This is a genomic window from Bacillus sp. FSL W7-1346 (assembly GCF_038593335.1).
Taxonomy (GTDB): domain Bacteria; phylum Bacillota; class Bacilli; order Bacillales; family Bacillaceae; genus Bacillus; species Bacillus altitudinis.
In genome coordinates this window covers 1-57671 of sequence record NZ_CP151988.1, presented here as the reverse complement: position 1 = coordinate 57671, position 57671 = coordinate 1, and the positions used below count along the sequence as shown (strand labels likewise).

The window sequence follows — 57671 nt, the reverse complement described above, 5'->3', positions numbered from 1 at the left end:
TCATCGACAAGACGTTCATCTACGCCTTCATCTTCTAATAAAACACCGATCCCTGCAACATTTGCATTAAATTCCTCTAGAAGATTCATCATGCCATTAATGGTTCCGCCTGCTTTCATAAAGTCATCAATAATCAACACATTGGATCCTTTATCTAAGCTCCGCTTTGCAAGTGACATGGTTTGAATTCGGTTAGAAGAACCTGATGCATAATTAATACTCACAGTTGATCCTTCAGTTACCTTATTATCTTTTCTAACGATCACAACAGGCACATTTAAATAACCTGCAACAGAATAGGCAATCGGAATACCTTTCGTCGCAACAGTCATGACAACATCAATCGGTCGATCCGAAAAAATGGTCGCAAAAAGCTTACCGATTTTCGCAAGAATCGATGGATTTCCTAAAACATCAGTTAAATATAAATAACCGCCAGGAAGCACACGTTCAGGAGTTGATAATGCCTCTCCGATATCGTTTACGACTTCGTCTGCTTCTTTTAGATGAATCTTTGGAATATATTTCACTCCGCCAGCAGCGCCAGGTACAGTAAGTAAAGTCCCTATTCCCTGCTGTTCGAAGGTCTGTTTGATAATCGTTAAGTCTTCACTAATAGAGGACTTCGCAGATTGATATCGCTCTGCAAAAAAAGTTAAAGGTACTAGTACGTGCGGGTGGGTTAACAAATAATTTGTTAAGTCCACCAATCTGCCGCTTCGACGAAACTTCATGAACTTACCCCCAGAACCCGAATAATTTATGAATAATATAACTTAATATACGGATTTAATCAAGGGTATTTTGTTCGCCGATCATGCGGACAGCGTAAACCTGATCACAAAATCCTCTCAGTCCGTTATATATTCTTTGTACCTTCGATTCATATTGAATCAAGCCAAATACAGTTGGCCCGCTGCCGCTCATTAATACAGCATCTGCTCCGAAACGCTTCATCTGTCTCTTAATCATATCGACTTCCGGATACATCTTTAATGTCACAGATTCCAACACGTTACCGAGTGAGCCGCACATCTCTTTATAATCTTTCGCTTCAATTGCTTCAATCATACGCTGTACATTTGGGTGTTCTACTTTGCTTGCGTCATATTGTCTGTAGACCTCAGCTGTAGATACCCCAATCACCGGCTTCGCTAAAATCACCCAGCAATGCGGCGGTGTCGCAATATGCTTTAGTTTCTCTCCACGTCCTGTCGCTAGCGCCGTCCCTCCGTGTACACAAAAAGAGACATCTGAGCCGATCTCCGCTCCAAGCTCGGCTAGTTCATCTAACGTGAGATTTAACTTCCACAAACGGTTTAAGCCGCGAAGCGCTGCTGCGGCATCACTGCTGCCTCCAGCTAAACCTGCTGCGACGGGAATTGCTTTTGTGATGACAATCGATACGCCTTTTTGAATACCGAATCTTGTTTTTAATAATTTAGCTGCCTGATAAGCCAAATTCCGTTGATCATCTGGCACAAAACGATTATGAGATGATACACGGATTTCGTCTTTGTCCAGCTCCGTCAGCTCTAGTCGATCTGCAAGATCTATTGTTGTCATCACCATCTCCACTTCGTGATATCCATCCGGTCTTTTTCCATGAACATCAAGTGAGAGATTAATTTTTGCCGGTGCTTTTTCTAAAATACGCAAACATTTCACCTACTTCTCCATCTAAACATAAGTATCAATATTGTATCACATTTGATGGATCTGATGAATATTGGCTTTTGCCCCCAGCACACTCACTTTTTCAAGCAAAAAAGACCAGAGACACCCGAGGTATCCCTGATCATTTCTTTATCGTTGATTCTCTTCTTGAGCCATGTGCTGTTGAGCTAATTCAATGGCACGTTTGACCATATTTCCTGCGTCACGCGCACGAATCTCTCCCCAGCCTCCATTTTTGACGGTATCATAAAATCCAAGATCCTTCGCCAGCTCGTATTTGAACTCATCTGACATAATGCCTCGGCGTCTACCCAAACGAAACAGCCCCTTTGGTCGAGAATTCGAATCATCGCCACTCCTTTGTGGCTTTCTTATTTTGCATCGATTCCCGCCTTTTACCCCTTTCAAATAATGGACAGCCTCCCATACAGAAAAAAAGGCAAAACAAAAAGCAGTAAACAAAAAGTTCACTGCCCATTAATAGGCGACTGAGCTAGCGGTATCATCGAACGTTAATTCGACCGTCTCAGTCAGTATATCTGCATAACTGTAAGAAACTCTTTCAAACGAATTCTCATCTTGATCTAATTGAATCACAAAAACAGAAGGGTACGTTTCAGCTAAAATGCCCGAACGCTCAATTGTTTTTCGGCGGCCTCCGTTAGCCTTTAACGTCAAACGTTTACCTAAGTTACCATCAAGCGATCTTTTGATGTCGGACAAAGTCTTCGCCATTGCATCCACCTCACTGAGATAATTATACAACAACGGCCCATTTTTGTCAAATAAAAATTAAATTATATCAACCAACACGAGCCATTGTCAACAAAATAATTTTGACAAACTTCTACCTTTTCTCCTCCCTATTTTTCTCAAATTCCGGTGAATTATGTATTCATATGAAATTTCTTTTTGAGCATAAAAAAAACCAGACTGAAATCAGTCGGGTTATGTCGATTCATGGTCTCTTTTATATGGCATACCTACCCTTAAAACACCCCTTGTTTCAATCCCTCCGAGACCTTTTTCTCTCGTCAGTGTATTTCGGAGCACATCCCACACGTTGATTCGATCTACAAATGGAGTGAAGCTGATCTTGGCAACAATATAGACGGGGTCAAGTGCATGAATGTTGACACGTGAGGGTGAGCTTGCAAAATTAGCACCTGCTTGAATTAATGATTCAAAATGAGATTGGCAGGCACCTGCAAAGATCACGAGCTGATCTAAATGCGGAACCTTCCTTCTTGCCTTTTGAACCGTTTCAACGAAATGACGAGAATGACGATATGCACCGATATCGTGTACACCGCCCTTTTGTTTAGAATACGCATCATGTCCTGTGATGACCAAAATATCAGGCCGGTATTGATCAATTAATGAATCAATCATGCTTGGCATTTTCTTCTCGTGGCAATGCACACCATACACAGGTACACCAATTCTTTCATATACATCTAAGCATTTCTTTAAGTATGAAGCATCTCCATCTAAATGCAGAACCTTTCCGGGCATATGAAAATACTGCTCCTGATGCTGATATTGTCCAGACGTATAATACTCTTGTTTTTCACGAAGCAGCTGATAATCTTGCCTGAGTAAGTCGAGCGATTCGTTAATTTTCCGTTCATCGTCTTTCTCTCTTGTCAGTTGCTCCTCTTTTTGAATCAAGACCAAATCTGACATCTTCGCATCGGCGATCAGCCTCACTTCATTCCCATGCAAAATGGCGGTGGCTTCGTGCTGGTCTGTCTCATCAATTCGAATGATACGAAACATAATATCCATCTGATAGGATGCCCTCGTCACCATATCTCCTATTTGAAATTGCATGCTTTTCACTCCACAATCAGGCTCTTATCCTGTTGGTATCGTCTTACGCTACACTTGTTCTTCTTTCAGGTGTGTTGTTCTTTCTAGCCTATGCCTGAACAGGTGAAGTGGTGAAAACCAAAAGAAAAAAGCCCTTATGAAAGGGCTTTGCAGTCTAGGAAGGACGAGTACTGGCGCGGAGCGAATTTGACATTCGTGAGCACCAGCGCGCAGGACTGACACCGAATGCGAGGGTTTGTCTACACGCTGAAAAGCCCTTATGAAAGGGCTTTGTGTAAAACATTGGACAAACGGGCAAATTCATCGATTGATAATGATTCACCACGGCGTTTCCCATCAACCTCAGCTGTTACAAGGGCTTCTTCAATGATCGCTTTATGTTTCTTGCCATCTGGCAGATTGTTCATCAAATTATTCATCAATGTCTTCCGGCGCTGGCCAAAACTCGCACGAATCAGTTGAAAGAAAAACGTATCATTGTCTACTGAGACTGCAGGTGTTTCACGAACAGTTAGTTTGATTACCGCTGAATCCACATTTGGTTGTGGGACGAAAACCGTTTTCGGCACAACCATGACCGTCTTCGCTTCTGTATAAAATTGCACTGCAATCGACAAAGAGTTGTATTCTTTTGATGAAGGAACAGCAGCCATGCGATCCGCTACTTCTTTTTGAAGCATGACGACAATCCCTTTCAATGGAAGGTTTTCTTCAAGCAATTTCATAATAATTGGTGTCGTCACATAGTAAGGAAGGTTTGCTACGACCATTACCTCTTTACAGTCAGCAAACTGTTCTTCAATCACCTTTCTTACATCTGCCTTCAATACGTCTTGATGAATAATGGTGACATTATCATATGGAGAAAGCGTATCGTTTAAAATCGGCAATAGGCGCTGGTCGATTTCAAAAGCCGTGACTTTCTTTGCCCGTTTAGCGAGCTGTTCAGTCAACGCACCGATACCAGGGCCAATTTCAATCACACCTGTCTCATCCGTAATCTCTGCATGATCGACAATGCGATCTAAAATATTTGTATCAATTAAAAAGTTTTGCCCTAAGCTCTTTTTAAAAGAGAAACCGTACTTCTTCAGTATTTCCTTCGTTCTGATGGGCGTCGCAATATCTTTATTCATCGGCTTCCTCCTGCATGACGGTCTTTAAGGCCGCAATAAAATCCTCTTTCGTTATTTGGAACATGTGAAGACGCTTTTGCAGCTGCTTCGCATTTGTATATCCTATATTTAAAAGCACACCTAATCGTTCGCGGCGGCGTTTTGATGCTTCGCCTCCGATAAGGCCTGCGTCAAATAAATCATCTAACGTAATCTCGCTTTCTGATTCTTCCATTTCCTCATGGACATGAGCAAGGCATTCTCGAATACTATCCAAGGAAGCATGCTCAACACCAATTCCTTTGTCCCGCTTCGCTTTCGCAAGGTGTTTTGGTAAAAAGGCGTGCTTACAGCCAGGGACAGCCTCTGCGATGGTTTTACGGATCTTTTCCCCAGGGAAATCAGGATCAGTTAAAATGATAACACCCCTCGTCTCCTGAGCAAGACGCACTTGTTGAATGACTGTATCGCCGATGGCAGATCCATTCGTTTCAATCGTATCTGCATCAACTGCCATCTTTACTCTAGCAGTGTCGTCACGACCCTCCACCACAATGATTTCTTTGATTTTCATGTATTCCTCCGCTTGCAAAAACAATCTACATTTTTTTGTCAAAAAATGAAACCTTCCATGCTGTTTTTGCGTCTAATTAATTAGAAAACAGTGCTTCTATTATAACCAAAAAAACAGAGGGTGCGCAAAGCCCTCTGTTCATATAAATGATTTGATGTGTTTATTTGAGCACTCTAATTTTCACTCGTTTATTTCCCCATTGATAAGCTGCCGACTTACTTGGGACGAACACATCAATTTTATTCCCTTTTATAGCAGATCCAGTGTCTGATGCAACGGCATACCCATAGCCTTCCACATACACTTTAGAGCCCAGCGGAATGACACTCGGATCAACTGCTATGACCTTTGCACCCGGATTTGCTTTTAAATTAAATCCTGTAGACGTTCTGCCCGTACATCCAGCACAGCCCGCTGTATAGGCTGTGGACGTCACATAGAACTCTTTTCCTGACGATTCATTACTTCTTGAAACCGCAGGGGACGTTTTAGGTTCTTTCTTGGACACTTGTGTACCAACGGCCACTAAACGATCCTTGCTGTCTTTTGCAGTAACCTCTTTAATTAATTCTTTAGACACCACTTTGCCGTTTTCTTTCACAATGGCATAGTGCTTCTTTAATTTACCTTCTTCACCTTTTTCAAGCACCTTCTCTTTTCCTTTTTCAAGAGATCGATCCTTTTTATGTTTGGTATCAAAAGCAATTTTCTCTTCCACTACATCGGTGACTTTTTCCACCCGAGTGATCTTCACATCTGCGCTTTTTTTAGAAAGGTGACTATGTAACGCAGGTTTGATCTTATCGTGCTTCTTGAGCTTCAGCTCTTGTTGCTTTAAAAAGTCAGCGACCGTAGTCGAAGTGGTCCACACTTTCTTATCCTTTCCTCCATCATTTAAGCTGACCTGGAAGGCCTGCTGAACCACAAGATCCATATTCTTTTTAATCTTGTCATTCTTTCCTGGAGTTACTTGATCGTGCTTCCCAATATCTATCTTCTCATTCTTCAATAATGCTCCAACCGTCTGATCTGTTGTCCATATCGTTTTCTCTTTCCCATCTAGGGTGAGATGAACCGGTATAGCCGCATCATACACAATGTTCATGTTGTCTTGAATCTTTGTATTTAGACTTGGAGAGATATGATCCTCCGCCCTGGTCCTTATTCCAAGGTCTGAAAGCAGCTGTGCTACTGTCTCTTCATGTGTACGAATTGTCTTCTCTTTGCCATTGATTGAAATGGTAATAGACTGCTTGGTGAGCTCATGCGCACCGTAAGCCGTCCCAGTTCCAGCTAAAAGCAAGCAAGCGACTAGAAATAAAACCTTGCCTTTTCCTAGCTTGACAGAAAACAGATTTTTCATTTTTTGTACGATGAAAAACGCCTCCTTCTCCTCGGAGAGATTATATAGAGTATCTCAAAACCTGTCAACCCTTCCACCCACTGTACAAAAATGCTCGATTGTAAACCTATTATGGGAGATTTTTGGAAGGAAGGGAAGAAAGACTTATCGACAACTTATCCTATGAGGAGGCGCAAACGTGTAGAACTTTTTCGTTATGTTTCACAATTGGACAAGCTTAAACAAGGATTGACATCATATACTGTCAGTTTATACGGAAAACTTTTTTCGCATTTTCTGTTGTCAATTCAGCAAGCTCTTCAAATCTTATTTCTCGCAATTCAGCAATTTGTTCTGCGATATATTTCACATAGCTCGGCTCATTTCGTTTCCCTCTAAATGGCGCTGGAGTTAAATACGGGCAGTCTGTCTCAATCAGAAGACGATCACTTGGAATATCCTTTACAACTTCTTTCGGTTTTTTCGCATTTTTAAATGTCACAGGTCCACCGAATGAGATATAAAAGTTCATTTCCATACACGCTTTTGCAATTTCGAGGCTGCCAGTAAAGCAGTGCATAATTCCTCCGACTTCTGCCGCCCCTTCTTCTTTTAAGATCGTCACTACATCTTCCGTAGCGTCACGGTTATGAATGATAATTGGCAGATTCACTTCTTTTGCAAGAGCAATTTGACGTCTAAAGACTTCTTTTTGCACATCTTTTGGCGACTTTTCCCAATAGTAATCTAGACCCATTTCTCCAATGGCAACAACCTTTTCATGCTGAGATAATTCTTTGATCCAAGCCAAATCTTCATCTGTCATATCAATGGCATCAACTGGATGCCAGCCGATGGCTGCATACATAAAATCATATGCTTCAATTAGCTCCATCGCTCTCGTAATGGTTGGACGATCAAACCCGACCACCACAATCTTCTCTACCTTTTCACTTTTGGCTCTTTCAATCACCTGCTCTAAGTCTTCATTATATTGTTCAGCATTTAAGTGGGCATGTGTATCAAATAACATGGTTGATTGCTCCTTTCGACAATTCTTCTGAAAAACAAAAGGTGTTCGACGAAATGTTACACGTGGAACACCTTTGTTAAATTATAAAATTTTCGTTCCATTTGCTAGAGATTGATCTACTTCAAGAACCTGCAATTTACCACCAGTTTCTCCAGTTAAAATCATTCCCTGGGAAATTTCCCCTCTTAGTTTAACTGGTGTGAGATTCGCTACGCAGACGAGCTTCTTCCCTACCAATTCTTCTGGTTGATAATGCTTGGCAATCCCTGAGACAATTTGTCTCTTTTCAAATCCAAAATCAAGCTGAAGCTTTAAGAGACGGTCAGCTTTTTTCACTGGTGCTGCTTCCAATACTTGTGCTACACGAAGGTCAACTTTCGAAAAATCATCGAAGGCGATTTCGGCACCCAGCTCAGGTAATTCAGTTTCTTCTATTTCAACTGTCTCTTCTTCTACCTTAGGCGCACTTCCCTGCATCTTCTCTTTAATGTATGCCACTTCTTCTTCAACCTCTAAACGAGGGAACAATGGCTCACCTTTTTGTACCGTCGCTTTTTGGATCGCACCGAAAGAAAGAATGCTTTCCCAGCTTTTGAGTTTCTCTTCTTCAATTCCAAGCTGGAAGAAGATTTTCTCAGGTGTTTTTGTTAAGAATGGCGTTAACAACACAGCTGTGATTCGGAGTGATTCTGCTAAATGGTACATCACCGAATGCAGTTCTTTTCGTTTTGTTTCATCCTTTGCTAACACCCATGGAGCTGTTTGATCAATATATTTATTTGTTCTGCTGATTAATGTCCAAACATTTGAAAGAGCCACTGAGAATTCGAGGTTTTCCATCGCTTCTTCATAGGCTTTCACCGTTTGTTCAGCTACAGCTTTTAGTTCCTCATCAAACTCATTGACTGGTCCCTTATAGCTGCTTAATGTACCGTCGAAGTATTTTTGCACCATCGCCACTGTACGATTAAGCAAGTTTCCTAAATCATTGGCAAGGTCATAGTTTACACGTTCCACGAATCCTTCTGGTGTAAACACACCGTCTGCACCAAATGGTACTTCGCGTAGCAGATAATAACGAAGAGCATCAAGACCATAGCGATCAATTAACGTAACAGGATCTACTACGTTCCCTTTTGATTTAGACATTTTGCCATCTTTCATGAGCAGCCAGCCATGTGCAAAAATTTGTTTTGGCAACGGCAGATCAAGTGCCATCAACATAATTGGCCAGTAAATTGTATGGAATCGTACAATTTCTTTCCCAACTAGGTGTACGTTGGCAGGCCAATATTTTTTATATTTTTCATCTTGATCGGTTCCGTAGCCAATCGCTGTTAAGTAGTTGAATAACGCATCAATCCATACATAGATGACGTGCTTCGGATTATTAGGTACTTTAATGCCCCAATCAAAGGTTGTTCTTGATACAGCTAAATCCTCTAACCCCGGTTTAATGAAGTTATTAATCATTTCATTCTTTCTTGATTCAGGCTGAATGAACGACGGGTTCTTTTCGTAATAGTCTAGTAAGCGATCAGCATACTTACTCATACGGAAGAAATATGATTCCTCTTTAATCAATTCAACAGGGTGTCCACTGTCTGGGCTTTTCCCTCCAATGACTTCCCCTTTCTCATTTCGCTCAACATCAACAAGCTGTGTTTCCGTATAGAATGTTTCATCAGGAATACTGTACCAGCCCTCATATTGATCTAAATAAATATCTCCTTGATCAAGCAGCTTTTGGAAGACTTGTTCAATGATTTTCGTATGTCTTTTTTCCGTTGTACGAATGAAATCATCGTTGGAAATGTCGAGTTTCTTCCATAATGATTTAATGTCAGCAACGACCGGATCTAAATACTCAATCGGTGTAATATTTTGTTCTTCAGCTTTTTGCTGAATTTTTTGTCCGTGCTCATCAGTACCCGTTAAATACATCACATCATAGCCTTGCAGACGTTTATATCGAGCCATGGCATCCCCTGCCACTGTCGTATAAGCATGTCCAATATGTAATTTTCCGCTCGGATAGTAAATTGGTGTAGTCAGATAAAACGTTTTTTTCTTTTCCGGCATGTCGGAACCTCCTGCTTGTGTGTAAATGTCAAAAACTCCCGCCCAATGGACGAGAGCGGTCATCATACTTCATTAAAATGTGTCAGATCATTTCATTATGTTTTGCACTTGTGCTTTCTCTATGATACCATCTTAGCCTTTAAGATCAAGCATATATACATAGAACAGATTGAAATGAACGAAAAAGATGAGTTTTTCGAAAAAAACGACAAACCGCTCGACATTTTGTCGAATATTGTCGTATGAAATCTATTTCCAGATTTACAATTGGCTAAATTAGGGCAAAAGTCTTGTTAATCTGTTATCGTCATTTTTCATATTTTTATAGATAAATTCTGAAAAATCCTTATACACCGGTAGTTTCAAGGTCCTTTGACTTTAAGAGTCATATTTTACAAACAATAGTAAACAAAATGATTGACGATTTATGGAAACCTTGTTATGCTAGGAATGTAAGGAATTTGTCGAATAATGACGAAGATAATATTATATTAAGAATAAGAACTTTTTGGGAGGAGAATGAAGATGAAATCTACAGGTATTGTACGTAAAGTTGACGAATTAGGACGCGTGGTGATTCCAATCGAGCTTCGCCGTACGTTAGGAATCGCAGAAAAAGACGCTTTGGAAATTTATGTTGATGATGAAAAAATTATCCTAAAAAAATATAAACCAAACATGACTTGCCAAGTAACAGGTGAAGTATCAGACGATAACCTTAAACTTGCTAATGGTAAATTAGTTCTTAGCCGTGAAGGTGCAGAGCAAATCATTAACGAAATCCAAAACCAACTTCAATCACAAAAATAAGTTTTATATAAAAAGGTTCTTGCACCGTTTGCAAGAACCTTTCTTTATTGTTCAATATGATACGCATCATAGATCGTCCGCTTTGGCACACCACGTTCGACCGCAGTACGTTTAATAGCCTCTTTTGACGTTAACCCTTCCTCTATGTAATGGATCACGTGCTCTTTTTCAGATAAAGAATTCCACCAAGCTTCTTCATTCAGTTCTTCTTCATCCTGATCATTTCCTTGTACGACGAGACAGAACTCACCACGGATTTGTTGTTCTGTCACCCAAGTCAGCGCGTATTCTAAATCTCCACGAATAAACTCTTCAAATTTCTTTGTCAGTTCTCTCGTAATGGCAATATTCCGGTTCCCCCACACTTCTTTCATCACAGTCAGCGTTTCTTTTAACCGATGGGGCGCTTCATAGAAAATAATTGTTTCTTGGCGTTTCTTCAATGCTTCCAACTGTTTTTTCTTTTCCTTTTTTTGACGATCAAGAAAACCGTAAAAGAAAAATGGCTGTGGTGCGATTCCTGACGCAATAAGCGCCGTAAGTGCTGCGTTTGCACCAGGTAACGGAATGACATAGCCTCCGATGTTCGTAAAGTCTCGAACCACTTCGGCTCCTGGATCAGAGATCGTCGGTAAACCGGCATCGCTCACGAGAGCAATGTTCTTTCCTTCTTTTAACCATTCGATTAACTTGTGCCCACTGCTATCTTTGTTATGTTCATGATAACTCGTTAATGGGGTATCAATTTCATAGACATGACAAAGCTTTTTCGTTTGTCTCGTATCTTCTGCGGCAATATAGTCTACATCTTTTAACGTTTGTATCGCTCGAAATGTCATATCTTCTAAGTTTCCAATCGGGGTTGGTACGAGATAAAGAATACCCATTTCTGATTGACCATCAAAGCTTTTCTGTGTCTTTTTCATGTGCCGCCTCCTTTTTGATTCGCTTTTCTTCTATATACATGTCCTTTTTTCGACGTGTCCACGTTTTGAAACGATATTCCTGTTGCATGGCTTCTCTTTTGGTTAAAAAGCATTCGTGGTAATAGAGTTCCACCGGCCGTCTAGCTCTCGTATACTTTGCACCCTTCCCACTATTATGGGCAGTCAGCCTTTTTTGTAAGTCATTTGTATACCCAGCGTACAAACTGCCATCTGCACATTTCAATACATAGAAATAATGACTATGCTTCTCCATACAGTATCGTCCTGATTTCTTTTGTATACTCTTGGTCTTCTCCATAAACAAAAAGCGGCGGGAGGATTTTCAAATCCGGCTTTCCATCTTTCATCCCTTCCACTAAAATGGTATTCGCTTCTTTTCCTTGTTTCGGATATACAAATTGAATTCGTTTTGGCTCAATTCGGTATTTCTTCATCATTTCAACAATCTCAAGCAGCCGTCCAGGGCGGTGAACCATTGCCAGTTTGCCTCCTTGCTTTAACAAAGTGGAAGAAACACGAATGACATCTTCTAATGTACAATGAATCTCATGACGTGCGATCGCCAAATACTCATTTTCATTGATTTCATCCTTAGAAGGAGTCTTAAAATATGGCGGATTACAAGTAATCACGTCTACTTTGTGGTTTCCGTACCGTTTAGGCATATCATTTAAATCACCATGGATGAGCTCAATCTGCTGCTCCAGTTGATTATGCGCCACACTTCTCTTTGCCATATCAAACAGGCGTTCTTGAATTTCAACCCCTGTAATAGAGGCTTTAGATCTCGTCGAAAGTAGCAATGGAACAATGCCATTTCCCGTACAAAGATCAATAATCTCCCCTTTTTGAATCGGCACATACGCAAATTTTGCTAATAACACTGCATCCAATGAAAAGGCGAACACCGTTTTACTTTGAATAATTTTCATATCTTCTGCAAGCAAGTAGTCTAAACGTTCATCTTCTCTTAACGAAACCATGATGTATCCTTTCTTTTCCTGTGAAAAAGGCTCCCGATTCAGCGGAAGCCTTTTCTCATTTTTTATTTAAAAATGACAGACAGAACAAACAGTCTCCCTCTTTCCGAATGCTCCCATAATGTACATTACAAATATGGAAGCCCTCCTGATATAAACGAGCGAGGTTATCATGACCTTCTCCTATATCAGAATGACTTGGCTTCTGGGCAGAATCATGCTCTGCCTCAGACGATTTATCTCGATCGGATTGATCCAGACGTTCACGCAAGTGCTGATTCTCCATCTGCAGCTGATGATTTTCTTCAATCACTTCACCGATATGATTTTTCAAATCACCTAGCTGGCGATAAAGAGAACCGATTTGTTCTTCTAAATTAATCACCGTATCAAATAGTTCCTTTTTATCCAAGGTGGCACACCTCGTTACTCAGTTGTTTGTGCAGATACAACGCCTTCTTGTAATAATTCTTCCCAAGTATATTCTATCACTTTTTCTTGCCCGGTTAATTCAACTTGCAAAATTCGTTCTAAAATATTAAGCCCTACTACCTTTGCAGAGCCATTAGACGTCTGAATCGTTTCACCGATGTCCGGTAATTGTTCTTTTGCTGTTTCGTACTCATCATTCTCATATTTCAAGCAGCACATTAAACGGCCGCAAAGCCCTGAAATTTTGGTAGGGTTTAACGAGAGGTTTTGATCTTTTGCCATTTTAATGGACACAGGTTCAAAATCTCCTAAGAAAGTTGAACAGCAAAGCATACGTCCACACGGACCAATGCCGCCTAGCATTTTTGCCTCGTCTCTTACACCGATTTGACGAAGTTCAATTCTCGTCTTAAAAATAGATGCAAGATCCTTGACCAGCTCACGGAAATCTACTCTGCCATCCGCTGTAAAATAGAAGATGACCTTGTTGCGGTCGAATGTAAATTCGACATCGACCAGCTTCATTTCCAGGCCGTGTTCACTTACTTTCTGAAGACATGTGTCAAAGGCTGCCATCGCTGCTTCTTTGTTCTCCTCAACGATGAGCCGGTCTCGTTCGTCTGCGACGCGAATCACCTTACGCAAAGGGAGAACCACATCGTGTTCATCTACTTTTTTATTGGCGATGACCACTTGCCCGTACTCAACACCTCTGACTGTTTCTACAATGACACAACTATCATTTTCTATATGAAATCCATTAGGATCGAAATAATAGATTTTGCCCGCTTTTTTAAAGCGAACACCAATTACGTTGTACAAGCTTATCCCTCCTGCAACATCAACACCAATTGCTCCATTAGCCCTTGGGCATTCACGTTGGATTGAAGTCTCTTTTTCGCTTCTAATACAGCAAGGATCTGATTCGTCACCATCTGCTGTGTGGAATGCAGCGCGTGCTGCTTCATTGTCTGGAATAAGTCTTGATAAATGACTTTATCTTCATTTCCTATTTGAATCGACAATACATCACGATATATAAATAAAAGCATATCAAGACCAGTTTCTTGAAGGTCTTTCTCTTTGAAAAAAGGCATCCATTGATCTTGTATATAAAAAAATGCATGTTCTTTTCGCTGGTGTAAGACTTCATACAATTTTATCACTTTCGCTCTAGACTCTGCAAACTGATCATTTCGACTTAATTCGAGTGCTTCTGCTAAATTATTGGTTAAATTCGACAAAAGCCTTGCAAGATCCTGAGACACGCCTTCTTGTAAAAGCTGCTGCTCCAAAGATTGCGGCTGTAGCGGCTGAAAGCTAAGCATCTGACATCTTGAAATAATCGTATCCAGCATTTTATGCGATTGTTCAGTGATTAAAACTGCCATCGTTTCCCGGTTGGGCTCCTCTAGGAACTTTAATAAACTGTTCGCAGCATTGACCGTCATTTTGTCCGCATGGAGAATGATATACATTTTCCGATGCGATTCTACGCCTGCTTTTGTAAATTCCTCCTGCAAAGCCTGCACTTGTGCCTTCTTAATTGATTGACCGTCAGGCTGCACTAGATGTAAATCTGGATGGTTGCCAGACTGAATTCTTTTGCAGTTTTGACAGGACTCACATGGTTTCACTCCTGCTTCCAAACAAAAAAAGCTCTTCGCTAAAAGCATCGCAGCATCTAGCTTTCCTGTCCCTTTTTTTCCTTCAAATAAATAAGCATGAGCCAGTCGGTCTTTATCAATACTATTAAAAATCAGCCGCATGACGCGCGGCTGTAACTCATTCATGTCATCCCAGCTAATTGCCATGTTATCACTCTCTATGTGTAAAGGTTAATCAATAAACCTTTTATTTCTCCAATACGTTCAAGCAAATCAATCGAGGGTTTCTCTTGATTCATCATATCCTCTGTTAACTCAATCAGCTTTTCATCTAATGCTTTGACTAAAGCGAGTGTTCGCGTGTTGCCATAAATGTCAAAGCTCCTTGATGTCTCTATATTTAATCCATTATCGACTGTTTCTTTTACAAAGCGTTTCACAAGTCCTTTAAACCTAGCCAAATCTTTAAGGTTTCGTGACTTTGTCAGTTTCTTGCCGAAGACTTCGATATCGCTCAGCATGACTGTCAGCTGCTCTAAACGCATTTTACCGCTTTGTGTCTCCATCGATGATTTAAACGATGATGAAGTTTGGCTTCCTTTCATCGCTTGAAGTTCACGCTTTTCTAAAAGCAGCCGCATATCTTGATTAATTTTCACAGCAACCCATCCTTAAAATTGATGAAATTGTTCAACTGGCAGAATAAAGACGGTAGCTCCACCAACTTCAACCTCAACAGGGTATGGTACATATGAATCTGCATTTCCACCCATTGGTGATACAGGCGCGATCATTTGATCACGTTTACGGCAATTTTCCTTGATTAGCTGTAACGCTTTATCCACTCGGACATCATCGCAACCAATGATAAAAGTCGTATTCCCAGACTTTAGAAATCCACCAGTCGAAGCTAATTTTGTCACGCCGAATTGATGTTCGGTCAATATTTTCAATAACTTGCTGCTATCTTGATCCTGTACAACGGCAACAATTAATTTCATTTGAATGGCCTCCTTCATTTTAGGCACAGGTGACATGCCGATGTCTTCCTCTATATTATAACAACGATTGGGAATGAGGTCATATTTGATTTTTCTTTAATGTGTCCTGAATCAGCTGAAACACTTCATTAAAGACATCCTGAACAGGCTGAGACGCATCTACTACACGGAATCGTTCTGGTGATTGCGCAATCAGAAGCTCATATCCTTCTCTGACCATTTGATGAAAATTCAGTGTTTCCATGTCTAATCGATTTTTTTCTCTTCCTTGATTGGCATCAATTCGCTTTAGACCTTCCTCTGGTGTAATGGAAAAGTAAATGGTCATTTGCGGCATCGTGCCATCAATGGCGAAATCATTAATGGATTTGACTTCTTCAATCCCAAGCCCTCTCGCATAGCCCTGATAAGCAAGGGAGCTGTCGACAAAACGATCACATAAAACAATTTCCCCCCGCTTCAATGCCGGTTCTACTTTTTCAGCCAAATGCTGCCTTCTAGCTGCTGCATAAAGCAATGCCTCTGTTTTTGCGTCCATTTTTGTATTTTTTTCATTTAAAATGACTTCACGAATTTGCTCTGCAATATCAATGCCTCCGGGCTCACGTGTCGCCATCACTGCATAGCCTTGACGTTCCATTTCTTCGTACACTTTTCGAATCACTGTCGTTTTTCCAGCACCCTCTGGCCCTTCAAACGTAATAAACATACCGCTCATAGTGTCTCCTCTTCTATATAAACATATAATTTTCTCTGGTGAATCACCTGACTTGCTTGCACATGAACTTGATGCCCAAGCAAACGGCTTAACGTCTCAACTTGATCTGATTCAATAGGTTCTCCTTTGATCATCAAAGGAATGCCAGGCGGATAGGGAATGACCGATTCTGCACTAATCCGGCCAGCTGCTTTTTCGAATGGAACAGCTTCTACATCTCGCTTTTGCTGATCGTGCTCTAAGAAGAGCGATCCCGTTTGAGGCTCTTTTTTTATAAGCAATGAATCACTTTGCTGAAGAGCCTGCTCTATAGCTGTAAAAGGAACGTCCTTTTTCTGTCCTAGACCAAAAACGAGTAAGACTTGATGTTCATCCGCAAGTTCTGGGTGAACCTCCACCGACTCAAGCACCTTTTTGAGTTCATAGCCTGTCAGCCCTTTTGTTGAACGAATGACACATTTTAATGGATCCATAGGTAAAGAGTCAGACTCAACCACTTCGAGATTGGAGATCATATTGAACTGTGCTTTCAGCTTTGCCAAGTCTCTCATGATTTCATCCATTAACCCTTTTCCCTTCAACTCCTCCACATAAGCTCTCGCCACATCTAACGAAGCCATAATTGGATAAGAAGGTGAACTGCTTTGAAGCATCGTTAATAACGTCTTTATCCGCTTCACATCCATTCGGTCTCCTTGAAGATGGAGATAAGACCCCATCGTCATTGCCGGAAGGGTTTTATGTGCTGATTGTACCACCACGTCTGCTCCATAGGAAAGGGCAGATGGAGGAAAGGCACCGCCTAATACAAAATGAGCACCATGCGCCTCATCAACTAATACAATGATGCCAGCTTCATGACACATTTGAATGAGCCCTGATAAATCAGCTGCATGTCCGTAGTAGTTCGGATATGTCAAAACGATTGCCCGACAGTTAGGGTGTGTCTCCATAGCTTGTTTGACTGTTTCCTCCGTCACATGGGTTGGGACGTGCAAGTGCGGATCACTCTCGGTTTCTAGCATAATAGGCGTCGCTCCCGCAAGCTCAATCGCATGGAACACAGACTTATGACAATTTCGCTGAACGAAAATGCCCTCCCCAGCCTGACACGCAGACATCACCATTGCCAAATTGCCAACGGTTGTGCCATTCACAAGGAAAAAACTTTGTTTAGCTCCATATAGCTTTGCCAATAAATCCTCTGCCTCTTGAATCACCCCAGTCGGATGGTGAAGATCATCTAGACCTTCAAGTTCTGTCACATCCAGCTGAAGAATGGATTCATAATAGGACCGTGCCTCATCAAAAAAGACATCTCCATTGTGATGTCCCGGAACGTGAAAAGAATAGGGCTTCTTTTCCGCATGTTGTGATAATGCTGTATATAAAGGTGTTTTCAAACAAATCGACCCTTTTCACTTAAACGATATCTTATATCTATTATAACGTTCAAACAAGTGAACTGAAAGATGGATTCTCATTCCTTTATTGGTTTATGATTCACCAGCTTTTGCTCTGCCTCATGCATGCTACTTTTTAATTGAGCTCGTTCTTGGCTCCCATGTTCTTTTACCTGCAACGTTTCCTGCAATGTTTCGGCCAATTGGCGCTGAACCTTTTTCAACGTATCTATAGGCGTTAAGGATGCATCTTCAAGCAGCTGTCCTTGCTGCTTCGATACCTGTTCATATGTTTGCTGGATACGCTGCTCAAGCGCTGAATTGGCTCGCTGCTGAATATGATTGAACGCAATCGACATTTGGTTGATCCATAAAGGAATTGATGCGGAAACAGTTGATTGAATATGATTGGCTAAAGTATGGTTTGTATGCTGAATCATTCGAATTTGGGCATTACATTGCAGTGCGATTTGACGGCTCAACAACAAATCATACTTCCGTTCTTTTAATCTCTCCATATATTCTTCTTCATCGACTTCCCGACTCATCAATTGTTCCTCTAATGTCCGATCATGTGACTGTGATTCTGTTAGGGCATGTTGCTCTAACAGCGTCAATTTTGCTTCAACTGCTGCAACCTGTAACGTCATCTCTTGAAAGTATGATTGATTTTCTTCAAATAAACGCTCCAATAACTTATGGTCCGAAATTAGCACGCCTCTTGCGTAACGAAGCCTTGCTGACAATCTTTCTATCTGTGCTTCTGCTTGTTTAAAACGAGATATGATCTCCTGAGTTGAACGCTTTTCTCGCTGAAACAACCTTAAAAAAAAGCCTCGCTTCTTTGGCAATAAATCCTCTGGCTCCACTAAATGCAGTTGCTGTAAAAAAGCTTCTAGAACGTCTCCGATTTGGTCAATATCTTTTTTCTCCACATATTGCATCATTTGTTTTGATTGTTCTAACAATCGTTCCTGCACAAGTGTGCCATAGAAAAGCAGTTTTTGTGGATGGTCAGGGATCTTCTCAGCTCGCTGTAGCGCCTCCTGCTTTTCTTCATCAGATAAGGTATCAAACACCCGAAACGGAAGATCTGTAGTAGATGTGGCTGGTGGTATGACTGGATCTTCTGGTTGCATCGAGTTTGACTCCTTTCATATCTATTTTTTAATCATTTTATCAGCCACTTCAAGTTCAATATGAAGTGCTTCTATATCTCTTCCTAAAACTTGCTGTAAATCATTCGTTAATTGCTTTTGCAGTTCAGTCAGCGTGACTCGAGTTTGGCTTAATGTCATTTCAAGCTCATGGCTACGATTCGGCTGATTATACAGCAGTGCATATTTCTCAGTTAATTCAACAACAGAATCCAAACTCTCAAAATAAAACCGCTGTGCATCATAAAACCGGTTCGGTTCCTTTTTTGTTATCGTATAGATGCGTCGTGCAAGCCGAAGAATTTCATAATTATGCTTGATCGTCTGTACGTTCTTCACAGCAAATAAAGCTTTCTTCAAACGAACCAGCTTTTGCCCGGCTTCTTTTAAATGCTGTTTAATATATACATAATCACTGCGAGACAGTCCGTGTTTCTTCAAAAACAACTGGAAGGCAGCCCATCGGCTTCCTGCAAACATCACACCCCACCCAATCATCGCATACAGTATCGACAATCCAACATGATGATGGAAAACACCAATACTGACAGTTAAAATCACCAGCGAAAAAAGAGTAGAGAGAACGGCCCATACAAATGTGTAAAAAATTGATTTCATGTTCATCGACTCCTATGAATAATCAGGCTCTCTGTTTATCTTATTATTTATTACGGTTGATGTCCAAACTAAGTTCCAAAAAACAGGCCCAATCCCCGATTGCCCATAAAAAAAGACCATCTAATGGTCTATGAATACAAAGGCGGCGTATGAAGATTTTTAAGCTTTCTTACATAATCAGCATAACTAGGATCCGAGGTTGATGTAGAAATTAACTTCCGTTCACAATCTCGGCATAAAAACTGATGATATAAATAAATTCCCTTTGTTTTTTTCTCTTCACAAATCAAACAAATTGCTTCTCGCTCTTTTTTACTCATTGTGACACCTCCACTTATAGCTTCAGTATGCCCTAGCGCTTTCAATTGTATACAAAATTAAGAATGTTTTAGATGATAGTTTAGTATATGTATCCATGCCAGATCGAGTGTTTGTTCCTTTTTTAAAACACAAAAAAGACCAGTTCCGATTGGAACTGATCCTTTGAAAAGCTTGGCGGCGTCCTACTCTCACAGGGGGAAACCCCCAACTACCATCGGCGCTGAAGAGCTTAACTTCCGTGTTCGGTATGGGAACGGGTGTGACCTCTTCGCTATCGCCACCAAACCTGATGGAGAGAATGTTCTCTCAAAACTAGATAACAATGTTCATTTTTCACATTAGAATATAGGTTAAGTCCTCGATCTATTAGTATCTGTCAGCTCCACGTGTCACCACGCTTCCACCTCAGACCTATCAACCTGATCATCTTTCAGGGATCTTACTTCCTTGCGGAATGGGAAATCTCATCTTGAGGGGGGCTTCATGCTTAGATGCTTTCAGCACTTATCCCGTCCGCACATAGCTACCCAGCGATGCCCTTGGCAGAACAACTGGTACACCAGCGGTGCGTCCATCCCGGTCCTCTCGTACTAAGGACAGCTCCTCTCAAATTTCCTGCGCCCGCGACGGATAGGGACCGAACTGTCTCACGACGTTCTGAACCCAGCTCGCGTACCGCTTTAATGGGCGAACAGCCCAACCCTTGGGACCGACTACAGCCCCAGGATGCGATGAGCCGACATCGAGGTGCCAAACCTCCCCGTCGATGTGGACTCTTGGGGGAGATAAGCCTGTTATCCCCGGGGTAGCTTTTATCCGTTGAGCGATGGCCCTTCCATGCGGAACCACCGGATCACTAAGCCCGACTTTCGTCCCTGCTCGACTTGTAGGTCTCGCAGTCAAGCTCCCTTGTGCCTTTACACTCTGCGAATGATTTCCAACCATTCTGAGGGAACCTTTGGGCGCCTCCGTTACATTTTAGGAGGCGACCGCCCCAGTCAAACTGCCCACCTGACACTGTCTCCCTGCCCGATAAGGGCAGCGGGTTAGAAGGTCAATACAGCCAGGGTAGTATCCCACCGATGCCTCCACCGAAGCTAGCGCTCCGGTTTCCAAGGCTCCTACCTATCCTGTACAAGCTGTACCAACATTCAATATCAGGCTGCAGTAAAGCTCCACGGGGTCTTTCCGTCCTGTCGCGGGTAACCTGCATCTTCACAGGTACTATAATTTCACCGAGTCTCTCGTTGAGACAGTGCCCAGATCGTTGCGCCTTTCGTGCGGGTCGGAACTTACCCGACAAGGAATTTCGCTACCTTAGGACCGTTATAGTTACGGCCGCCGTTTACTGGGGCTTCAATTCGCACCTTCGCTTACGCTAAGCGCTCCTCTTAACCTTCCAGCACCGGGCAGGCGTCAGCCCCTATACTTCGCCTTACGGCTTCGCAGAGACCTGTGTTTTTGCTAAACAGTCGCCTGGGCCTATTCACTGCGGCTTCTCGGGGCTTTAACACCCTAAGAAGCACCCCTTCTCCCGAAGTTACGGGGTCATTTTGCCGAGTTCCTTAACGAGAGTTCTCTCGATCACCTTAGGATTCTCTCCTCGCCTACCTGTGTCGGTTTGCGGTACGGGCACCTCTCACCTCGCTAGAGGCTTTTCTTGGCAGTGTGGAATCAGGAACTTCGCTACTAAATTTCGCTCGCCATCACAGCTCAGCCTTCACGGGAAACGGATTTGCCTATTTCCCAGCCTAACTGCTTGGACGCGGATATCCAATACCGCGCTTACCCTATCCTCCTGCGTCCCCCCATTGCTCAAATGGTGAGGAGGTGGTACAGGAATATCAACCTGTTGTCCATCGCCTACGCCTTTCGGCCTCGGCTTAGGTCCCGACTAACCCTGAGCGGACGAGCCTTCCTCAGGAAACCTTAGGCATTCGGTGGACGGGATTCTCACCCGTCTTTCGCTACTCATACCGGCATTCTCACTTCTAAGCGCTCCACCAGTCCTTCCGGTCTGACTTCACTGCACTTAGAACGCTCTCCTACCACTGTTCGTAAGAACAGTCCGCAGCTTCGGTGATACGTTTAGCCCCGGTACATTTTCGGCGCAGAGTCACTCGACCAGTGAGCTATTACGCACTCTTTAAATGGTGGCTGCTTCTAAGCCAACATCCTGGTTGTCTAAGCAACTCCACATCCTTTTCCACTTAACGTATACTTTGGGACCTTAGCTGGCGGTCTGGGCTGTTTCCCTTTCGACTACGGATCTTATCACTCGCAGTCTGACTCCCAAGGATAAGTCATCGGCATTCGGAGTTTGACTGAATTCGGTAACCCGGTAGGGGCCCCTAGTCCAATCAGTGCTCTACCTCCGAGACTCTTACCTTGAGGCTAGCCCTAAAGCTATTTCGGAGAGAACCAGCTATCTCCAGGTTCGATTGGCATTTCACCCCTACCCACACCTCATCCCCGCACTTTTCAACGTGCGTGGGTTCGGGCCTCCATTCAGTGTTACCTGAACTTCACCCTGGACATGGGTAGATCACCTGGTTTCGGGTCTACGACCACGTACTCATGCGCCCTATTCAGACTCGCTTTCGCTGCGGCTCCGCATCTTCTGCTTAACCTTGCACGGGATCGTAACTCGCCGGTTCATTCTACAAAAGGCACGCCATCACCCGTTAACGGGCTCTGACTACTTGTAGGCACACGGTTTCAGGATCTATTTCACTCCCCTTCCGGGGTGCTTTTCACCTTTCCCTCACGGTACTGGTTCACTATCGGTCACTAGGGAGTATTTAGCCTTGGGAGATGGTCCTCCCGGATTCCGACGGAATTTCACGTGTTCCGCCGTACTCAGGATCCACTCTGGAGAGAACAACATTTCAGTTACAGGGCTGTTACCTTCTTTGGCGGGCCTTTCCAGACCTCTTCGCTTATATCGTTCCTTTGTAACTCCGTATAGAGTGTCCTACAACCCCAAGAGGCAAGCCTCTTGGTTTGGGCTGTTCCCGTTTCGCTCGCCGCTACTCAGGGAATCGCATTTGCTTTCTCTTCCTCCGGGTACTTAGATGTTTCAGTTCCCCGGGTATGCCTTCTCATACTCTATGTATTCAAGTATGGATACTACTCCATTACGAGCAGTGGGTTTCCCCATTCGGAAATCTCCGGATCAAAGCTTGCTTACAGCTCCCCGAAGCATATCGGTGTTCGTCCCGTCCTTCATCGGCTCCTAGTGCCAAGGCATCCACCGTGCGCCCTTTCTAACTTAACCATTTCTTACTTTAGAAAGAATCACTATGTGTGATGAACTTTGCATTGCATTCAATGTGAATGTATTACTTATTGTTATCTAGTTTTCAAAGAACACGTTGGTGGAGCCTAGCGGGATCGAACCGCTGACCTCCTGCGTGCAAGGCAGGCGCTCTCCCAGCTGAGCTAAGGCCCCGATTTAATAGAAGATGGTGGGCCTGAGTGGACTCGAACCACCGACCTCACGCTTATCAGGCGTGCGCTCTAACCAGCTGAGCTACAGGCCCATCTTTCATATCGAAGATATGATGTTGTAGGATCTTTTGCAAGTTCCTTCAAAACTAAACAAGACGAAAAACGTACGCTGCTCCATATATCCTTAGAAAGGAGGTGATCCAGCCGCACCTTCCGATACGGCTACCTTGTTACGACTTCACCCCAATCATCTGCCCCACCTTCGGCGGCTGGCTCCATAAAGGTTACCTCACCGACTTCGGGTGTTGCAAACTCTCGTGGTGTGACGGGCGGTGTGTACAAGGCCCGGGAACGTATTCACCGCGGCATGCTGATCCGCGATTACTAGCGATTCCAGCTTCACGCAGTCGAGTTGCAGACTGCGATCCGAACTGAGAACAGATTTGTGGGATTGGCTAAACCTTGCGGTCTCGCAGCCCTTTGTTCTGTCCATTGTAGCACGTGTGTAGCCCAGGTCATAAGGGGCATGATGATTTGACGTCATCCCCACCTTCCTCCGGTTTGTCACCGGCAGTCACCTTAGAGTGCCCAACTGAATGCTGGCAACTAAGATCAAGGGTTGCGCTCGTTGCGGGACTTAACCCAACATCTCACGACACGAGCTGACGACAACCATGCACCACCTGTCACTCTGTCCCCGAAGGGAAAGCCCTATCTCTAGGGTTGTCAGAGGATGTCAAGACCTGGTAAGGTTCTTCGCGTTGCTTCGAATTAAACCACATGCTCCACCGCTTGTGCGGGCCCCCGTCAATTCCTTTGAGTTTCAGTCTTGCGACCGTACTCCCCAGGCGGAGTGCTTAATGCGTTAGCTGCAGCACTAAGGGGCGGAAACCCCCTAACACTTAGCACTCATCGTTTACGGCGTGGACTACCAGGGTATCTAATCCTGTTCGCTCCCCACGCTTTCGCTCCTCAGCGTCAGTTACAGACCAGAGAGTCGCCTTCGCCACTGGTGTTCCTCCACATCTCTACGCATTTCACCGCTACACGTGGAATTCCACTCTCCTCTTCTGCACTCAAGTTTCCCAGTTTCCAATGACCCTCCCCGGTTGAGCCGGGGGCTTTCACATCAGACTTAAGAAACCGCCTGCGAGCCCTTTACGCCCAATAATTCCGGACAACGCTTGCCACCTACGTATTACCGCGGCTGCTGGCACGTAGTTAGCCGTGGCTTTCTGGTTAGGTACCGTCAAGGTGCAAGCAGTTACTCTTGCACTTGTTCTTCCCTAACAACAGAGCTTTACGATCCGAAAACCTTCATCACTCACGCGGCGTTGCTCCGTCAGACTTTCGTCCATTGCGGAAGATTCCCTACTGCTGCCTCCCGTAGGAGTCTGGGCCGTGTCTCAGTCCCAGTGTGGCCGATCACCCTCTCAGGTCGGCTACGCATCGTCGCCTTGGTGAGCCGTTACCTCACCAACTAGCTAATGCGCCGCGGGTCCATCTGTAAGTGACAGCCGAAACCGTCTTTCATCCTTGAACCATGCGGTTCAAGGAACTATCCGGTATTAGCTCCGGTTTCCCGGAGTTATCCCAGTCTTACAGGCAGGTTACCCACGTGTTACTCACCCGTCCGCCGCTAACATCCGGGAGCAAGCTCCCTTCTGTCCGCTCGACTTGCATGTATTAGGCACGCCGCCAGCGTTCGTCCTGAGCCAGGATCAAACTCTCCGAAAAAGTACAAAACCGAAGTTTTGTTTTTCGTCAGCGTTTGACTGACTACCTATGATGTATCATAGGATTTTTTTATAAAAACTCGAATTAACAGGTACGTTTTGTCTTGTTTAGTTTTCAAAGAACTTGTTTACCGCTTCAGAAGCGACTAGAACATCTTATCACGTCCAAGTTGTTAGTGTCAACAACTTTTTTGTTATTATGTTTTTTCGTTTCTTCGTCATCAGCGACGTATATTAATTTACCACCATATATAATCAAAGTCAACAATATTTTGCATTAAATAATAAACTTTTCAATTACGACTAAAGCTGCTACACCTGGAATGCCCAACAAACCACTAATTCCACTCGTTACAGGGTTAATGGAAACATGAAGCCCTAAACTCTCACCGAATAAATTGAGACAAAATAAAAAAAGAGCACCTGCGACAAACTTAACTCCAATAAGCCCTAACCATTTGAATGGATTCGCTTGAACACCTGACATAAACAACAATAAAACAGCTAACAAAATTGAACCAATCACAATAACAGGTTCCATAATCCTCTCATCTCCTCTTCATATGAATAGTACAAGCATATGAGAGCATTATGGATAATAGACCTGCTATCTCCAGTTGTTTAAACGTAAATTTCTCTTTTTCGCTTCTCTCAGATAGAAAAAGTACTTCGCTTGAGCAAGCTTTAATTCGAATAGAATGTCCGGTGAAGGCTCAACGCTATTTGCGACAAGCTTTTTTTGTCTGTTCCATTCTTCCTTTTGCTTAAAAAGCTGTTGAATTAATATCTCATCGAATTCTTTTCGAATTGATTTTCTGCGAAGAAAACCCATGTACCGTACTTCTCCTTCCTACATCTCACGTCTGCCTTCTAGAGCTTTAGAAAGTGTGACTTCATCCGCATACTCTAAGTCTCCACCTACTGGGAGTCCGTGAGCAATGCGAGAGAGTTTAATTCCTGATGGTTTCAACAATCTAGAGATATACATGGCTGTCGCTTCTCCCTCAATGTTTGGATTGGTTGCAAGAATGACCTCTGTGACTTGATCGTCTTGCAATCTTTTTAATAGGTCAGGAATTTTAATATCCTCTGGCCCAATTCCGTCCATTGGTGAAATAGCACCATGAAGCACATGATATAAGCCGTTGTATTCTTTCATTTTTTCCATTGCGATCACATCTTTTGGATCCTGCACGACACAGATCACAGATTGATCTCTTCTTGTATCTTCACAAATATAGCAAGGATCCTGATCGGTGATATGTCCGCAAACAGAACAATAAGTTAAATTACGCTTTGCATTAACAAGTGCCTTCGCAAAATCCAGCACGACATCTTCTTGCATACTAAGAACAAAAAAAGCCAGACGGACCGCAGTTTTAGGTCCGATTCCTGGCAATTTCATAAAGCTATCAATCAGCTTTGATATTGGTTCAGGATATTGCATCTTCAGTTATTCCCCCTAGAATAAACCTGGCATGTTCATTCCTTTTGTGAATTGACCCATTGTTTCATTCGTTAGTTCATCAACTTTTTTCAATGCATCATTTGTTGCTGCAAGTACAAGGTCTTGAAGCATATCGATGTCTTCAGGATCAACAACTTCTTCATTAATTGCCACATCAACGACTTCTTTTTGTCCATTTACTTTTACAGTGACCATACCGCCACCTGCCGTACCTTCAAGGACTTTTTCTGCAAGCTCTTCTTGAGCCTTAGCCATATCCTTCTGCATTTTTTGCATTTGTTTCATCATTTTTTGCATATTTCCCATTCCACCGCGCATATGAACACCACTCTCTTTCAAATTGTTAATCTTTAATTTCAATTAAATCGGTTCCTACTAACTTCTTTGCTTCTGCAATTAATGGATCTTCTTCAGCAGAAGCTGCCTGACCATCTGCTTGTTCTTCAGGCTGATGATCTCTTAAAAATTCTTCTCTTATTTTACCCCATTGAGCGTCAGGAACGCCAACTAATTCCACTCTTTTTCCTAGCATAGATTCTAGCAGTTGCTCAAGATTGGTTCGAACACCACTTTTATCTTCGGCCACCATCTTACAATGTATTTCAAATTTGAATTTTAAAACAAAGGCATGAGTTGCCGCCGCAACTGGTTCACTATCTGTTAATAGCGCAGCGTGAGAAACCTTATTTTGCTGTTTTAATTGGGCAAGAAGCTCTCCCCATTTGCCTTTTATTTTTTCTAGTTCCGGTCGCTTCGCTTCTTTTAAAATCTCATGAATTCGACCGACAGGTGCACGATAGCCATTTTTATTGCTCGTTTGAGGTCGAGGTGCTTCCGTTTTTGCTTGAGGACTCTGAGACTGAGTCATTGGAACACCCTCAGCTTTTAGCCTAGATAGCTCCTGTTCCAGCCTGTCTATTTTATTCGTTAACGCTGTTAGATCGGAATCAGCCGGAGATGATACAGCACCAGCCGTTGACTGACAGAGCTTAACCACAGCTACTTCAAAGAAAATTCTAGGATGGTTTGTCCATTTCATTTCCTGATGGCTTTTATTCAGCACTTCAATCGTTTCATAAAGAAACTGAGGTGCCACACGTTCTGAAAGAGCCACAAACTTATCGTCGACTTTGACTTTTTCAAGGACACCTTCAAGGTCCGGTGCTGTTTTGTAAAGAAGCATATCTCTAAAGTAGAAGATCATATCCTCTATTAATTTCGCAGCATCTTTCCCCTGTTGAAGCAATTCATTTAACGTATCCAGCGCTATCGCAATATTTTGCTCAAAAATGGCTTCAGCAAGCTGACTAATGAAATGCTGAGATACAGCACCTGTAATGAGCAGTGCATCATCAATTGTGAGCTGTTCACCACTAAATGAGATCGCTTGGTCAAGGAGACTGAGTGCGTCACGCATGCCTCCATCTGCCGCACTAGCAATAATCTCGAGTGAACCCTCTTGTATATTTAGGCTTTCTGCATCTACAATTTTCTCCATTCGTCCAACAATATCTTTTGTCGTGATCCGTTTAAAATCAAATCTCTGACATCTTGATATGATGGTAAGAGGAATCTTATGAGGCTCTGTGGTAGCCAAAATAAAGATACAATGAGCAGGTGGTTCCTCTAGCGTTTTAAGAAGTGCATTAAATGCCCCGATAGAGAGCATATGTACCTCATCTATAATATAAACCTTATATGTAACCGCTGAAGGAGCAAATTTCACTTTATCACGTATATCCCGAATTTCATCTACCCCGTTATTTGAGGCAGCATCTATTTCAATCACGTCTGAAATCGAACCGGTCGTAATCCCTCTACAGGCATCACACTCATTACACGGCTCACTAACAGGTGACTTTTCACAGTTCACTGCTTTCGCAAAAATCTTGGCAGCACTTGTTTTACCTGTTCCTCTAGGACCTGAAAATAAGTAAGCATGAGAAAACTTTTTCTGCAAAAGGGCATTTTGCAACGTTTTTGTGATGTGTTCTTGTCCAACAACATCCTCAAAAACTTGAGGTCTGAACACTCGGTATAAAGCTTGATAACTCACAAATACGCCCTCCTCCATTTATCATCATGTTCATTATACATGATGCAACGATCAATTCAAAAGTACACCTTTATTTTCTAATAAACGAAAAAGAGCATTTCCTTTAAAGACTTTTTACTTTTCTTGATTAAAAAACGTGTTTTCCTGCTTTCTGAAAATGTCTGCCAGATCAATAAGAACATTCGTTCCCTATATGAATTACTTCAAAAAAACCTCACCCTAAAAATGGCTTTTTTGCTATTTGTATAAACAAAACAACTGATATATTCTTTCAATAGCAACAAAAAACTCACCTAGATAAACTAGATGAGTTTCATTTAATATTGATTTACCGTGCACCTTCTGTCGATTCGCTACCCCAAGCGTTACTTAAACAGTTAGCTCGGCCCAGGCAACCCTGCGGCACATGAGAGGTTTCACTTAATGCTGCTTCCTTCCGGACCTGACATGGTTCATGAATTCCCATTGCGCAGGACCCAGACGTCAACACCACTTATTTAAGGCAGACCTTGAAGTAAACGAACCTTGAGAAGGGATTCGGCCTCGCTAGAGCGGATTGCGAGTACAGGGCACCGCTACCTCCCCGCTTAGCACGGCAAAATGAATATTAAATTGTTGGTGACGCAGACATAAGTATACCTTCTAAGTGATAAAATTGCAAACGACATCCATTCATTTACTTTTCGCTTGCTTCTTCTGCTGACGGAGGTCTCGAAAGAACTGACTTAACAGCTCACCACACTCATTTTCAAGCACACCACCAATGACTTCAGACTGATGATTGAACCGCTCATCGTCCAATAAATTCATTAAAGTACCAGCACAACCACCTTTAGGATCATAGGCACCAAAAACGACCTTTTTCACTCTTGAAAGTACAATAGCGCCTGCACACATTGGGCACGGTTCGAGTGTAACATAAAGTACAGCATCTTCTAAACGCCAACTACCAGTCATTTTACACGCTTCATCAATAGCAAGTAATTCCGCATGAGCAATTGATCGCTGTTCACTTTCCCTTAAATTGTGAGCACGGCTTACAATTTGATCATCAACAACGATGACGGCACCGATTGGAACTTCTCCTATTTGTTTTGCTTTCAAAGCTTCAGAAATAGCTTCTTGCATAAACTGTTCATCTTTCGTCATAGCACGGCTCTCTTTTCATGTTTTTTTAAAGGATATTGAGGTTAACATATTATCACAATCTTTTAAAGGGGGTCTTGATTTGCCAAAACAACAAAAGGCACTTCTTATTATTGACATGATCAATAATTTTGATTTCGAAATGGGACATGTGCTCGCTGAAAAAACAGAGCAAATGACCAATAAAATTTTAGCCCTTAAACAACACGCTTTCAAGAAAAATTGGCCAATTATCTATATCAACGACCACTATGGACTCTGGAAGGCTGATATCAAAGCTGTTATGGAAACATGCAAAAACGAAAGAAGTGCCCCTATTTTAGAACAAATGGCACCATCTAAAGATGATTACTTCTTAATTAAACCTAAGCACTCTGCCTTTTACGGAACAGCACTAGAGACACTCCTAAATGAATTAGGTGTGCAAGATCTTATTTTAACTGGAATTGCCGGAAACATCTGTGTCCTGTTCACTGCAAATGACGCTTACATGCGAGAGTACAACCTCACTGTACCTAAAGATTGTATTGCTTCAAATGATGATAGGGACAACGAGTACGCTTTAACGATGATGGAGAACGTTCTTCTTGCCAAAATCACAACAACTAAAGAGATCACGGATGAAAATCAAACATGATTTATCCATCACCCTCATAAATTGTTAGCAATAACAAAGGGGGCGTTGACCATTCAAATTTATGTTGTCAAAAGAGGAGATACATTAAATGAAATTGCCATGCGTTTTAAAACAACGGTAAATGAAATCATTCGGACCAACGACATCGAAACACCAAATCAACTAGTCGTTGGACAAACAATTGTCATCCCTATTAGAGGTCAATTTTATGAGGTCAAACAAAATGATACACTTTATCAAATTGGAAGAAGATTTCAAATTTCGGTAGAAGAATTGGCACGTGTGAATCGGATTCGACCTGAAGCTCTATTGCCTATTCGCTTCTTGCTTTATATTCCACAAAGACCGAAAAGAAATATTAATTCTAATGCTTATATAGAACCACGCGGAAACCAAGTCAGCGAAAATTTAAAGCAAGCAGCCAGAGAGGCATCTCCATACTTAACACATCTCGGCGCTTTTAGTTTTCAAGCGCAAAGAGACGGAACACTTCGCGAGCCACCATTAGATCAATTGCCTCAGATTGCCGCTCAAAGCAGAACGGTTTTATCCATGGTAGTCACAAATCTAGAGAATGATAAATTTAATGATGAACTCGGGCGAATCCTTTTAACAAATCAATCTGTCAAAACAACATTATTAAATGAAATCGTCCGCGTTGCTCAAAAGTATCAATTAAAAGAAATCCATTTTGACTTTGAATATTTACGCCCTGTTGATAAAGAAGCTTACCTTCAATTTTTAAGAGAGGCAACAACTCGTTTTCATCAACAGGGTTGGACTATTTCTGTGGCACTCGCTCCTAAAACAAGCAGTGAACAGAAAGGAAAGTGGTATGAGGCGCATGACTATGAAGCAATTGGTAAGATTGTTGATCATGTTGTACTGATGACTTATGAGTGGGGCTACAGCGGCGGGCCTGCACAAGCCGTCTCTCCGATCGGCCCTGTCCGCCAAGTCATTGAATATGCACTGACTGTCATACCTGCCAATAAAATTGTGATGGGGCAGAATTTATATGGTTATGATTGGACGCTTCCTTATGTTCAAGGAGGCCCTATCGCCAAAGCCGTCAGCCCTCAACAAGCGATCGCCATTGCTAGAGAGAATAATGTATCCATTCTATATGACGAAACAGCACAAGCACCTTATTTCCGTTATACAGATGCTAACAACAAAGAACACGAGGTTTGGTTTGAAGACGCAAGATCCATTCAAGCCAAATTTAATCTCATTAAAGAGTTAAACCTAAATGGAATTGCTTACTGGAAATTAGGTCTATCCTTCCCACAAAACTGGTTGTTGTTATCAGATCAATTTAATATTGAAAAAAGAACGACATCGTAATTCATTCGCTCTATCTCTCAGAAGGGGTATGGTACAATATACATTGGTTTGACAACTTTATAGATAGAGGAGAACGCCTATGTATCCTGCCCCTTTTATTGCAGTGGAAGGCCCAATTGGAGCCGGAAAAACAACCTTGGCTACAATGCTTTCAAAGGAATTTCAATTTCCTTTAGTAAAAGAAATTGTAGAAGAAAATCCATTCTTAGATAAATTTTATGAAGATATGGAACAATGGAGCTTTCAGCTTGAGATGTTTTTTCTATGTAATCGGTTTAAACAGTTAGAATCTATTGAAGAGAACTATGTCAAAAAACAGCAGCCGATTGTCACTGATTATCATGTCTATAAAAATATGATATTTGCAGAAAGAACCTTATCCAAAAAGCATATGGATAAATACAGAAAGATCTATCACTTGCTGACAGATGATCTTCCTAAACCAAATGCCATGATCTATATAAAAGCCAGCCTTCCCACCTTACTTGATAGAATAAAGATGAGAGGCCGATCTTTTGAAGAAGACATTGATCCAGCTTATTTAAAAACCCTGATTGAAGATTATGAGTTGGCCATCGAGCATTTAAAACAAACTGACCCAGGGCTTCCTATCATTACAATTGAAGGCGATCATACAGACTTCGTTTCCTCACAGCAAGATTACCAGCAAATTGTACAGAACATAAAGGAGCAAGTACTATGAAAAATATTGAAATACCAAAGGATGCTGTCATTACAATTGCAGGTACAGTTGGTGTCGGAAAATCGACCATGACGAAAACAATAGCGGACAAGCTAGGGTTTCAAACTTCTCTCGAAAAAGTAGATGATAATCCATACTTAGAGCCTTTTTATTCAGATTTCCAAAGATGGAGCTTTCATTTACAGGTCTATTTTCTAGCTGAACGTTTTAAGGAACAGAAACGAATCTTCGAGTCTGGTGGAGGTTATGTACAAGATCGGTCCATTTATGAGGACACTGGTATTTTTGCTAAAATGCACGCAGACAAAGGTACCATGTCAGAGGTAGACTATGAAACGTATACAAGTCTATTTGAGGCGATGGTGATGACACCTTACTTCCCTCACCCAGATGTCCTCATTTACTTACATGGGGATTTAGATCATATATTACATCGTATTGAAGAGCGCGGGAGAGAGATGGAAACTCAAACCGATCGAGCATATTGGGAAGAAATGTACACTCGATATACGGAATGGATTGAACAATTTGATCTGTGCCCTGTGATTAAAATTAATATTGAAGATTACGACTTACTTCATGATGAAAGCTCACTTGATCCAATTCTTCATGAAATTGCTTCTGTTATTCAAAAAAATCGCTCTAACACAAAATAAAAAAAACCGCTGCATTTCTCGAATGCAGCGGTTTGACAATTTCCAATTTTTATGCGTTTCAATTCAACTAAGGTAAAATCAATATGGCGGAGGAAGAGGGATTCGAACCCCCGCGGGCTTTGACACCCCTGTCGGTTTTCAAGACCGATCCCTTCAGCCGGACTTGGGTATTCCTCCGTATCGACAAGAATTAATATATCATATCATCTTATTTTAAGTCAACATCTTTTCGAAAAAAATTTCAACATTTGATTTTGGTATGATGTTTAGCCTATAAAAAGCTAAAATGAACTTTATTTTAGCCTTTTGTCTTCTTTTCAGCGTAATAGAAAACCTTTGAAGTCTAGGAAGGACGAGTACTGGCGCGGAGCGAATTTGGCATTCGTGAGCACCAGCACGCAGGACTGACAAAGAATGCGAGGGTTTGTCTACACGCTGAAGCAGCCGATTATCGGCTGCTCTTCATCTATTACGTATCCTGTCTAATTTCTTCTATAAAAAGATTCATCTCTTCTTTAAAATCATTTAATGACTCAATAATCTTTGTAAAGTCTGTCACTTGTTTAGCTTGTTCGTTTGTTGAACTGCTGATTTGTGAGATATTTTCAGATAAAGTGCCAATGCTGTCTTGGATTTCTTTTAAAAATGCATTAATGGTTTCAGCTGCTTCCTTTGATCCATCTGATAACTTTCGTACCTCGTCTGCAACAACAGCAAAGCCTTTTCCATTTTCACCTGCTCTTGCCGCTTCAATTGCAGCATTGAGTCCTAACAGGTTTGTTTGTCTCGCAATACCGCCAATGGTTTTGACGACTTCTTCAATGTTTGCGGATTTCTCTTCTGCTCTTCCGGCCTGCTCACTAATTTCTAAGCTTGTCGCAGCCAGTTCTTGAGAATGAGCAGCAATTTGCTCAATTCCACCTTGTAACTCTTTCGCTACTTTATTGATATGTTCCATATAGCCGCTTAATTTCTTCTCACGATGATGTGAAAAAGCCACTAAAAAAGAGCCAATCACTTTTCTATCTTCATCAAAAATCGGATAACCTTTTACAGCAATTTCATAACCATATAAAGACTCTGGCAAATGCCCATCATATTCTTGTCCTCTTAATGTCGTCGCCACGTTTTGGTCCTCTGGGTTTAAAGCGTCCCCTACTTTAATGCCAAAATCTACTGTGGTCGATGGATAATAGCAAAGTACCTTTTCTGTATCAGTGATGCCGAAAAGGACACTTTCATCTAGAACTTTTCTGAGTAATTGAGCCATTTCAACATAATAGTCAAGCCTATTCAAGGTTATTCCTTCTTTCCTAGATGCTTTTAGTTCTTTTATCGGCTTATTTTAGAAAAGCTGTAGAAGTTTAGGTAAAAAGAATAAGATGCCATGACGGCATCTTATTTTATCACTTCTTTATTTCCCATATAAGGACGTAACACCTCAGGAATAATCACTGTTCCATCCTCTTGTTGATAGTTTTCTAAAATGGCTGCAACAGTTCTTCCTACTGCTAAACCAGATCCATTTAATGTGTGGACGTGTTCTGGCTTGGCTTTAGGCTCAGGGCGGAAACGAATGTTTGCTCGTCTCGCTTGGAACGCTTCAAAGTTACTGCAAGAAGAAATTTCACGATACGTATTTTGGCTTGGAATCCATACTTCGATATCGTATTTCTTCGCAGCCGTAAAGCCTAAATCTCCTGTACACATGCTCATGACACGGTATGGCAGGTTCAATAACTGAAGAACTTTTTCTGCTTGGTTTGTTAGTTTCTCTAATTCTTCATAAGAATCTTCTGGTCTGACAAATTTCACAAGCTCTACTTTGTTAAATTGGTGCTGACGGATGAGTCCGCGCGTATCTCTGCCAGCAGAACCAGCTTCTGATCTAAAGCAAGCACTAAATGCTGCATAATTGATTGGCAGCTGCTCTCCTTCAAGAATTTCGTCACGGTGCATGTTCGTAATTGGCACTTCAGCCGTTGGAATGAGGAAATAATCTTCTTCTCGAATTTTAAAAGCATCCTCTTCAAACTTTGGAAGCTGTCCAGTTCCTGTCATGCTTGCTCTGTTGACCATATAAGGTGGTAGTACTTCAGTAAAACCAAATTCATCTACGTGTAAATCCAGCATAAAGTTATAAAGTGCACGCTCTAACCGTGCGCCTAGCCCTTTATAAAAAACGAAACGGCTTCCTGTCACTTTTCCTGCACGTTCAAAATCCAAAATTTTCAGTTCATCCGCTACATCCCAATGCGGCTTTGGTTCAAATGAGAAGGCTGGCTGTTCGCCCCATTTTCTCACTTCAATGTTGTCATCTTCTGTTTCACCGACTGGTACAGAATCATGAGGGATGTTTGGAATTGAGAACAGGATGGTTTGCAGGCTTTCCTCTACTGTTCTTAATTCATCATCCAACTTCTTAATCTCATCGCCTACCTCACGCATTTCTTGAATAATGTGATCGGCGTCTTTCTTTTCTCTTTTTAGAACAGCCACTTGCTGTGATACTTCATTTCTTCGGCTCTTTAATACTTCTGTTTTGCCGATTAATTCTCTTCTTTTTTGATCCAGTTCACCAAACTTATCAAAATCCGCTAAATCTTCGCCTCGATGGGCTAATTTTTCTTTGATTTGATCAAAATCCGTGCGCAGTTGTTTAATATCCAGCATGTGTAACACTCCTTTTTTATCGAAAAATAAAAAGAGCCCTCATCCCATGAAAGGGACGAGAGCTCTCGCGTTGCCACCCTGATTGAAAACACGCCAAAAGCATGCTTTCCTCTTTCCTCTGTAACGGCATCACCGTAAATGCTTACTTCGTGTTTCAGCATTTCGCTCAAGGATGGATTCAGAATGCATCTTTCACCGATTCTCACCAACCATCGGCTCTCTGAGAAAGAGGGGCTTCTTACTATTTCCCGTCAACGCTTTTTCGATCTTTGATTGTGATTTTAATGTACTATAAGTTTTATCTCTTTTCAACCGTTTTATACAGCAAGCTTCGTTTTATAGGACTCCACCATCTCAACAAACAGCTGTGTTAACCGGTGGTCATCTGTCAGCTCTGGATGAAAAGAACAACCTAAGATATTGTTTTCTTTCGCCATCACAATCCTGCCGTCATACTCAGCCATGACCTCTACGCTCTCATCTGCGCTGATGATATGAGGCGCACGGATGAACACTCCTGTAAACGGCGCATCCAGTCCTTTCACTTCTACATCTGCTTCAAAGCTGTCTACCTGTCTGCCAAACGAATTACGTGCAACAGATACATTTAACAGGCCAAGATGAGCATCTTCTCGATCTTCTATATGCTTTGCCAGCATAATCAAACCGGCACAAGTCCCAAATATCGGTTTACCTTGAGCAGCGAACGCTTTAATCGGTTCAATGAATTGGTACGTATCCATGAGTCTTCTCATCGTCGTACTTTCACCACCAGGGATAATGAGACCGTCAACAATTTCTAACTCCTCTACCCGCTTGATGATCTTTCCCGCTGCGCCACAAGCTTCAATCGATTGAATATGCTCTCTCACCGCTCCTTGAAGCCCTAGTACACCAATTGTTAGCATGTTCGTCGCGCTCCCTTAATTACCAGCCACGCTCTTGCATACGCTCTTCTGGCAATAGATTTGAAATTTCAATTCCTTTCATCGCTGTTCCAAGCTCTTTAGAAAGCTCTGCAATCAGGCGGTAATCTGTGAAATGAGTCGTTGCTTCTACAATCGCTTTTGCAAATTTAGCTGGATTGTCTGATTTGAAGATACCAGAGCCGACAAATACACCATCTGCTCCAAGCTGCATCATGAGTGCTGCATCTGCTGGTGTCGCAACACCTCCAGCTGCAAAGTTTACAACTGGCAATTTGCCTTCTTTTTTAATTTGAACCAATAATTCATAAGGTGCGCCCAGATTCTTGGCTTCTGTCATCAATTCATCTTCACTCATTGCCGCCACTTTACGAATTTGAGCATTGACCTTTCTCATATGACGGACAGCTTCTACAATGTTTCCTGTACCAGGCTCACCTTTTGTACGTAGCATTGAAGCGCCTTCTGCAATACGGCGAGTCGCCTCACCTAGGTCACGACAGCCACATACGAAAGGTACCGTGTATTCATTTTTATTTAAATGGAATTCCTCATCTGCGGGCGTCAGCACTTCACTCTCATCAATATAATCAACACCAAGTGCTTCAAGAACACGAGCTTCCACGATGTGGCCGATACGTGCTTTTGCCATGACTGGAATCGTTACTGCATTTTGTACTTCTTCCACGATTCTTGGGTCTGCCATACGGGCAACACCGCCTGCTGCACGGATATCAGCTGGTACTCGTTCTAGTGCCATTACTGCCACTGCGCCTGCTTCTTCTGCGATTTTTGCCTGCTCAGCATTGACGACATCCATAATGACGCCACCTTTTTGCATTTCTGCCATTCCACGTTTTACTCGTTCAGTTCCCTTATTGCTCACAATTGTTTCCTCCCATTTGTCTATTCGATTAATTCAACACCTTTATCATACAAGCGTTAGAGTATAACAATAAAGAGAATAGTATAACAATTCAATCAGCTCATAAAAAAGGATAAACCCTTATATATCAAGGTTTCATAGTTAAAAAGGCATCATTCCCTCTTTTAAGTGTTATTAACATGTTATAATGCATCTATAACAATTCGAAAACATCTATAACAATTCCACACCCATTGGAGGATTTTCATGCATATTGATATCCATCGACATTCAGATACATCTCTTTCGAATCAGATTTACTTTTCCATCGTTGATCACATTCAATCAGGTCTGCTTCAGCAAGGCGATAAGCTGCCGACTGTACGTGATCTAGCGAAACAGCTGAATGTAAGTCTTGTCACAGCAGCAAAAGCCTATACACGGCTTAAGGACGACGGATTTTTAACGACTGTACAAGGAAAAGGTACGTTTGTGAATGAGCAGCATGAGCAAACTGACATCCCGGTTCAGACATCTACTTCTTTCGATTGGCAGTTATCGATCCCTGATTATTTACCAAGGTCTCAATTCGCTCAGTATCACTATGTCGAAGAAACCATTAATCTTTCTTCCTCTATGATTGATCCTGGTCTTTTACCTAACCGGTATTTAGAAAAAGAAATGCAGCATGTCCTAGCCCGGCATCCTCAAATCATGTCAAAATACGGAGAAATACAAGGTGACCTTCAGCTTCGTCAGGTCATTCAATCATTTCTAGAAAAATTAGATGTCCCTTCTACTCCTGAAAATATCCTTGTCACTAGCGGTTCTCAGCAAGGGCTTGATTTAGTAGCACGTACATTTATCGGGCCGGATGATGTAGTTGTCATGGAGGCGCCCACCTATCCAGGCGCAATTGATGTCTTTATGGGGAGAGGGGCACGAATTATTACGGTTCCTGTCGATCATGAAGGAATGAACATGAAACAGCTTCAAAGCATTTGTGATAAATATAAACCAAAGCTCATCTATACCATTCCTACTTTTCACAGTCCTACAGGTGCTAGTATGTCGATGAAACGAAGAAAGCAGCTGCTTTTACTGGCACAAAGCATTGATTGTCTCATTGTAGAGGATGATCCTTATCGTGAGCTTTATTTTGAAAAGAAACCGCCGGCACCCATTAAAAGCCTAGATCACGATGGACACGTCATTTATTTACGAGGATTAAGCAAGACACTGGCTCCAGGATGCAGAATTGGAATTATTACAGCGTCAGGCTCTATATTTAACCGTTTATTAGCTGCAAAAGCCAATAATGATTTAGGGAGCCCGCTTCTCACCCAAAAGGCGATCTTACCGTTTCTCACATCCAAGAAGATGATCGATCATACGAAAAAATTAAGAACTGCCTTGAAGGTGAGACGCGATTTGATGATGGATGTGTTGACAAAGCATGCGCCAAAGGACGTCACGTGGCAAATCCCACAGGGCGGGCTCAATTTGTGGCTTAGCTTTCCTTCCTGGGTCGATACACGTGCCCTATTACATGAGGCACGGAAGCAGCAAATCACCTTTCTGCCTGGCTCTGTCTGCTATCCTGGAGAGCCGAAGCAGAATTATATACGTCTCAGTTTTTCTTATGTGAACGAAAAGGCACTGACAGAAGGGATGGAAAAGTTATGTGGTATTTTTCAGCAGGCCTTGTCTACACCTCAAAACCACAAACAATCTCTTTTCTTTTAACGATAAAAAAACTGCTCTCACATATAGAGAGCAGTTTTTTATTAGAACCAACCTTTTACTGTGTCGACGATTCCGCCCCAAATGCCAGCGAAGAATCCTCCTACACCACGCATTGCAAGGATGAACCAGTTTGCTTTTTCATCACCTGTTTTCGTCACAAGCTCAACACCTGATTGGTCTTTACTCAAATAGCCGTAGTCCTTCTCATCACCAGAATAAGAAGTCGTTAGCATGCCAACCTTCGTTCCTTTTTTAATAGGAGCTTCTAGGTTCTTTTTATCAATATTTACTTTCGCTTTATAGCTCTTCTCATCACCATTTTTAACCGGTACAGAGAAAGCTTCTTTCGTCACGACGGGTACTTCTTTATCTTTCCCTTTATCAACTTCGATGTTTTCATGTCCCTTGATTTGTTGGCCTTTTTTGTACATTTCTTTCATCGTGAAGTTTTTAAAGGCATAATCGAACAATTTTTTCGCCACATCAAAACGAGCTGTATGAAGATTTCCTTTAGCATTCAGGACAACTGCGATCACACGCATGTCACCACGTTTTGCTGTACCTGTGAAGCTAGAACCAGCTGAATCAGTAGAGCCCGTTTTCAGACCGTCTACGCCTTCATATTCTTTCACAAGTCCTTTAAGCATAAAGTTCCAGTTTGGCATGTCCATTTCGTCATCTGTGCCTTCTCTGAACTTTGTTTTCGCGATGCTTGCTGTTTCAAGAATTTCTGGATGATCTTTGATGAGATGCTGTGCAAGCAAAGCCATATCCTTTGCAGAAACTTCGCTTTCTTCATCAGGTCCCGTACCTTTTGGCTGTTTGCCATGTAAGTCTTTATTTTCTAATCCAGTTGCATTCACGAATTTGTAATTGGTTAAGCCAAGTTCTTTTGCTTTTGCATTCATTTTTTCAACAAACTTTGATTCTGATCCAGCGATTACCTCTGCTAGACCAATTGCTGCTGCATTTGCTGAATAAATAGCCGTTGCTTGATAAAGTTCTTTGACAGTATACGAACCATCTTTTCTCAATGGAACATTGGATAAACTACGGTCCTGAGAAATTTCGTACACGTAATCATCTGGCGTATATGTTTGATCCCATTTCACTTTGCCTTCAGCAATCGCCTCTAGTAATAGATACTCTGTCATCATCTTTGCCATACTTGCAATAGGCAGTCTTTGTTCTGCGTTTTTACTATAAAGAATTTTACCTGTAGAAGCTTCAATAAGGATGGCTGCTTTCGCATTCACATTGAATGGATCTTCAGCCGCTTTTGCTTTGGACATTGGGGTAAATGCAGTAACAATCAATGCCAATGCAAGGATAGAGACCATAAGCTGTTTCAACATCTTGCTGTTCAATCGTCATACCTCCGTATTCATCTTTTTTCGACGTTTTTCATATATATTTAATCCACAAGGGCTTATTTCGACACAACAGTATAAATTTTATCACAATAAAGACAAAAAAAATAGACAGAGTCATAGACCCTGTCAAATGTAATTTGATTGTCACAATTTATCAAGAAATTGTGTAGTTTGGTGATTCTTTTGTAATTTGTACATCATGTGGATGGCTCTCACGAAGACCTGCACCTGTCATGCGAATGAATTGTGCTTCTTCTCTAAGAGTACGTAAGTCCTGTGTTCCACAGTAGCCCATACCAGAGCGAATACCGCCAACGAGTTGGTAAACAGTGTCAACAACTGGTCCTTTATACGGTGTACGTCCTTCGATACCTTCTGGAACGAATTTTTTGTTATCTTCTTGGAAGTAACGATCTTTACTTCCTTTTTCCATTGCAGCAACAGAACCCATACCACGATATACTTTGAAACGTCTGCCTTGGAAAATTTCTGTTTCTCCTGGGCTTTCAGATGTACCAGCAAGAAGGCTTCCCAGCATAACAGCATGTCCACCAGAAGCTAATGCTTTCACGATATCACCTGAATATTTAATTCCACCATCTGCAATAATAGATTTACCATGCTTTCTTGCTTCTGTTGCACAGTCATAAATCGCTGTGATTTGTGGTACACCGACCCCTGCAACAACACGTGTTGTACAAATCGATCCTGGTCCAATACCCACTTTTACAATATCTGCTCCAGCTTCAAACAATGCTTTTGTTGCTTCAGCTGTTGCAACGTTACCAGCAATGATATTAAGAGAAGGATACGTTTCACGGATTTTCGATACAGTGTCTAGAACACCTTGAGAATGACCGTGTGCTGTATCAATGACGATCACATCAACATTGGCTTCTACTAATTTTTTCACACGAGTCATTGTATCGCCAGTGACACCTACAGCGGCACCAACAATTAAACGGCCATGTGCATCTTTAGAGGAGTTAGGGAATTCGATCACTTTTTCAATATCTTTGATGGTGATGAGACCTTTTAATGTTCCTTCGTCATCTAAAAGAGGTAATTTTTCAATTTTATATTGCTGAAGGATTTTTTCAGCTTCTTCTAATGTTGTTCCAACAGAAGCTGTCACAAGTTCCTCTTTTGTCATCACGTCGCTAATCTTCATTGAATAATCCGAAATAAAACGAAGGTCACGGTTGGTAATAATCCCAACAAGCTTTTGATCTTGTTCGTTATTAACAATCGGTACACCAGAAATACGATATTTACCCATTAAATGTTCTGCATCGAATACTTGATGATCCGGTGTTAAGAAAAATGGATTTGTAATAACACCACGCTCTGAACGTTTTACCTTGTCCACTTGTTCAGCTTGCTGCTCAATAGACATGTTCTTATGGATGATTCCAAGACCACCTTGACGTGCCATTGCAATCGCCATTTGTGATTCCGTCACAGTATCCATTCCTGCACTAATAATTGGAATGTTCAGCTTTAAAGTGCTTGTTAACTCAACTGATAAATTGACATCACGCGGAAGCACCTCAGACTTTGCTGGAACAAGCAACACATCGTCAAACGTCAAACCTTCTTTTGAAAATTTACTTTCCCACATTAGTAAATCCCCCTCTTTTCGGCAAAATATTATATGTAGATTATCAACTAGGAAACAGCATGTCAAGGAAGCAACAAACAGTTGCAATTTTTAGAAAATATAAAGAGAGTTGAGGAAGAAGATGAAAAGTTCAGGATGGAAGGATTTAAAACGTTTTTACTCACTTGAAACTTCCCAAAAGTTTCTATTTCAACAGTACGAGAAACGGAACATTCAGGAGGCAAACCAGCAGGCCTATAAAAACTGTGAACGATTTATTTACTTTTTAAAGCACGGTCATACATTTTATGACCAAGCCGCATCAGCTCCACTTGAACTAAAACCGATTTTATTGTTTTATGGAATGGCACAGCTGTTAAAAGCATGTTTGCTGACAGTGGATCCCGACTATCCTTCTCAAACCTCTGTCTTAGCTCATGGCGTCACCTCAAGAAAAAGAAAGAAGCAACATTATCGTTTTAGTGAGGATGAAGTCAAGATTCAGCGAAACGGATTATGTATGCATGTATTAAAGCACTTATTTCATTTAAATGGTCTTGAAGATGAACGATTTACGATGATCAATCTCCTTTCAAAAATACCTGAAATGGGTCATATTCTTGAGTTTCAAAAACAGCCCGCGACTTTAGTGAAAGTAGAGCAAGCCAATGGCATGTTGATTCAAGATCATATTCCCTTGCTCTATAATATGTCTGCCGAACGTTTTATTGAATATTTTGAGTTCCATACAACTTGGAAGCTTAAGCAACGAGAGGCTAAAAAACTAACATTTGATGTATTTTCAGAAGAAAACCCTGCTCTTGCTACTCATCTTCATTATGATTTAGAAATGAATCAATGGTTCATTCCAGCAACACGAGATGCCTTTTTAGGGATTCCTGAGATCATCAGCCATTACTTGTTAATGTATAACCTCAGTATGATTGCCCGCTACGAAACAGAATGGTGGTACGAGCTTTTATCTCAATACATTAGTGATGATTATGTCATGATTGAACGTTATATGGAGATTGCAGAGGACAAGTTTCCGGCTTATATCATGATGCTGCTAGAAGAAAACACAAAAAAGACCAGTTCCGACTGGAACTGATCCTTTGAAAAGCTTGGCGGCGTCCTACTCTCACAGGGGGAAACCCCCAACTACCATCGGCGCTGAAGAGCTTAACTTCCGTGTTCGGTATGGGAACGGGTGTGACCTCTTCGCTATCGCCACCAAACCTGATGGAGAGAATGTTCTCTCAAAACTAGATAACAATGTTCATTTTTCACATTAGAATATAGGTTAAGTCCTCGATCTATTAGTATCTGTCAGCTCCACGTGTCACCACGCTTCCACCTCAGACCTATCAACCTGATCATCTTTCAGGGATCTTACTTCCTTGCGGAATGGGAAATCTCATCTTGAGGGGGGCTTCATGCTTAGATGCTTTCAGCACTTATCCCGTCCGCACATAGCTACCCAGCGATGCCCTTGGCAGAACAACTGGTACACCAGCGGTGCGTCCATCCCGGTCCTCTCGTACTAAGGACAGCTCCTCTCAAATTTCCTGCGCCCGCGACGGATAGGGACCGAACTGTCTCACGACGTTCTGAACCCAGCTCGCGTACCGCTTTAATGGGCGAACAGCCCAACCCTTGGGACCGACTACAGCCCCAGGATGCGATGAGCCGACATCGAGGTGCCAAACCTCCCCGTCGATGTGGACTCTTGGGGGAGATAAGCCTGTTATCCCCGGGGTAGCTTTTATCCGTTGAGCGATGGCCCTTCCATGCGGAACCACCGGATCACTAAGCCCGACTTTCGTCCCTGCTCGACTTGTAGGTCTCGCAGTCAAGCTCCCTTGTGCCTTTACACTCTGCGAATGATTTCCAACCATTCTGAGGGAACCTTTGGGCGCCTCCGTTACATTTTAGGAGGCGACCGCCCCAGTCAAACTGCCCACCTGACACTGTCTCCCTGCCCGATAAGGGCAGCGGGTTAGAAGGTCAATACAGCCAGGGTAGTATCCCACCGATGCCTCCACCGAAGCTAGCGCTCCGGTTTCCAAGGCTCCTACCTATCCTGTACAAGCTGTACCAACATTCAATATCAGGCTGCAGTAAAGCTCCACGGGGTCTTTCCGTCCTGTCGCGGGTAACCTGCATCTTCACAGGTACTATAATTTCACCGAGTCTCTCGTTGAGACAGTGCCCAGATCGTTGCGCCTTTCGTGCGGGTCGGAACTTACCCGACAAGGAATTTCGCTACCTTAGGACCGTTATAGTTACGGCCGCCGTTTACTGGGGCTTCAATTCGCACCTTCGCTTACGCTAAGCGCTCCTCTTAACCTTCCAGCACCGGGCAGGCGTCAGCCCCTATACTTCGCCTTACGGCTTCGCAGAGACCTGTGTTTTTGCTAAACAGTCGCCTGGGCCTATTCACTGCGGCTTCTCGGGGCTTTAACACCCTAAGAAGCACCCCTTCTCCCGAAGTTACGGGGTCATTTTGCCGAGTTCCTTAACGAGAGTTCTCTCGATCACCTTAGGATTCTCTCCTCGCCTACCTGTGTCGGTTTGCGGTACGGGCACCTCTCACCTCGCTAGAGGCTTTTCTTGGCAGTGTGGAATCAGGAACTTCGCTACTAAATTTCGCTCGCCATCACAGCTCAGCCTTCACGGGAAACGGATTTGCCTATTTCCCAGCCTAACTGCTTGGACGCGGATATCCAATACCGCGCTTACCCTATCCTCCTGCGTCCCCCCATTGCTCAAATGGTGAGGAGGTGGTACAGGAATATCAACCTGTTGTCCATCGCCTACGCCTTTCGGCCTCGGCTTAGGTCCCGACTAACCCTGAGCGGACGAGCCTTCCTCAGGAAACCTTAGGCATTCGGTGGACGGGATTCTCACCCGTCTTTCGCTACTCATACCGGCATTCTCACTTCTAAGCGCTCCACCAGTCCTTCCGGTCTGACTTCACTGCACTTAGAACGCTCTCCTACCACTGTTCGTAAGAACAGTCCGCAGCTTCGGTGATACGTTTAGCCCCGGTACATTTTCGGCGCAGAGTCACTCGACCAGTGAGCTATTACGCACTCTTTAAATGGTGGCTGCTTCTAAGCCAACATCCTGGTTGTCTAAGCAACTCCACATCCTTTTCCACTTAACGTATACTTTGGGACCTTAGCTGGCGGTCTGGGCTGTTTCCCTTTCGACTACGGATCTTATCACTCGCAGTCTGACTCCCAAGGATAAGTCATCGGCATTCGGAGTTTGACTGAATTCGGTAACCCGGTAGGGGCCCCTAGTCCAATCAGTGCTCTACCTCCGAGACTCTTACCTTGAGGCTAGCCCTAAAGCTATTTCGGAGAGAACCAGCTATCTCCAGGTTCGATTGGCATTTCACCCCTACCCACACCTCATCCCCGCACTTTTCAACGTGCGTGGGTTCGGGCCTCCATTCAGTGTTACCTGAACTTCACCCTGGACATGGGTAGATCACCTGGTTTCGGGTCTACGACCACGTACTCATGCGCCCTATTCAGACTCGCTTTCGCTGCGGCTCCGCATCTTCTGCTTAACCTTGCACGGGATCGTAACTCGCCGGTTCATTCTACAAAAGGCACGCCATCACCCGTTAACGGGCTCTGACTACTTGTAGGCACACGGTTTCAGGATCTATTTCACTCCCCTTCCGGGGTGCTTTTCACCTTTCCCTCACGGTACTGGTTCACTATCGGTCACTAGGGAGTATTTAGCCTTGGGAGATGGTCCTCCCGGATTCCGACGGAATTTCACGTGTTCCGCCGTACTCAGGATCCACTCTGGAGAGAACAACATTTCAGTTACAGGGCTGTTACCTTCTTTGGCGGGCCTTTCCAGACCTCTTCGCTTATATCGTTCCTTTGTAACTCCGTATAGAGTGTCCTACAACCCCAAGAGGCAAGCCTCTTGGTTTGGGCTGTTCCCGTTTCGCTCGCCGCTACTCAGGGAATCGCATTTGCTTTCTCTTCCTCCGGGTACTTAGATGTTTCAGTTCCCCGGGTATGCCTTCTCATACTCTATGTATTCAAGTATGGATACTACTCCATTACGAGCAGTGGGTTTCCCCATTCGGAAATCTCCGGATCAAAGCTTGCTTACAGCTCCCCGAAGCATATCGGTGTTCGTCCCGTCCTTCATCGGCTCCTAGTGCCAAGGCATCCACCGTGCGCCCTTTCTAACTTAACCATTTCTTACTTTAGAAAGAATCACTATGTGTGATGAACTTTGCATTGCATTCAATGTGAATGTATTACTTATTGTTATCTAGTTTTCAAAGAACACGTTGGTGGAGCCTAGCGGGATCGAACCGCTGACCTCCTGCGTGCAAGGCAGGCGCTCTCCCAGCTGAGCTAAGGCCCCGATTTAATAGAAGATGGTGGGCCTGAGTGGACTCGAACCACCGACCTCACGCTTATCAGGCGTGCGCTCTAACCAGCTGAGCTACAGGCCCATCTTTCATATCGAAGATATGATGTTGTAGGATCTTTTGCAAGTTCCTTCAAAACTAAACAAGACGAAAAACGTACGCTGCTCCATATATCCTTAGAAAGGAGGTGATCCAGCCGCACCTTCCGATACGGCTACCTTGTTACGACTTCACCCCAATCATCTGCCCCACCTTCGGCGGCTGGCTCCATAAAGGTTACCTCACCGACTTCGGGTGTTGCAAACTCTCGTGGTGTGACGGGCGGTGTGTACAAGGCCCGGGAACGTATTCACCGCGGCATGCTGATCCGCGATTACTAGCGATTCCAGCTTCACGCAGTCGAGTTGCAGACTGCGATCCGAACTGAGAACAGATTTGTGGGATTGGCTAAACCTTGCGGTCTCGCAGCCCTTTGTTCTGTCCATTGTAGCACGTGTGTAGCCCAGGTCATAAGGGGCATGATGATTTGACGTCATCCCCACCTTCCTCCGGTTTGTCACCGGCAGTCACCTTAGAGTGCCCAACTGAATGCTGGCAACTAAGATCAAGGGTTGCGCTCGTTGCGGGACTTAACCCAACATCTCACGACACGAGCTGACGACAACCATGCACCACCTGTCACTCTGTCCCCGAAGGGAAAGCCCTATCTCTAGGGTTGTCAGAGGATGTCAAGACCTGGTAAGGTTCTTCGCGTTGCTTCGAATTAAACCACATGCTCCACCGCTTGTGCGGGCCCCCGTCAATTCCTTTGAGTTTCAGTCTTGCGACCGTACTCCCCAGGCGGAGTGCTTAATGCGTTAGCTGCAGCACTAAGGGGCGGAAACCCCCTAACACTTAGCACTCATCGTTTACGGCGTGGACTACCAGGGTATCTAATCCTGTTCGCTCCCCACGCTTTCGCTCCTCAGCGTCAGTTACAGACCAGAGAGTCGCCTTCGCCACTGGTGTTCCTCCACATCTCTACGCATTTCACCGCTACACGTGGAATTCCACTCTCCTCTTCTGCACTCAAGTTTCCCAGTTTCCAATGACCCTCCCCGGTTGAGCCGGGGGCTTTCACATCAGACTTAAGAAACCGCCTGCGAGCCCTTTACGCCCAATAATTCCGGACAACGCTTGCCACCTACGTATTACCGCGGCTGCTGGCACGTAGTTAGCCGTGGCTTTCTGGTTAGGTACCGTCAAGGTGCAAGCAGTTACTCTTGCACTTGTTCTTCCCTAACAACAGAGCTTTACGATCCGAAAACCTTCATCACTCACGCGGCGTTGCTCCGTCAGACTTTCGTCCATTGCGGAAGATTCCCTACTGCTGCCTCCCGTAGGAGTCTGGGCCGTGTCTCAGTCCCAGTGTGGCCGATCACCCTCTCAGGTCGGCTACGCATCGTCGCCTTGGTGAGCCGTTACCTCACCAACTAGCTAATGCGCCGCGGGTCCATCTGTAAGTGACAGCCGAAACCGTCTTTCATCCTTGAACCATGCGGTTCAAGGAACTATCCGGTATTAGCTCCGGTTTCCCGGAGTTATCCCAGTCTTACAGGCAGGTTACCCACGTGTTACTCACCCGTCCGCCGCTAACATCCGGGAGCAAGCTCCCTTCTGTCCGCTCGACTTGCATGTATTAGGCACGCCGCCAGCGTTCGTCCTGAGCCAGGATCAAACTCTCCGAAAAAGTTCAAAACCGAAGTTTTGTTTTTCGCCAGTTTGACTGACTACCTATGAAATATCATAGGATTTTTTTATAAAAACTCGAATTAACAGGTACGTTTTGTCTTGTTTAGTTTTCAAAGAACTTGTTTGTCACTCTCTCAAAGCGACCACTTAAATATATCATATATCTCTATCAATAGTCAACATTTTTCTTGAAAAACATTTTATTTTTTTAAGAAGTTTTTGTTATGAAAGAGATAAAAAATAGAGCCTCTTTTTGCTCCTTTGAAAGATTAACACATATCTATGAAAAAAGCATTATAAACTTCAAAAAAAATCATGTTTTTTCAAAAAAAAATAAAGCCGGTGAAAAACCGGCTTTATCTTTACTCAGATTGCTCTTGATCTGACTCTACGTTTTCTTCACTATTCTCTTCATCGTCTTCTGGTGATTGTTCTACTAATGCCACTGTAGCGACATGTTCATCATCACCTAGACGGATCAGGCGGACACCTTGAGTGACTCGGCCTGTTGTGGAAATATCTGAAACGGCCATACGGATGATGACACCACTACCTGTAATAATCATCAAGTCTTCTTCAGCTTCAGCGTTAGTCGCCTTCACTGCAACAAGCGGACCGTTGTTGTCAGTGATCTTGCACGTTTTCAGACCTTTACCACCACGGCTTTGGACACGATATTCTTTTTCAGGCGTTAATTTACCATAACCTTTTTCAGTTACGATCAATACGTTTGCATCTGGCTCAAGGATTTCCATTCCAACGACGATGTCATCCTCAGAAAGTGTGATCCCTTTAACTCCAGCTGCTGTACGTCCCATTTCACGAACATCTGTCTCGTCGAAACGAATGAGCATTCCTTTTTTCGTTCCGATGATGATTTGTTTTTCACCATTGGTTAAACGAACAGCCATCAATTCATCTTCATCACGCAGGCTGAGTGCAATCAAACCGTTGTTTCGGATGTTTGCAAATTGAGACAATGACGTTCGTTTCGATACACCGTGTCTTGTTGTAAAGAAGAGATACGAATCTTCATCAAATTCGCTGACTGGAATAATGGCGTTTATCCACTCTCCCTTTTCTACTTCAAGAAGGTTAATAATCGGAATCCCTTTCGCTGTTCGTCCGAATTCAGGGATCTCATAGCCCTTCGCTCGATAAACCTTCCCTTTATTAGAGAAGAAGAGAATCGTATCGTGCGTAGATGTTGAGATCAGCTGTTCAACGAAATCATCTTCGTTGGTTCCCATTCCTTGTACACCTTTACCGCCTCTTTTTTGACTGCGGTATGTTGATGCAGGCAGGCGCTTAATATAACCATTATGAGTCAGTGTGATCACAATATTTTCAACAGGAATCAAATCTTCGTCTTCGATTGTTTCTATACCCGCTGTCACAATTTCTGTGCGGCGCGTATCATTGAAGCGTTCTTTGATTTCTGTTAATTCTTCTCTAATGATTTCTAGAACTTTCTCATTGTCTGCTAGAATGGCTTTCAATTCAGCAATCAAGTCAACAAGCCCTTTGTATTCATCTTCTATTTTCTCTCTTTCTAAACCAGTCAAACGCTGGAGTCGCATATCGAGAATGGCCTGTGCTTGTTTTTCAGACAAGCTATAGTTTTCCATCAAACCATTTCTTGCAATTTCAGCAGTTTGAGAGCCTCTAATTAAGGCAATGACCTCATCTAAGTGATCAAGCGCAATTCTTAAGCCTTCTAAAATATGAGCTCTTGCTTCCGCTTTACGCAATTCATACGCCGTTCTTCGACGAATGATCACTTTCTGATGCTCAAGGTAATATTCAAGACATTGTTTGAGAGATAACACTTTCGGCTGTCCATCAACAAGTGCAAGCAAGTTAATACCGAAGGACGTTTGAAGTGTCGTTTGTTTATAAAGATTGTTTAATAGAACATGGACGTTTGCGTCTCTTCGTAGTTCAATGACAATTCTCATTCCATTACGGTCAGATTCATCACGAAGATCTGTAATGCCATCAATCTTTTTATCACGGACAAGATCAGCGATTTTTTCGATCAAACGAGCTTTGTTAACCTGATAAGGAATCTCGTTGATGACAATGCGCTGCTTACCACTAGATGTTTCTTCGATATTTGACTTTGCACGTAATGTAATAGAGCCTCGTCCTGTTTCATACGCTTTACGAATACCACTTCGGCCAATGATTTGTCCCGCAGTTGGGAAGTCTGGACCTGGAATGATGTCCATTAGTTCCTGTGTCGTCATTTCAGGATTTTGACTAATCGCCAATACCCCATCAATCACTTCACCTAGTTGGTGAGGCGGGATATTCGTTGCCATCCCTACAGCGATTCCAGTTGCCCCGTTCACTAATAAGTTCGGGAACCTAGCAGGCATAACGACTGGCTCTCTTTCACTGCCATCGTAGTTATCTTGATAATCAATGGTGTCCTTTGTGATATCACGCAGGATCTCCATCGAAATTTTAGAAAGACGTGCCTCGGTATAACGCATGGCTGCTGCACCGTCTCCATCGACAGAACCAAAGTTCCCGTGCCCTTCAACCAGCATATTACGATAGTTGAAATCTTGCGCCATCCGAACCATCGCTTCATATACAGCGCTATCACCGTGAGGGTGGTACTTACCGATAACTTCCCCAACGATACGAGCAGATTTCTTAAATGGTTTATCACTTGTCATACCTAGGTCATTCATCGCATACAAAATTCTTCGATGCACGGGCTTCAATCCGTCTCGCACATCTGGTAATGCACGCGAAACAATAACACTCATTGCATAATCTAAAAAGGACGTACGCATTTCATGGCTAATATTCACTTCGCGTACATTTGGTGTATGTTGTTCACTCACTATAAGAACCTCCCTTTACGTATCACATGAAATAAATTATGTGGGAGTAAAATATGTATTTATCTTCACAAGACTATTCTCCATTATATCAATAATCTTGCCTTTATACACATTTATTTACTAGAAAATCAACGAAACGTAGAAAACCAGGACATTCGTTTCACGCCCCTGTTTCTTGAAAAACAACCTTATTCCAAACAAGAAATAAGGTTGCTCTCAAGGGGGATACCTATCTAAATATCAAGATTTTTTACGTATTGTGCATTTTCTTCGATAAAGTTACGTCTCGGCTCTACTTTATCTCCCATTAGCATTTCAAAAGTCTCATCAGCATCGATTGCATCCTCAAGTGTCACTTGAAGAAGTGTTCTCGCATCAGGATCCATTGTTGTTTCCCAAAGCTGAGTAGCATTCATCTCTCCAAGACCTTTATAACGCTGAAGTCCAGGTTTCGGTGTTTGAGGCAGTGTTTTTAACAGTTCATCTAGCTGTTTATCGTTATACACGTATTCAACACGCTTTCCTTGCTGCACTTTATATAAAGGCGGCTGTGCGATATACACATAACCGTTTTCAATGATTTCACGCATGTAGCGATAGAAGAATGTTAGGAGTAGCGTCCGAATATGCGCTCCATCAACATCAGCATCAGTCATGATCACAATTTTGTGATAACGTGCTTTCTCTAAAGTGAAGTCTTCTCCGATTCCAGTCCCTAGCGCTGTAATCATTGAACGAACCTCGTTGTTAGATAAAATTTTATCTAGTCGTGCTTTTTCAACGTTTAGGATCTTCCCTCTTAACGGTAAGATCGCTTGGAAATGTCGATCACGACCTTGCTTAGCAGATCCGCCCGCAGAGTCTCCCTCTACGATATAAAGCTCAGAGATGGATGGATCTTTAGAAGAACAGTCTGCCAGTTTCCCAGGCAAGCTAGAGACTTCCAGTGCACTTTTACGTCTTGTCAACTCACGTGCCTTTTTGGCAGCCATTCTTGCACGAGCTGCCATCACACCTTTCTCCACAATTTTCTTTGCAGCATCAGGGTTCTCTAAGAGGAATTTCTCAAGTGCTTCGGAGAAGAGGGAGTCGGTAATGGTTCTTGCTTCTGAGTTACCGAGCTTTGTCTTCGTTTGTCCTTCGAATTGAGGGTCTGGATGTTTGATAGAGATAATGGCTGTCAAGCCTTCTCGTACATCTTCTCCGCTCAAATTCGAGTCTCCATCTTTGAATACGCCATTTTTACGAGCATAATCATTGATGACACGCGTCAGACCGGTTTTAAAGCCAGCTTCGTGTGATCCGCCTTCATATGTGTTGATGTTGTTGGCGAAAGAATAAATATTGCTTGTATAGGAATCGTTGTATTGCAGTGCAACTTCAACGGTGATTCCGTCTTTTTCACCCTCGATGTAAACTGGTTCTTCATGAACGACTTCCTTCGAGCGATTCAAATGTTCTACATAGCTCTTAATACCGCCTTCATAGCAGTATTCGTTTCTTCGCTCTTTGCCTTCACGTAAGTCTTCAATGATGATGTTGACGCCTTTTGTTAAGAAAGCTAACTCACGTACACGGTTAGCAAGTGTGTCGTAATCAAATTCAATGGTTTCAGTGAAAATTTCTGGATCTGGCACAAAATGAGTGGTTGTCCCTGTTACATCTGTTTCACCAATGATCTCTAAATCTCCAACTGGAACACCGCGTTTGAATTGTTGATAATGAATTTTTCCATCACGGTATACGGTCACGTCTAAGGTCGTAGATAACGCATTAACAACAGATGCCCCTACACCGTGCAGACCGCCAGATACTTTATAACCGCTGCCGTCAAATTTACCACCAGCGTGAAGAACCGTCATAATCACTTCTACAGCAGGACGTCCCATTTTTTCGTGAATCCCAACAGGAATTCCGCGGCCGTTATCTTTCACTGTGATGCTATTATCTTTTTCAATTTGCACTGTAATGTCTGTACAATAACCAGCTAAAGCCTCATCAATACTGTTGTCGACAATTTCCCATACAAGATGGTGAAGTCCTTTTGCACTGGTTGACCCAATGTACATTCCTGGACGTTTTCTAACCGCTTCTAGTCCTTCGAGCACCTGTATCTGATTTTCATCATAACTATTATGTTGCTGTTCCATTGCCACGTACATTCACCTACACTTTTCTTAAACGATATATTTATATGAATTGAGCTTTTAGACTTCAATTTCAATCACAAATGAAGCACGTTTTTTGAGCGTGCTTGAGGAAAGAGGAGAGTAATACACGGATTCAGTTGTGACGACGATGGATTTGGGTGTCCCTTGTGACAACGAAATGATTTGTTCTTCTTGTTTTTGAAGAAATTCCTCTACAACAGAAGATGACCTCATTTTGTAATCAACAATTGCGACAATCTCTCGTGTAGAAACAACACAATCATCACCTAAATGAATATACAAGACTCACACCTCATTTATCAGTCAATTACTTTTCCACTGGCTACTCTGAAAATTTCCGCTTCTTTCAGGGTGGCGTGGTCGATGCCTTCAACACTCGTAGTGGTGACAAAGGTCTGTACACGTCCCTGAATGGTATGGAGCAAATGAGACTGTCTGTAATCATCAAGTTCAGATAAAACATCATCGAGTAGAAGAATTGGGTATTCACCGATTTCTTCATGAATCAGATCAATTTCTGCCAGCTTTAGTGAAAGAGCTGTTGTTCTTTGCTGCCCTTGAGAGCCATATGTCTGAACATCCCGACCATTCACAAAGAAAAGAAGATCATCTCTGTGAGGCCCCCATAGCGTCACCCCTCGGTCTATTTCTCTGTCTCTTAGTTTCTGAAACGATTCTTCATAGCTATTTTTTATTTTCGACAAGTCTGACGCTTCTGATACCTCTATGGCCGTCTGGTATTGGAGCGTGAGCGTTTCCAGCTCTCTTGAAATCCCAAAATGCAGCGGCTGCGCCCATTTTTCGAGCTGTTTCGTAAAAGTCAGTCGTCTTTTGACAACCTTCGCTGCCGCATCAATCAACTGCTCTGTTAAAATCTCCAGCATCGCTTGATCCGTTTGCTTTCTTGTTTGCAATTGTTTCAAGTAATGATTTCGCTGAGTGAGGATTTTTTGATAGAGCGATAAATCATGCAAGTAGACAGCAGACACTTGTCCAATCTCCATGTCGAGGAATCTTCTGCGGATTTGCGGGCTACCTTTCACAAGGCTGAGATCCTCTGGTGCAAACATGATGGTGTTCAAGGCACCAACATAATGACTGAGTTTCTGTTGTTCAATGTGATTGACCTTGCCCTTTTTTCCTTTTTTTGAGATCACGAGCTGCATGGGGAGTGGACCATTTTTTTTGATGACTCTACCTTCTATTTTAGCATAGTCTTCGTCCCATCGGATAAGTTCTTTATCATTTGACGTACGATGAGACTTTGCCATCGACAATACATAGATCGCTTCCATCAGGTTCGTTTTACCTTGGGCGTTCTCACCAATCATCACATTCACCTTATTGTCGAATTGAAGCTCGGTGTGTTCATAGTTTCGGTATGAAGTTAACGCCAGACTTTGAATGTACATGTATTGTCACCCGTTTCTAATTCACAACTTGAAATGTGCCGTGACCTTCTATCTCGACAACATCACCTGGGTATAATTTGCGTCCCCGTCTATTATCTGGCTCTTGATTGATGAACACCTCATGTTCACTTAAAAACCACTTCGCCATTCCACCAGATTGAATGACTTCGGCTAATTTCAAAAACTGCCCTAATGTAATCATTTCTGTTTCAATCGTTATCAGATTAGGCATTGTATCGACCTCTTTCAATATCACTAATATCTAATTGTACTAAAAAACAAGACAAGAAGGAAAGGGGGAAAGCGAACTGGGATGAAAGAAAACAGAGGAAACGAGGAAAAAAGCTGCTGTGCGCTCACACAGCAGCCATTTTAGACCAAATTAATACGTTCTAACTGGAAGAATCAATTGCAAAATGGAATCATCATTTGGCGTGCGTAATAGGAATGGTCTCATTGCGCCAGTGAAACTGACATGAATCTCTGTTCCCTCTAATACTTTTAAAGCATCAAGCATATATTTCGGACTGAAAGAGATTTTGAGATCCTCCCCTTTAATGTCATCTGCTTGCACCGTTTCAACTACTTTACCGATTTCAGGCGAATTAGAAGAAATTTCAAGGCTTTGCGCAGGATCAGCAGAAAGCTTCACAACGTTGTTACGCCCTTCTCTTGCTAAAAGTGACGCGCGATCAATCGCTTGAAGGAATTCTTTCGTATTCACCACTACATCCGTTTTACTTTCTTGCGGAATGAGGCGAGCTGTATCTGGGTAATTACCATCCAGCAATCTTGAGAAGAACAGCACGTTCTGTGCTTTAAAGAGAACCTGTGTCTCCGTAATGACGATGCTCACAAGATCTTGTCCATCATCAAGAATTTTACTTAGCTCTGTTAAACTCTTTCCAGGAATGACCACATTGTACGAGCTTTCCTCGTTAATATCCAACTTCGCTTTTCTTAAAGCCAGGCGATGGCTATCCGTTGCTGTGCATATTAATTCACCTTTTTCAACCTTCCAGTTTACACCTGTCAAGATAGGACGTGTTTCTGAGGTGGACACTGCGAAAACCGTTTGACGGATAAGGTTTTTAAGCAAATCTGTTGGAATTTGAAAAGCATGATGCTCTTCAATTTGTGGCAGATGCGGATATTCTTCAGCATCTAAGCCGTTTAAATTAAATTCTGCTGAACCAGAGCGGATGATGGTTAGATGATTTTGTTCTACCTCAATTTCGACAGTAGACATAGGCAGTTTCTTAACGATTTCGCTAAAGAAGCGGGCTTGCAGCACAATACTTCCTGGTCGATCAATTGTAATGACTTCTAAATCTCCATCTCTTTGAGGAATAAAAGATTCGATTGAGATATCAGAATCGCTCCCTGTGAGAGAAACCCCTTCGTCAGATGCAACAATTTTAATCCCTGTCAAAATAGGAATCGTTGTTCTAGAGGATACGGCCTTTAATACATCTTGGACACTTTCAACAAGACGATCTTTTTGAATCGTGAATTTCATAGTGGTCCTCCTAATTTTTCTTAATGACATGTATATATATTTATTTAATAAAAATCGTAGAAGTACTAGTAGGGCTTGTGAATATGTGGATAAGTCAGTAGAAAGAAAGGAAAGACAGCCTATCCACATGTGGACAGACTGTGTATGACTATGCTCTAGTTATTCACATTTTCCCGTACTTATCTTATCAGCTTGATTATTTTAGTTGTTCTTTGATCTCTTTGACATGCTGCTGAAGCTGTTCATCTTCAACGATTAATTTTGAAATTTTCTCATGAGCATGAATGACGGTCGTATGATCTCGTCCACCAAATTCTTCTCCGATTTTAGGTAGAGAGGAATCTGTCATTTCTCTAGAGAGATACATCGCAATTTGTCTTGGATAAGCAACTGATTTCGTACGTTTCTTCGCTTTGAAATCTTCTAATCGAATATTAAATTGCTGCCCTACAATTCTTTGAATATCTTTAATTGTAATCACCTTAGGTTTTGATGAAGGAATGATGTCCTTTAGGGCTTCAGCTGCTAGATCAGCATTGATGTCTTTATTAATTAAAGAAGAGTAAGCAACGACACGAATCAAAGCACCTTCCAGTTCCCGAATGTTGCTGTCGATTTGATTGGCAATATAAAGCATGACTTCATTCGGAATGTCTAAACCTTCTGCTTTTGCTTTTTTACGTAAGATCGCAATACGCGTTTCTAGATCTGGCGGGGTAATGTCTGTAATTAAGCCCCATTCGAATCGAGAGCGTAATCTGTCTTCAAGTGTCGGAATTTCCTTTGGCGGCCGGTCACTAGAAATGACGATTTGCTTACTTTCTTCGTGAAGTGTGTTGAATGTATGGAAAAACTCTTCTTGTGTTTGTTCTTTTCCTGCTAAAAATTGAATATCATCTATCAAAAGCACATCTACATTCCGATAGCGATTACGGAAATCGACTGCTTTGTTGTCCCGGATTGAGTTGATAAATTCATTTGTAAATTTTTCAGATGATAGATAGACCACTTTGGCTGATGGATTATGGTCGATGACGTAATGACCGATCGCATGCATTAAGTGAGTCTTTCCTAAACCAACGCCCCCATAAATAAAAAGCGGGTTATATGCTTTTGCTGGTGCTTCTGCGACTGCAAGTGAAGCGGCATGAGCAAAACGGTTGCCTGAACCAATAACAAAAGTATCAAATGTATATTTTGGATTCAGCATATTTTGTGGAATTTCAACGGGTTCTTCTTTCGACATTTTTTTGATTGGAGATTTTGGCATGGCTTCCTCTTCGTCCTGATTTTGAGGAATGATAAATTTGATGCTGAGCTCTTCGCCTGTCAGTTCATAGATGGTATCTGCAATTAAGTGAAGGTATCTTGACTCGAGCCAGTCTCTTGCAAATTCATTAGGTGCAGTAATAGTCAGCGTATCTCCTTGAAGAGAATGGGCTTTAGTGGACTTCATCCATGTTTCAAAACTAGGTTTGCTCAATTTTGTCTCTATTTTTTGAAGTGCTTTATTCCACAGATCCAAAATATTTTCCAT

General features: G+C 42.6%; 49 protein-coding genes, 5 tRNA genes, 6 rRNA genes, 1 other RNA gene and 1 other annotated feature (1 of these 62 running past the window's edge). Of the genes, 7 read left to right on the top strand and 54 right to left on the bottom strand.

The annotated features are described in order from the left end of the window. The 10 genes from purR to metG form a co-directional block, all read right to left on the bottom strand. Nucleotides 1-734, bottom strand: the 5' portion of a protein-coding gene (gene purR / locus NST09_RS00305) for a pur operon repressor (RefSeq protein WP_007496210.1). The gene continues 100 nt to the left of window position 1, outside the view; 734 of the gene's 834 nt are visible here — the first part of the coding sequence; the start codon lies at nucleotides 732-734; its stop codon lies off the left edge, out of view. A 55-nt stretch (nucleotides 735-789) separates the two neighbouring features. Further along, nucleotides 790-1659, bottom strand: a complete 870-nt coding sequence (ispE, locus tag NST09_RS00300) for a 4-(cytidine 5'-diphospho)-2-C-methyl-D-erythritol kinase (RefSeq protein ID WP_017359321.1) — start codon at nucleotides 1657-1659, stop codon at nucleotides 790-792. Nucleotides 1660-1806: 147 nt separating this feature from the next. Further along, the gene (locus tag NST09_RS00295) at nucleotides 1807-1992 is read right to left on the bottom strand and encodes a small, acid-soluble spore protein, alpha/beta type (RefSeq protein ID WP_017366434.1); all 186 of its coding nucleotides are present in this window, start codon (nucleotides 1990-1992) and stop codon (nucleotides 1807-1809) included. Nucleotides 1993-2154: 162 nt separating this feature from the next. Then, the gene (locus NST09_RS00290; protein ID WP_003217979.1) at nucleotides 2155-2412 is read right to left on the bottom strand and encodes a Veg family protein; all 258 of its coding nucleotides are present in this window, start codon (nucleotides 2410-2412) and stop codon (nucleotides 2155-2157) included. 213 nt (nucleotides 2413-2625) lie between these two features. Further along, nucleotides 2626-3510, bottom strand: coding sequence for a sporulation peptidase YabG (gene yabG, locus NST09_RS00285; RefSeq protein WP_007496216.1), 885 nt, complete (start codon nucleotides 3508-3510; stop codon nucleotides 2626-2628). A 257-nt stretch (nucleotides 3511-3767) separates the two neighbouring features. After that, on the bottom strand, nucleotides 3768-4646 hold the full coding sequence (gene rsmA / locus NST09_RS00280; protein WP_008341873.1) for a 16S rRNA (adenine(1518)-N(6)/adenine(1519)-N(6))-dimethyltransferase RsmA: 879 nt from the start codon (nucleotides 4644-4646) through the stop codon (nucleotides 3768-3770). Continuing rightward, nucleotides 4639-5199: a ribonuclease M5 gene (gene rnmV / locus NST09_RS00275; protein WP_008341876.1), complete on the bottom strand. Its 561-nt coding sequence runs from the start codon at nucleotides 5197-5199 to the stop codon at nucleotides 4639-4641. Before rnmV ends, rsmA begins: the two co-directional genes overlap by 8 nt. 160 nt (nucleotides 5200-5359) lie before the next feature. Continuing rightward, nucleotides 5360-6562: a ubiquitin-like domain-containing protein gene (locus NST09_RS00270; RefSeq protein WP_342493237.1), complete on the bottom strand. Its 1203-nt coding sequence runs from the start codon at nucleotides 6560-6562 to the stop codon at nucleotides 5360-5362. Nucleotides 6563-6806: 244 nt separating this feature from the next. Further along, nucleotides 6807-7574, bottom strand: a complete 768-nt coding sequence (locus NST09_RS00265; RefSeq protein ID WP_156061458.1) for a TatD family hydrolase — start codon at nucleotides 7572-7574, stop codon at nucleotides 6807-6809. A gap of 81 nt (nucleotides 7575-7655) precedes the next feature. Further along, nucleotides 7656-9656: a methionine--tRNA ligase gene (gene metG, locus NST09_RS00260; protein WP_008341884.1), complete on the bottom strand. Its 2001-nt coding sequence runs from the start codon at nucleotides 9654-9656 to the stop codon at nucleotides 7656-7658. 519 nt (nucleotides 9657-10175) lie between these two features. Between metG and NST09_RS00255 the strand changes: the two genes are divergently transcribed. Next, entirely contained in the window at nucleotides 10176-10466 is a 291-nt protein-coding gene (locus NST09_RS00255; RefSeq protein ID WP_087975202.1) for an AbrB/MazE/SpoVT family DNA-binding domain-containing protein, read from the top strand. A gap of 44 nt (nucleotides 10467-10510) precedes the next feature. Here the strand turns inward: NST09_RS00255 and rsmI are convergent, their stop codons facing one another. The 25 genes from rsmI to tadA form a co-directional block, all read right to left on the bottom strand. Further along, the gene (gene rsmI, locus NST09_RS00250; RefSeq protein ID WP_008341890.1) at nucleotides 10511-11392 is read right to left on the bottom strand and encodes a 16S rRNA (cytidine(1402)-2'-O)-methyltransferase; all 882 of its coding nucleotides are present in this window, start codon (nucleotides 11390-11392) and stop codon (nucleotides 10511-10513) included. Then, complete coding sequence (locus NST09_RS00245) at nucleotides 11367-11666, bottom strand: GIY-YIG nuclease family protein (protein WP_019744059.1); 300 nt, start codon at nucleotides 11664-11666, stop codon at nucleotides 11367-11369. Before NST09_RS00245 ends, rsmI begins: the two co-directional genes overlap by 26 nt. Continuing rightward, complete coding sequence (locus tag NST09_RS00240) at nucleotides 11653-12396, bottom strand: tRNA1(Val) (adenine(37)-N6)-methyltransferase (RefSeq protein ID WP_017359328.1); 744 nt, start codon at nucleotides 12394-12396, stop codon at nucleotides 11653-11655. The genes NST09_RS00245 and NST09_RS00240 overlap by 14 nt, the downstream gene beginning before the upstream one ends. Nucleotides 12397-12451: 55 nt before the next feature. Further along, on the bottom strand, nucleotides 12452-12805 hold the full coding sequence (gene yabA, locus NST09_RS00235; RefSeq protein ID WP_007496228.1) for a DNA replication initiation control protein YabA: 354 nt from the start codon (nucleotides 12803-12805) through the stop codon (nucleotides 12452-12454). 14 nt (nucleotides 12806-12819) lie between these two features. Then, complete coding sequence (locus tag NST09_RS00230; RefSeq protein ID WP_007496230.1) at nucleotides 12820-13647, bottom strand: stage 0 sporulation family protein; 828 nt, start codon at nucleotides 13645-13647, stop codon at nucleotides 12820-12822. Between the two features lie 2 nt (nucleotides 13648-13649). After that, nucleotides 13650-14639: a DNA polymerase III subunit delta' gene (gene holB, locus NST09_RS00225; protein WP_007496231.1), complete on the bottom strand. Its 990-nt coding sequence runs from the start codon at nucleotides 14637-14639 to the stop codon at nucleotides 13650-13652. Between the two features lie 11 nt (nucleotides 14640-14650). Further along, entirely contained in the window at nucleotides 14651-15091 is a 441-nt protein-coding gene (locus tag NST09_RS00220; RefSeq protein WP_342493236.1) for a YaaR family protein, read from the bottom strand. Between the two features lie 12 nt (nucleotides 15092-15103). Then, nucleotides 15104-15433, bottom strand: a complete 330-nt coding sequence (locus NST09_RS00215) for a cyclic-di-AMP receptor (RefSeq protein WP_012008640.1) — start codon at nucleotides 15431-15433, stop codon at nucleotides 15104-15106. A gap of 79 nt (nucleotides 15434-15512) precedes the next feature. Further along, the gene (gene tmk / locus NST09_RS00210) at nucleotides 15513-16151 is read right to left on the bottom strand and encodes a dTMP kinase (RefSeq protein ID WP_025206598.1); all 639 of its coding nucleotides are present in this window, start codon (nucleotides 16149-16151) and stop codon (nucleotides 15513-15515) included. Beyond that, the gene (locus NST09_RS00205; protein WP_342493235.1) at nucleotides 16148-17554 is read right to left on the bottom strand and encodes an aminotransferase class I/II-fold pyridoxal phosphate-dependent enzyme; all 1407 of its coding nucleotides are present in this window, start codon (nucleotides 17552-17554) and stop codon (nucleotides 16148-16150) included. Before NST09_RS00205 ends, tmk begins: the two co-directional genes overlap by 4 nt. A gap of 77 nt (nucleotides 17555-17631) precedes the next feature. Next, nucleotides 17632-18693 carry a toxic anion resistance protein gene (locus tag NST09_RS00200; RefSeq protein WP_342493234.1) on the bottom strand — a complete coding sequence of 354 codons (1062 nt, stop codon included), beginning with the start codon at nucleotides 18691-18693 and terminating at the stop codon, nucleotides 17632-17634. Between the two features lie 21 nt (nucleotides 18694-18714). Further along, complete coding sequence (locus NST09_RS00195) at nucleotides 18715-19329, bottom strand: 5-bromo-4-chloroindolyl phosphate hydrolysis family protein (RefSeq protein ID WP_017359333.1); 615 nt, start codon at nucleotides 19327-19329, stop codon at nucleotides 18715-18717. A gap of 128 nt (nucleotides 19330-19457) precedes the next feature. Beyond that, a complete protein-coding gene (locus NST09_RS00190) occupies nucleotides 19458-19649 on the bottom strand; it encodes a sigma factor G inhibitor Gin (RefSeq protein WP_017359334.1) in 192 nt (63 codons plus the stop codon). Nucleotides 19650-19819: 170 nt separating this feature from the next. Continuing rightward, nucleotides 19820-19935 (bottom strand): 5S ribosomal RNA (gene rrf / locus NST09_RS00185). Between the two features lie 61 nt (nucleotides 19936-19996). Next, nucleotides 19997-22927: ribosomal RNA gene (locus NST09_RS00180) — 23S ribosomal RNA — on the bottom strand. 98 nt (nucleotides 22928-23025) lie between these two features. Next, nucleotides 23026-23101 (bottom strand) — tRNA-Ala (locus NST09_RS00175). 14 nt (nucleotides 23102-23115) lie between these two features. Beyond that, nucleotides 23116-23192 (bottom strand) — tRNA-Ile (locus NST09_RS00170). 96 nt (nucleotides 23193-23288) lie between these two features. Beyond that, a 16S ribosomal RNA gene (locus NST09_RS00165) occupies nucleotides 23289-24837 on the bottom strand. The 16S, 23S and 5S rRNA genes sit together here with 2 tRNA genes alongside, the layout of an rRNA operon. A gap of 276 nt (nucleotides 24838-25113) precedes the next feature. Further along, nucleotides 25114-25377 carry a pro-sigmaK processing inhibitor BofA family protein gene (locus tag NST09_RS00160; RefSeq protein ID WP_008342006.1) on the bottom strand — a complete coding sequence of 88 codons (264 nt, stop codon included), beginning with the start codon at nucleotides 25375-25377 and terminating at the stop codon, nucleotides 25114-25116. 66 nt (nucleotides 25378-25443) lie between these two features. Further along, complete coding sequence (locus tag NST09_RS00155; RefSeq protein WP_008342008.1) at nucleotides 25444-25668, bottom strand: YaaL family protein; 225 nt, start codon at nucleotides 25666-25668, stop codon at nucleotides 25444-25446. Nucleotides 25669-25686: 18 nt separating this feature from the next. Continuing rightward, nucleotides 25687-26283: a recombination protein RecR gene (recR, locus tag NST09_RS00150; RefSeq protein WP_003218094.1), complete on the bottom strand. Its 597-nt coding sequence runs from the start codon at nucleotides 26281-26283 to the stop codon at nucleotides 25687-25689. A 15-nt stretch (nucleotides 26284-26298) separates the two neighbouring features. Further along, nucleotides 26299-26622 carry a YbaB/EbfC family nucleoid-associated protein gene (locus NST09_RS00145; protein WP_008342011.1) on the bottom strand — a complete coding sequence of 108 codons (324 nt, stop codon included), beginning with the start codon at nucleotides 26620-26622 and terminating at the stop codon, nucleotides 26299-26301. A gap of 25 nt (nucleotides 26623-26647) precedes the next feature. Further along, the gene (gene dnaX / locus NST09_RS00140) at nucleotides 26648-28360 is read right to left on the bottom strand and encodes a DNA polymerase III subunit gamma/tau (protein ID WP_008342013.1); all 1713 of its coding nucleotides are present in this window, start codon (nucleotides 28358-28360) and stop codon (nucleotides 26648-26650) included. Between the two features lie 331 nt (nucleotides 28361-28691). Further along, nucleotides 28692-28956: signal recognition particle sRNA large type (gene ffs, locus NST09_RS00135), an RNA gene on the bottom strand. 76 nt (nucleotides 28957-29032) lie between these two features. Continuing rightward, nucleotides 29033-29509 carry a tRNA adenosine(34) deaminase TadA gene (gene tadA / locus NST09_RS00130; RefSeq protein WP_007496052.1) on the bottom strand — a complete coding sequence of 159 codons (477 nt, stop codon included), beginning with the start codon at nucleotides 29507-29509 and terminating at the stop codon, nucleotides 29033-29035. Between the two features lie 79 nt (nucleotides 29510-29588). On the opposite strand from tadA, the gene NST09_RS00125 reads away from it, so the two are divergent. The 4 genes from NST09_RS00125 (at nucleotide 29589) to NST09_RS00110 (ending at nucleotide 32849) form a co-directional block, all read left to right on the top strand. Then, nucleotides 29589-30143, top strand: a complete 555-nt coding sequence (locus NST09_RS00125) for an isochorismatase family cysteine hydrolase (protein ID WP_017359012.1) — start codon at nucleotides 29589-29591, stop codon at nucleotides 30141-30143. A 45-nt stretch (nucleotides 30144-30188) separates the two neighbouring features. Continuing rightward, nucleotides 30189-31490, top strand: a complete 1302-nt coding sequence (locus NST09_RS00120; protein WP_342493233.1) for a glycoside hydrolase family 18 protein — start codon at nucleotides 30189-30191, stop codon at nucleotides 31488-31490. A 79-nt stretch (nucleotides 31491-31569) separates the two neighbouring features. Beyond that, nucleotides 31570-32193 carry a deoxynucleoside kinase gene (locus NST09_RS00115; RefSeq protein ID WP_017366700.1) on the top strand — a complete coding sequence of 208 codons (624 nt, stop codon included), beginning with the start codon at nucleotides 31570-31572 and terminating at the stop codon, nucleotides 32191-32193. Further along, nucleotides 32190-32849 carry a deoxynucleoside kinase gene (locus NST09_RS00110; protein WP_024719578.1) on the top strand — a complete coding sequence of 220 codons (660 nt, stop codon included), beginning with the start codon at nucleotides 32190-32192 and terminating at the stop codon, nucleotides 32847-32849. Before NST09_RS00115 ends, NST09_RS00110 begins: the two co-directional genes overlap by 4 nt. Nucleotides 32850-32933: 84 nt before the next feature. Here the strand turns inward: NST09_RS00110 and NST09_RS00105 are convergent. The 5 genes from NST09_RS00105 to pdxS all read right to left on the bottom strand — a co-directional run bounded on the left by NST09_RS00105 (nucleotide 32934) and on the right by pdxS (nucleotide 37334). Further along, nucleotides 32934-33026: transfer RNA gene (locus NST09_RS00105), tRNA-Ser, on the bottom strand. Nucleotides 33027-33318: 292 nt separating this feature from the next. After that, nucleotides 33319-34146: a methyl-accepting chemotaxis protein gene (locus NST09_RS00100; protein WP_008342025.1), complete on the bottom strand. Its 828-nt coding sequence runs from the start codon at nucleotides 34144-34146 to the stop codon at nucleotides 33319-33321. A gap of 101 nt (nucleotides 34147-34247) precedes the next feature. Then, a complete protein-coding gene (serS, locus tag NST09_RS00095) occupies nucleotides 34248-35522 on the bottom strand; it encodes a serine--tRNA ligase (protein ID WP_008342028.1) in 1275 nt (424 codons plus the stop codon). Nucleotides 35523-35570: 48 nt separating this feature from the next. Continuing rightward, nucleotides 35571-35786: a binding site (T-box leader), on the bottom strand. 53 nt (nucleotides 35787-35839) lie between these two features. Then, nucleotides 35840-36430: a pyridoxal 5'-phosphate synthase glutaminase subunit PdxT gene (pdxT, locus tag NST09_RS00090; RefSeq protein WP_008342030.1), complete on the bottom strand. Its 591-nt coding sequence runs from the start codon at nucleotides 36428-36430 to the stop codon at nucleotides 35840-35842. 19 nt (nucleotides 36431-36449) lie between these two features. Then, entirely contained in the window at nucleotides 36450-37334 is an 885-nt protein-coding gene (gene pdxS, locus NST09_RS00085) for a pyridoxal 5'-phosphate synthase lyase subunit PdxS (protein ID WP_025206589.1), read from the bottom strand. 246 nt (nucleotides 37335-37580) lie between these two features. Here pdxS and NST09_RS00080 point away from each other — a divergent pair, with 246 nt between their 5' ends. Then, on the top strand, nucleotides 37581-39059 hold the full coding sequence (locus NST09_RS00080) for a PLP-dependent aminotransferase family protein (RefSeq protein ID WP_342493232.1): 1479 nt from the start codon (nucleotides 37581-37583) through the stop codon (nucleotides 39057-39059). 41 nt (nucleotides 39060-39100) lie between these two features. On the opposite strand, the gene NST09_RS00075 is transcribed toward NST09_RS00080, so the two are convergent. Together NST09_RS00075 and guaB are read right to left on the bottom strand one after the other, a co-directional pair. Beyond that, entirely contained in the window at nucleotides 39101-40426 is a 1326-nt protein-coding gene (locus NST09_RS00075; RefSeq protein WP_008342036.1) for a D-alanyl-D-alanine carboxypeptidase family protein, read from the bottom strand. A 160-nt stretch (nucleotides 40427-40586) separates the two neighbouring features. Next, on the bottom strand, nucleotides 40587-42053 hold the full coding sequence (gene guaB / locus NST09_RS00070; RefSeq protein ID WP_008342039.1) for an IMP dehydrogenase: 1467 nt from the start codon (nucleotides 42051-42053) through the stop codon (nucleotides 40587-40589). 121 nt (nucleotides 42054-42174) lie between these two features. Between guaB and NST09_RS00065 the strand changes: the two genes are divergently transcribed. Continuing rightward, a complete protein-coding gene (locus tag NST09_RS00065; protein WP_072368517.1) occupies nucleotides 42175-43143 on the top strand; it encodes a YaaC family protein in 969 nt (322 codons plus the stop codon). A gap of 11 nt (nucleotides 43144-43154) precedes the next feature. On the opposite strand, the gene rrf (NST09_RS00060) is transcribed toward NST09_RS00065, so the two are convergent. The 12 genes from rrf (NST09_RS00060) to dnaA all read right to left on the bottom strand — a co-directional run bounded on the left by rrf (NST09_RS00060) (nucleotide 43155) and on the right by dnaA (nucleotide 57671). Further along, nucleotides 43155-43270 (bottom strand): 5S ribosomal RNA (rrf, locus tag NST09_RS00060). Between the two features lie 61 nt (nucleotides 43271-43331). After that, nucleotides 43332-46262: ribosomal RNA gene (locus NST09_RS00055) — 23S ribosomal RNA — on the bottom strand. A gap of 98 nt (nucleotides 46263-46360) precedes the next feature. Then, nucleotides 46361-46436 (bottom strand) — tRNA-Ala (locus NST09_RS00050). A 14-nt stretch (nucleotides 46437-46450) separates the two neighbouring features. Then, nucleotides 46451-46527: transfer RNA gene (locus tag NST09_RS00045), tRNA-Ile, on the bottom strand. A gap of 96 nt (nucleotides 46528-46623) precedes the next feature. Beyond that, a 16S ribosomal RNA gene (locus tag NST09_RS00040) occupies nucleotides 46624-48172 on the bottom strand. A gap of 364 nt (nucleotides 48173-48536) precedes the next feature. After that, nucleotides 48537-51032 carry a DNA gyrase subunit A gene (gene gyrA, locus NST09_RS00035; protein WP_046342400.1) on the bottom strand — a complete coding sequence of 832 codons (2496 nt, stop codon included), beginning with the start codon at nucleotides 51030-51032 and terminating at the stop codon, nucleotides 48537-48539. 233 nt (nucleotides 51033-51265) lie between these two features. Further along, a complete protein-coding gene (gene gyrB / locus NST09_RS00030; RefSeq protein WP_025206585.1) occupies nucleotides 51266-53182 on the bottom strand; it encodes a DNA topoisomerase (ATP-hydrolyzing) subunit B in 1917 nt (638 codons plus the stop codon). A 57-nt stretch (nucleotides 53183-53239) separates the two neighbouring features. Continuing rightward, the gene (locus NST09_RS00025; protein WP_008360920.1) at nucleotides 53240-53485 is read right to left on the bottom strand and encodes an extracellular matrix/biofilm biosynthesis regulator RemA family protein; all 246 of its coding nucleotides are present in this window, start codon (nucleotides 53483-53485) and stop codon (nucleotides 53240-53242) included. 17 nt (nucleotides 53486-53502) lie between these two features. Beyond that, nucleotides 53503-54615 (bottom strand): DNA replication/repair protein RecF, encoded by a 1113-nt coding sequence (recF, locus tag NST09_RS00020; RefSeq protein WP_007497487.1) that lies wholly within the window; start codon nucleotides 54613-54615, stop codon nucleotides 53503-53505. 16 nt (nucleotides 54616-54631) lie between these two features. Beyond that, nucleotides 54632-54847, bottom strand: coding sequence for a S4 domain-containing protein YaaA (gene yaaA, locus NST09_RS00015; RefSeq protein WP_008347598.1), 216 nt, complete (start codon nucleotides 54845-54847; stop codon nucleotides 54632-54634). 150 nt (nucleotides 54848-54997) lie between these two features. Beyond that, nucleotides 54998-56134 (bottom strand): DNA polymerase III subunit beta, encoded by a 1137-nt coding sequence (dnaN, locus tag NST09_RS00010; RefSeq protein WP_008347596.1) that lies wholly within the window; start codon nucleotides 56132-56134, stop codon nucleotides 54998-55000. Between the two features lie 196 nt (nucleotides 56135-56330). Further along, nucleotides 56331-57671, bottom strand: a complete 1341-nt coding sequence (gene dnaA / locus NST09_RS00005; RefSeq protein WP_008347594.1) for a chromosomal replication initiator protein DnaA — start codon at nucleotides 57669-57671, stop codon at nucleotides 56331-56333.

Excerpts from the sequence above, each read along its gene's own strand:
- NST09_RS00155 (WP_008342008.1), bottom strand. The coding sequence starts at position 25,668 with ATGGGTTTTCTTCGCAGAAAATCAATTCGAAAAGAATTCGATGAGATA.
- holB (WP_007496231.1), bottom strand. The coding sequence starts at position 14,639 with ATGGCAATTAGCTGGGATGACATGAATGAGTTACAGCCGCGCGTCATG.
- serS (WP_008342028.1), bottom strand. The coding sequence starts at position 35,522 with ATGCTGGATATTAAACAACTGCGCACGGATTTTGATCAAATCAAAGAA.
- rsmA (WP_008341873.1), bottom strand. The coding sequence starts at position 4,646 with ATGAATAAAGATATTGCGACGCCCATCAGAACGAAGGAAATACTGAAG.
- dnaA (WP_008347594.1), bottom strand. The coding sequence starts at position 57,671 with ATGGAAAATATTTTGGATCTGTGGAATAAAGCACTTCAAAAAATAGAG.
- NST09_RS00110 (WP_024719578.1), top strand. The coding sequence starts at position 32,190 with ATGAAAAATATTGAAATACCAAAGGATGCTGTCATTACAATTGCAGGT.
- NST09_RS00240 (WP_017359328.1), bottom strand. The coding sequence starts at position 12,396 with ATGGTTTCGTTAAGAGAAGATGAACGTTTAGACTACTTGCTTGCAGAA.
- tmk (WP_025206598.1), bottom strand. The coding sequence starts at position 16,151 with ATGAGCGGTATGTTTATTACGTTTGAAGGGCCAGAGGGTGCTGGAAAA.
- pdxT (WP_008342030.1), bottom strand. The coding sequence starts at position 36,430 with ATGCTAACAATTGGTGTACTAGGGCTTCAAGGAGCGGTGAGAGAGCAT.
- NST09_RS00265 (WP_156061458.1), bottom strand. The coding sequence starts at position 7,574 with ATGTTATTTGATACACATGCCCACTTAAATGCTGAACAATATAATGAA.
- tadA (WP_007496052.1), bottom strand. The coding sequence starts at position 29,509 with ATGACGAAAGATGAACAGTTTATGCAAGAAGCTATTTCTGAAGCTTTG.
- NST09_RS00255 (WP_087975202.1), top strand. The coding sequence starts at position 10,176 with ATGAAGATGAAATCTACAGGTATTGTACGTAAAGTTGACGAATTAGGA.
- NST09_RS00290 (WP_003217979.1), bottom strand. The coding sequence starts at position 2,412 with ATGGCGAAGACTTTGTCCGACATCAAAAGATCGCTTGATGGTAACTTA.
- recF (WP_007497487.1), bottom strand. The coding sequence starts at position 54,615 with ATGTACATTCAAAGTCTGGCGTTAACTTCATACCGAAACTATGAACAC.
- NST09_RS00245 (WP_019744059.1), bottom strand. The coding sequence starts at position 11,666 with ATGGAGAAGCATAGTCATTATTTCTATGTATTGAAATGTGCAGATGGC.
- yaaA (WP_008347598.1), bottom strand. The coding sequence starts at position 54,847 with ATGCCTAATCTGATAACGATTGAAACAGAAATGATTACATTAGGGCAG.
- rnmV (WP_008341876.1), bottom strand. The coding sequence starts at position 5,199 with ATGAAAATCAAAGAAATCATTGTGGTGGAGGGTCGTGACGACACTGCT.
- NST09_RS00145 (WP_008342011.1), bottom strand. The coding sequence starts at position 26,622 with ATGCGCGGTGGAATGGGAAATATGCAAAAAATGATGAAACAAATGCAA.
- NST09_RS00200 (WP_342493234.1), bottom strand. The coding sequence starts at position 18,693 with ATGCAACCAGAAGATCCAGTCATACCACCAGCCACATCTACTACAGAT.
- NST09_RS00115 (WP_017366700.1), top strand. The coding sequence starts at position 31,570 with ATGTATCCTGCCCCTTTTATTGCAGTGGAAGGCCCAATTGGAGCCGGA.
- recR (WP_003218094.1), bottom strand. The coding sequence starts at position 26,283 with ATGCAATATCCTGAACCAATATCAAAGCTGATTGATAGCTTTATGAAA.
- NST09_RS00080 (WP_342493232.1), top strand. The coding sequence starts at position 37,581 with ATGCATATTGATATCCATCGACATTCAGATACATCTCTTTCGAATCAG.
- rsmI (WP_008341890.1), bottom strand. The coding sequence starts at position 11,392 with ATGAAAAAGACACAGAAAAGCTTTGATGGTCAATCAGAAATGGGTATT.
- gyrB (WP_025206585.1), bottom strand. The coding sequence starts at position 53,182 with ATGGAACAGCAACATAATAGTTATGATGAAAATCAGATACAGGTGCTC.
- metG (WP_008341884.1), bottom strand. The coding sequence starts at position 9,656 with ATGCCGGAAAAGAAAAAAACGTTTTATCTGACTACACCAATTTACTAT.
- NST09_RS00160 (WP_008342006.1), bottom strand. The coding sequence starts at position 25,377 with ATGGAACCTGTTATTGTGATTGGTTCAATTTTGTTAGCTGTTTTATTG.
- yabG (WP_007496216.1), bottom strand. The coding sequence starts at position 3,510 with ATGCAATTTCAAATAGGAGATATGGTGACGAGGGCATCCTATCAGATG.
- NST09_RS00215 (WP_012008640.1), bottom strand. The coding sequence starts at position 15,433 with ATGAAATTAATTGTTGCCGTTGTACAGGATCAAGATAGCAGCAAGTTA.
- NST09_RS00065 (WP_072368517.1), top strand. The coding sequence starts at position 42,175 with ATGAAAAGTTCAGGATGGAAGGATTTAAAACGTTTTTACTCACTTGAA.
- guaB (WP_008342039.1), bottom strand. The coding sequence starts at position 42,053 with ATGTGGGAAAGTAAATTTTCAAAAGAAGGTTTGACGTTTGACGATGTG.
- NST09_RS00190 (WP_017359334.1), bottom strand. The coding sequence starts at position 19,649 with ATGAGTAAAAAAGAGCGAGAAGCAATTTGTTTGATTTGTGAAGAGAAA.
- NST09_RS00195 (WP_017359333.1), bottom strand. The coding sequence starts at position 19,329 with ATGAAATCAATTTTTTACACATTTGTATGGGCCGTTCTCTCTACTCTT.
- dnaN (WP_008347596.1), bottom strand. The coding sequence starts at position 56,134 with ATGAAATTCACGATTCAAAAAGATCGTCTTGTTGAAAGTGTCCAAGAT.
- NST09_RS00270 (WP_342493237.1), bottom strand. The coding sequence starts at position 6,562 with ATGAAAAATCTGTTTTCTGTCAAGCTAGGAAAAGGCAAGGTTTTATTT.